Here is a 52,160-nt window from a genome sequence, read left to right on the forward strand (position 1 = left end):
ATTCCTTATTCAACACTCACAACATAATACCATTATTGTTTATAATTGCTTATAAACTCAATGAAGTTTTACAATACCATCACATAGATGTCTGTCACTCTCGCTGACATTTGCGCTGGAGTTGTGCAAATAAACCCGCACCTTGTCGCAACCGCGCACCAGTAAATCTTCAAAATTCACATCCCATAAAATCACTGTATTGTCTCCACTGCCAGAAGCCAAAGTTTTACCATCGGGGCTGAAACTGACACTATTAACCCAACTGCTATGCCCCTGGAGAGTGCGGATTTCCTGGTCAGTGGTGATATCCCAGAGTTTGATGGTATTGTTTCTACTGCCAAAAGCCAAGGTTTTACCATCGGGGCTGAAACTGACACTAATAACCGAATTGCTATGCCCCTGGAGGGTGCGGATTTCCTTGCCAGTGGTGATATCCCAGAGTTTGATGGTCTTGTCAACACTGCCAGAAGCTAAGGTTTTACCATCGGGGCTGAAACTGACACTATTAACCAAATCGCTATGCCCCAGGAGAGTGGGGATTTCCTTGCCAGTGGTGATATCCCAGAGTTTGATGGTCTTGTCCTCACTGCCAGAAGCCAAGGTTTTACCATCGGGGCTGAAACTGACACTATTAACGAAATTGCTATGCCCCTGGAGAGTGCGGATTTCCTTACCAGTGGTGATATCCCAGAGTTTGATGGTCTTGTCATCACTGCCAGAAGCCAAGGTTTTACCATCGGGGCTGAAACTGACACTATTAACCGAATTGCTATGCCCCTGGAGAGTGCGGATTTCCTTGCCAGTGGTGATATCCCAGAGTTTGATGGTCTTGTCATCACTGTCAGAAGCCAAGGTTTTACCATCGGGGCTGAAACTGACACTATTAACCGAACTGCTATGCCCCTGGAGAGTGCGGATTTCCTTGCCAGTGGTGATATCCCAGAGTTTGATGGTCTTGTCATAACTGCCAGAAGCCAAGGTTTTACCATCGGGGCTGAAACTGACACCCCTAACCGAATTGCTATGCCCCTGGAGAGTGCGGATTTCCTTGCCAGTGGTGATATCCCAGAGTTTGATGGTGTTGTCAACACTGCCAGAAGCCAACGTTTTACCATCGGGGCTGAAACTGACACTATTAACCGAACTGCTATGCCCCTGGAGAGTGCGGATTTCCTTGCCAGTGGTGATATCCCAGAGTTTGATGGTCTTGTCATAACTGCCAGAAGCCAAGGTTTTACCATCGGGGCTGAAACTGACACTCGAAACCAAATTGCTATGGGTTTCCAAGCGGTTACGTTCTCTTACCTCTGAAACTACCTGTTGTAATGTACCTAGCAACTCTATTGAGGGTTCAGCTTTGAGACGTTGGACTAATAGTTTTGCCCGTAAACTTTCCATCACGGCATCCAACTCTTTCCCTTGGCTAAAAAATAGCTTAGCAGAGCCAGCCATGACGTCACTTCTTGTGATTTCTACTTGTCGCCATTGCCAGCCGGCGAACCCTGATAAACTTAAAGCAACGATAAAGGCAGCGCTCGATCCGAAAGTAATCCACTGTCTGAGGCGTTTCTCTTGTTGTTTTTGCCGTTCTCGAAGTATTACACTGTTCTGAATAAAATCTCGCTCTCCTGAACTCAGTTCATCTGAGCGCTTTTGTAACCAACTTTCCGCCACTACCAATGGCACACCTCGTAACAACGCCCCCTCATCTTGTTGTGCCTCTTGCCATTGTTGCATAGCCGCCCGTAAACGCTCTTGCCAAGAGCGAAAATCTCGGTCTGCTGACATCCATTCTCGCAGTTGACCCCAATTTTTAATCAGCGCTTCATGGACAACTTCCACTGTATCAATACTTGCAGAATTACGGCTTGTCACCACTAACCGAGCATCGGCAAGTTGTTTTACTAACGACCAACTTTGCTCGCCCAATTCTGCTTTCAATGCCATTCGCCGGGTATCTTCTGCACCCTCACCCGGACGCACTAATTGAATAAAAATCCGTTGTACCTGCTTTTGCTGAGAGAGATTCAATTGTTTATATTGAGCGTTAGCATAAGTCGTTAAAGCGCCTTGCACCTCGCCAAGTTCCTCATAGGCAGTATGAGTTAACTCTTTTCCTTTACGTCGTTCCCACAGCTCCGTTAAAGCAAACTCTAACAATGGTAAATTTCCCGGTTCATTTTCGACATCATCAAGGATACGTTCCACTAATCCATCGGCAAATTTTACTCCTAATTTATCAGCAGGTTTTTCGATCACCTGTGAGAGTTCCTCACGATTCATTGCTCCTAATTTAATATCAGCATTTTGCAATAAATCGGCAAAAGGACGATAGGAAAGAGCATTTCCCAAAAAGTCCGCCCGCATTGTTGTTAACAAGACCGCCGATGATAACTGGGAATTAGGAGCAGCAAAACTAGCTAATAAAATATCGAGGAAACTGCGGCGAATTTTCTCATCACTACAGAGAGTATATAACTCTTCAAATTGATCGGCAATTAATAAGACGCGATCGTTAGGATGATGTTGTTTGATTTGAGAAAAAATATCAGATATAGGAATTGTATCACCTCGCAAGTAATCCGCTAACTTACGAGCTTGAGCAATCCGATCTGTGGCATCAATTTCTGGCGTATAAAGGGGAACCAGCGCTAAAGCTAAAGCATGAAAAGGGTCATTTCCAGGACGAAAATGAGTAAATTTCCAATTACCTTTTTGTTGTAGCTTGGGTACAATTCCCGCAAATACTACAGAAGATTTACCACTGCCCGATGCACCTAAAACGGGAATAAAGTTACGGTTTTGAGTTGCCTGAAGGAGTTCTGTTACAAAGACTTCACGACCAAAAAAAAACTCTGCATCATCGGGGCCAAAGTGAAATAAGCCCCGATAAGGACAGGGGAGAATTTCATCAGAATCCTTAGCCGAATCAGGAGGTCTAATTTTCGCTTCTTGACTGTAGTAAAAGTAGTTGTAGATAGTATTTTTTTCACCGACTACAAGACCTTTTACTTCCTCTGCAAACCTGGGATTGTATTTAGGTGTGTCCGGCTCCATTAAACCCTCTAGTGGCTGTTAATTCTATTTTAGCTAAATGTATTTTCTTGTGTGTTCCCGTCACCGATCTGAGCACCCTTGACCTCACCCTGAAACTCTGTTTTAAACTTACTTGCTGCTGCGGGCTCTTCAGGTTCTATCTGTTTCAATAATTCTTCAGCTAATTTAACCATCTGAGGATCGTTGTAAATCTTGGCATTTTCAATTTCTTCTTGTAGAATAGCTTTACGGCCTTCGGAGTCGGGTTTTTTTTCTAATTGCTCAACTGCATTTACTACATCACTTTCATCACCAAATTTGTTTTTTAATGCTTTTTTGAGAGCTTCGTAACCATCTTTGATCACATCTTTAGCCATAGGAATAGCCAGAGCAGTCACAAATGCTGTAGTAATTGGATCCATATTTTCTTTCTCTCCGCTAATTTTATGATAGAGCTGATTTTTTACCAAAGATAACTTTTTTATGCTTATTATATTAATGTACAGTTTCTCAGAAGTTTTATAAGTTGTAATAAAAAGTTACATTTAAAGAGAGAGACTTTCAAATGGGAATCTTTTAAAATTTTTATTGAAGCCATAAATTTATTAGTAATCTATCCCGTGCCATCCCTCTATCCTGTGCCAGAATCGACTTTTATTATACCCAAGCTTGCATTCAGCGGTGAAGGGCAATTGTGGGATTTCCGAGAATTGCTGCACCACAATATCGGTAAACGCCGCTACAATTATTTAAATAAAACGCAGACCAAATTCTTCAATCTAAAATCTAAAATCTAAAATCTAAAATCGAATGATGGCTCAAGTTTCGATCGACTCCTTGATTCAAGGGGCAATTTCAGGAGATTATATTGTCAGTTTTCCCACTGATACCGTACCAGCTTTGGCTGTCAGGCCCGATCGCTCGGAGTTGATTTTTGCAGCTAAACGCCGCAGTCAAGACAAACCGCTGATTTTGATGGCAGCATCGGCCGAGGCTTTGTGGCCTTACGTGCAGGGGAACCCAGTAGAGTTAAACTTGTGGCAGCAAGTGGCAGCATCCTATTGGCCGGGGGCGTTAACTTTGGTGCTGCCGGCTTCGCCAAAAGTCCCGGCGGCGATGAATCCGATCGACCCGAGTACAATAGGGCTACGAGTCCCCAACCATCCCCTTGCCCTAAAGATTCTAGAGCAGACAGGCCCTTTGGCTACCACGAGTGCCAATTTATCCGGCCAACCGCCTCTGGAGTCGGTGGCAGAAATTGAGGCTCAGTTTCCGGAAGTCTTGACATTAGTTGCTTCGGAATTAGCAACAGGGACAACAGCTTCGAGTTTGCCTTCCACTGTGGCTAAATGGACTGGCAGCGAGTGGAAAATATTGCGACAGGGCGCGATCGAGTTAGAATGCTAAAAGCTAAACTCCAAGGCAAAGCAATATGGCGCCGATCGGCTGGAGCGACTTTATATATTTAGGTATGGGACTGGGACTGGGTGTGGGAGGCAGTTGGATTTGGCGCCTGCTGCAAAAAAGCTCGCAACAGCCCGAACCCGAGCCCGCAGTGCAGCCAACTCCTCAAGAAATTCACTTAGAGAAGTTTGATGCCCTTTGCGAGCAACTTAAGCAAACTCAATTGGCTTATCAGATGGCATCGGAGATGAGCCAATTTAAGGCGGGTTTTTTGGCTCGAACTTCTCACGAGTTGCGATCGCCGCTGAGCACTATGATTGGTACGCTGCAATTAATTCTCTCGGATTTGTGCGACGATCCTGCTGAGGAACGAGAGTTTGTCGAGCAAGCTCACGTCGCGGCACTCAAGCTGGTGAAATTGATAGATGAAATTATCTCTGTTGCTAAAACTGAACATGGCACTGAAAGGATGGATATTGAGCCGATTCAGTTAGCTAAGGTTTTTGAAGAAGTTGATGATTTAACTTACTTGCAAGCTGCTAACCGGGGCATTCGTTTGGAGATATTGCCGCCAGATCCCGAGATTTATGTATTGGCAGATTTGCCGAGGTTTAGGCAAGTTTTAGTCAATTTGGTAGATACTGCTGTTGCTCAGATGGAGGAGGGCAGTATTTCTGTTTCTGCCCATTCTTCGCCGGCATCTGGATATGTTCACATTTGGGTGGACGATCAGCGTTCAGTTAGTGCTTGGAGCGAGTCTTGGGATTTGCTGAAGCACGATTTGGAGTGTGATGCTACTAAAAGCAGCGATAATTCTTTGGTGTCTTCTGGAATGAAGTTATTGATGAATCAGACTCTTTTAAGTTTGATGAGCGGAAAGCTAGAGGTTCTGGCTGTGCCTTCTGACTCCGAAGAGTGCAATTTTAACCGGACTCAGTGTTCTATTCCTTTGGCAAATTCGTGAAGAAGGAAGTTCGGCAACGAGCAGTGTACGGGGGGATGTAACGGATTTAACGGATTTAACAGAAGTCGGGAACAGGGCAACGGATTTAACAGAGTTAACGGAGATCGGCAAGAGGTTGGAGAGAATATGAAAGATGGAAATTCTTTACAGGGAGTAAGGTGCGCAATGCGCACCCTACATATTATAGATTTCGGTGCAAGTTTTGTGCTTATTTAACAATTAGCAGTTAGCAATTCGCTCTTGCTAATTTCTAATTCGACAATCTCTTCTAGAACCTGATTTTCAAGTACCATTGTGGTGCTAGCGTTTTTCTGAAAACCGATGCGCTCGTAGAAGCTTTGTTTGTAAGTTGTCATCAGGTAAACTCGCTCAACTCGGCACATTCGAGGGTGACTCAAGACGGTTTGCACTAATTGGCGGCCGAGTCCTGCACCTTGATAATCCGGGTGAATGGCGACATCCCAGATGGTGGCTCGATAGATGCCGTCTGAGGTGGCTCTGGCAAAGCCGATCGCCCGTGAGCCGTCCCAAACTGTAACAACTGGTTCGCTGTTGCCGATCGCAATTTCCCAATCTTCTATCTTGCGTTCCCTCGCCCAAAAGGCGGTTGCTTTAAATAGTTCTTGGATCTGTACGATGTCTGCGCGATCGCGACCTATACAAAATTGAATGTGACTGGAATCTCTAGTCGTTGATTTCATGATCTATCTGCCTTCAAGTTGTATCTAAAGTGTGTTACTTTTACTGTCTAACTGGGTATAGTTGATTTTGCTTGGGAACAATCAATGATTTAATTCCCCATTTACAAAACTATTTTTATTCACACATATTTTTTAACTAAATTCGGTGATTATTAATACTTTTTGGCTATTTTTTGTAAAAAAGTCTTTGACTCAGAATTCCTAACTGATAACTCATACCATTTGAGATTTGAGATTGGAAATTTGAGATGGGGAATGACTAATTTTGTATGGGTTTGGAGTAGGGGGGGTTTTACCAACCATATCTAACGAATACCAACAATCTAGATCGACGAGCCCCCCACCTACAGAGAAACGGGGTTTTTTCATACCAATACTTCGTTACAGCCCACCGAAACGGTAAAAACCCGGTTTCGAGACATCGTTTATCAGTAAGCCAGAATTTGTAGGGTGCGTCATGCCTCAAGAATTATCTATCGACAGAGGTATCGATCGCAAATCGGTTAGCATCGGAATAGTAAATTCGAGTTGACGGTTGACGGTTGACGGTTGACGCCGTGAACAGTCAACCGTCAACCGTCAACATGATTCTGGTGTAACCGTCCATGATATGACTCCACGAGAACAGCCGAAGATTGTGCTGTGGAGTCAATTCTCTAATCTCTAATCTCTAATCGAGTGTATCAGTTTTGCAGCCAGCGGGCGGCGTCTTTGGCGTGATAAGTCAAAATCAAATCAGTACCAGCACGCTTGAATCCTGTCAAGGTTTCCATCACCACTCTTTCTTCGTCTATCCAACCGTTGAGGGCGGCGGCTTTCACCATCGCATATTCTCCAGAAACGTTGTAAGCAGCAACTGGCAGGTTAGTTGCTTCCTTCACGCGCCAGATGATGTCCATGTAAGCTAAAGCGGGTTTAACCATGAGCATATCTGCGCCTTCGGCAATGTCGAGAGCAATTTCTTTAAGAGCTTCGCGGCCGTTTCCCGGATCCATTTGATAGGTGCGCCGATCGCCAAATTGTGGAGCAGAATCGGCCGCATCTCGGAACGGGCCATAATAAGCTGAGGCGTATTTTGCCGCGTAAGACATGATGGGAATATCTTCAAATCCAGCGGAGTCCAATCCTTGGCGAATTGCTCCGACAAAACCGTCCATCATTCCCGAAGGTGCGATAATATCGGCACCGGCTTTAGCTTGAGCAACGGCGGTTTTCTTGAGCAATTCTAGTGTCGGATCGTTCAATACGCGGCCGCTTAAATCTCCGACTTCCAAATAGCCGCAGTGACCGTGACTGGTATATTCGCACAGACAAGTATCGACGATGACGATTAAATCGGGTACGGCTTTTTTAACTGCTTCCGTCGCTTGTTGGACGATGCCGCAGTCGTGCCAAGCACCTGTAGCATCTGTGTCTTTATCTGCGGGAATGCCGAATAAAATAATCGCGGGAATGCCAAGGTCGTAGACTTCTTTTGCTTCTTCTACTATTTTGTCTACCGATAGCTGGTAGACTCCGGGCATCGATGTGACTTCTTTAGCAAAAGCTTCCCCCGGTACGGCAAATAAGGGGTAAATTAAATCGCTGGTTGTCAAGATATTTTCGCGTACCATCCGGCGGAGTTGGGGATGGTTGCGGAGGCGGCGGGGACGGTGAGTTGGAAACATAATGTTTTTTTTACGGTAGATAAAGCCCTGTTTTCTAGGACTCGCGGCGTTTCTTTAAAAGTCTAGAGCTTATTGTTGGCCGATCGCCCTGTACTTACGTAAACTTCTGTAAAACCCGCGATGTCGATTATTCTTCGTCAGGAATGCAAGTTTTTTCGGGCCTTTCCCGTTGCCAGACTGAGCCGGTGCCGGTGTTTGCAGGATCGGTTGGTACGGATATCTCGCTGGCTTCACACCTGCAACCAGCCTGCCCAGAAGCGAGAATAAACTGTAAATTATAAATGTATCGAATAGTAACGGTCTTATGTACAAGCAACTACTTTCAAAGATCAAACCGCTTTTGAAATCACTATTCGCGATCGGTCTGGTACTGACGCTCGCCCTCGGTAACGCTGACGGAGCTCTGGCGGCCCGCAGCGGAGGACGCATCGGCGGCGGATCTTTTAGAGCTCCGGCGCGCAGTTACTCATCGCCGAGCCGCACTTACGCGCCCTCGGGAGGGGGTTACTACCCGGGCGGCGGCTTTGGCGGCGGTTTCGGTTTCCCGTTCTTGCTGCCGTTTTTTGGCTTTGGGGGCGGGTTTGGCGGCCTGTTCTCGATTTTGATTTTTATCTCTATCGCTAATTTCCTCGTCCAAAGCTTCCGCCGCGCCGGGGGCACAACTGACGAACTCGGCAACAGCGTCCCCACTACCACTGTATCTGTCGCCCGCTTGCAAGTCGGTTTGCTAGCAGAGGCCCGCGGTTTGCAAGCCGAACTCGACTCCCTAGCGCTAAAAGCGGATACCGATACCGCTACGGGTCGCGCTCAAGTCCTGCAAGAATCTACTCTGGCGCTGCTGCGGCATCCTGAATACTGGGCTTACGCGGGCGCTGAATCTGTCCAAACTCGCTTGGAAGCAGCCGAAGCTAAGTTTAATCAATTTTCTTTGGCAGAACGCAGCAAATTTACTGAAGAAACGCTGTCGAATTATAACAACCAGCTCCGACAAGCAGGGAGCAGCAATATCCTGCCAGGTTTGCAGGAAAAAGGTGGGCTGGTTGCTTCTGATTTGAATTCAGAGCCCGGGGAATATATTGTGGTGACGGTGATTGTCGGTACTCAAGGCAAATTGCAATTGCCAGCCGTGAAAAATTCTGAAGATTTGCGCCAAGCTTTGCGCCAGATTGGGGGAGTATCAAGCGAGCAGTTGCTGGCGGTTGAGGTGCTGTGGACTCCTCAAGCGAACGGGGACACTCTGACTGCTGACGATATGTTGGCCGGCTATCCTGATTTGCGATCGATTTAGTAGTAAGCAAGACTGGGCGCGGAGTATTGTCTGCCGCGCCCGAGCCCGCAGCAAAGCTGTGCGGGCGAACCCAATTGCTTTTGAGACGGGTCTGAAGCTGGATTTTGTGTAGGCTCCTCGACTTAAAAAAGATTGTTTAACAAATGCTAGTATTGAAAGATTATGATTCAGTTTGATTTATCTTCTGCGATTAGCAAGACCTGCCCGAGAAACGTTTGGCGAAGAAGTTAGGCAGAAGAAAAAAAACTGTATTAAGCGAGGAGTGACTGCTTCGGAAGAAGTTGCGACCGCGTGTACTCTAAATTTTATACAAAAAAGAAGCATCGGGAGCTAAACTTATGGCCGACAGCAGCAGAAAAAAAGCCCTTTTCATTTTGAGCGAGTTAAATAACGACGATATCGACTGGATCGTCCAAAAAGGCAAAAAGGAAGTTCTAGATCCGGGCGCGATTTTGATCCATGAAGGGAGACAGATCGATGCGCTATACATTGTTTTGGATGGGAGTTTAAGCGTTTTGATCGAGGCTGAGCAGACTAAAGAACTTGCTAAAATAGCCAGCGGAGAACTTGTCGGAGAAGTTTCTTTCATTGATAGTCGTCCTCCTTTGGCAACGGTGAAGGCGATCGAAGAAACTCACTTGCTGTCAATTCCCAGGCGGCAGTTAGTAATCAAACTTCAACAGGATATGGGCTTTGCTTCCCGGTTTTATTATGGAATTTCACTGTGTCTGGCAGACAGGATGCGCGGTACGATCAGACTTATAGAATACGGTCGCAATATAGAATTAGATCAACCAGAATTTGAACGGGAAGATACCAATCCTCACGTCATGGAAAATTTGGCGCTAGCTGAGGCTAAGTTTAATTGGCTGAGGGAAAATGTTAAGGCTTGAGTAATGTTAAGGCGTTTTTGAGTGGGGTGTCAAAAGTGGCCAATACATACGGTAATTTATTATCGATGTCAACTCTCAAGTCTCAAAACAGAAGTCGAAAGCAAAAAAGGGGCTGGTTTTACCGCAAATATCGATCGATAACTGCCGGAACTATAAAAACCCCCCCCTTTGCTTTACAGTTGCAACCTCGCGCGCCCAAATGCAACTACCAACCACACAATCTAGATAATTCCCGGCCCTTTGCCGCGGGTGTCTGCATCCATTGTCAGTTTTCCTTCCTCGCCTTTTTTATCTTTGACTTCTGCGAGAATTCGAGCGCGTTCTTGGGCTTCGGCTTCCTCTTTGGCTCTCAAATCGCCCGGTTCGTTGATGTACATTTCCGGTTCGATCGCGTAATTGTTAACCAGACCTTCTTTGTCTACTGTATAACCATCTGTAGTGTGAATGCTTTCGTCATCGGTTTGGTCATCAGTTTTTGCACTTTTCTGCTTCGCTTCGGTGGTTGTGTGCATGAAGTTGGAGCCTTCGCGTTCTTGCCGCGCTGCTGTCTCCGCAGGAGTAATGCCCCTGTCGTAGTGGGGGGCTTCCATCTTAGCTTCGATTTGTTCGTCTGCCGGTGTTGCTTTGCTAATTTCTTTTTCGGGCGGTATTGGTTGGCGATTAGTCATGATTTTTTCCTGAGTTATCTTTACAAAAAGATGTTTGGCTTATGTTTAAATATTAAGCCTAAGCTAGCTCATTCACAAACTATCTTTGGTTATAGTTTTCGAGAACTTGCTGTTATAGCAGATGTTGAAGGAAGAAGGTAGAAGGAAAAAGGTTTTATTTATCTAGGAGAGAAGGAAGAAGCAATCTTCTGCAAGGGTTTCAGCAATTAAGAACGTCCTAACCGTCAGGGCGGTTGCTATATGAAAAATACATTTATTGAGTCTTCCTCAAGACTGATAAAATTCTCTATTCATTGAATAGTTCACAGTCGGCGAGGATTTGACATCTATCTAAAGATAGGTAATAGAGAATGGGAAATAGAGAATTGGTAATTGGCAGAATGACTAATGACTAATGACTAATCACTAATCACTAATCACTAATCACTAATGACTTCTTTTATGCTTCTTTATAGAAGCGGATGATTTCGCGGACGTGGTTGAGAAATTGTCCGTCCTCGGTGAGTTGGCCGATCGCACTTTCTGCATCTCTTGCCAGTTTAGTGTGTTCTGCCTGATTTGTCGATCGCAAGGATTGTAGAGATGCGGCTAAATTAGTTAATTCTATTTTGGTGGCCCGTTGCTCCCGCTCTTGGACAGCAGCCCAAGAATTCGGATCGTCTGAATCTAATTGAGCCGTCAAATTTCTAACTGTAGATTCTAACTCTGCAAAGCGGCTGCGGAGTTCGACAATATCTTCGCGGGGGTGCAAAAATTGGCTGCGGATAGTTGTCAGCCGCTGGGCTAAATACTGATAACCTCGGATAGCTGGACGCAGTACAGTTAACAGCAGTGCAGCACCGGAACTGAGATAGCCAACAGCACTAATTCCGGTGGCTGCTAGGGCGTAAAGTGCGATCGCGCTAAACAGGTGAAGTGCGATCGCCACAAAGAGCGATCGGCTCGCTAATACAGTAACGTATTTGAGTTGTTCCCGATCGACAGCAATGTTTTTTTTTGTAGATTCTGCGGCTTGCGCTAAAACTTCTTTAGCTTCAAAATGGATATTCCAGGGAACTGTAACTATCAGCAACAGCCATTCAAAAATAGCAATGGCAATTACCCAATCAATAAAACTGCCTGCCGAGACGTGCAGCCATTGCAGAATGGCAAAAACTAGCAGCAAAAATATGCCTGTGCACGCACCGAAACCTGCAAAAGTGTAATACATAGCGATTGCCTTGGTGGAATGTTGTTTTGATTGTGGGTAGGTTGTTTAGGTATGGAGGAATAAGCTGTGACAGTTAAGTAATCGTCCTATTGCTCCCGGTTCATTAGTTATGAGTAATAGTGCGGGGCAAGGGTTGATAGAAACCTATTTTTTCCCCACAAATACTTGCTCTACCTCAATCGTGGGATGTTGTTTTAATTATGGGTAGGTTGTTTAGATGTGGAGGAATAAGCTGTGACAGTTAAGTAATCGTCCTATTAAACCCTGGTTATTAGTAATTAGAAATACTCCGGGACACCAGGGTTTCTAGAACCCTGGTTTGTTTCAGGAAAATACACCGACTTTAACCCATCAATAAGAGTTAAATGAAACAGTTTGTTTTTTGGGAGTGCGTAAGCCCTCAATAATTAGGCATTGGGGATTAAGGATAGCGAGACGAAAAAAGTTTACAATGTAAGAGAATCTAAACGAATCACCACCTCTGCGATTGCTTCATTTCACTCGCTTTTGACTACTAAGGTTTGGCGCAGTTCATCTACTAAGCGATCGGGATCAAGTCACTTTCTCCCCAATTCATACCATTTGAGATTGGAGATTTGAGATTTAAGATGGGAATGGCTGATTATGTATGGGTTTGCAGCTTGTCTACAGTTGCATTATTTTTGAGAAGTGGTATCGCTCAGGGGGTTACGCATGGGGACGAACCCAGCAATCTTAAAACGATCCCCTCTATCGATTTTTCTTTTCCAGAGCTGCTAAATCACCTGTGGCTGAGATAAACTGATTTGGAAGTAGATCGGGCGTTTTGCAACTTGCCTCTCTGTAACCGAGACACTGCTACTGCAACCTGTCATCAGCCACAGCAAAATAGGTGCCAAAATTAACTCTACATTCTCCGATTTCCATTAACGGCGCGTCTACCATCTAAAATCAAAAGTCAGCAACAAGGACAAACCGATGGCGAACTCAACTCTTGGCCTAGAAAATCAACTTTACGATTATCTGTTATCTATTTCTCTGCGGGAACCCGATATTCTCGCTTCACTACGGGAAGAAACTGCTAACCATCCTATGGCCCAGATGCAGATAGCTCCCGAACAAGGTCAGTTTATGGAACTGCTGGTGCAGCTTATGGGAGCGAGAAAAACCATAGAAATAGGGGTTTTTACTGGTTATAGCTCGCTGTGCGTAGCTTTAGCGCTGCCTCCTAACGGTCAAATTATTGCTTGCGATGTCAGCGAGGAATATACTGCGATCGCGCGACGCTATTGGGAAGCGGCGGGTGTCGCAAACAAGATTTCTTTGCAGTTGGGCCCAGCAATAAATACTCTCGACAAACTAATAGCCGAGGGACAAGCAGGAACCTTTGATTTTGCCTTCATCGACGCCGATAAAGAAAATTATGAGGCTTATTTTGAGCGATCGCTGCAACTTGTACGCAATGGCGGTTTAATTGTAATTGACAATGTTCTCTGGTCTGGACGAGTTGCTGACCCTGAAGTACAAGACGTAAGTACCACCGCCCTCCGTAGTTTCAACGACAAATTGCGCAAGGATCCCAGAGTTACTCTCAGTGTTGTCCCCATTGGTGACGGGCTGACTTTGGCATTGAAACGTCGCTGGGCTACTCTGATGGAACCTGAACAGCATAGTTAAAGAGTTGTTTGCGGTTTGCGGTTCATTTTTAAATTGCCACAAACTGCTAATTATTTAAGAATATACAAGTCAGTTTTATATATATAGTAAGGTGCGTTATCCGCACCTTAGAAATTCAAAAGTATAGAGTAAGGTGCGGATAACGCACCCTACAGAATGATGTATTTTTTAGTTAATCAGAGGCGCAAATGCTCGGTTCAAATTTGCAGGTAAAATTACCGATTCACGAGACTTTTCAGTGTACTGTTCAAGGCGAAGGTTACTGGACGGGGACTTTAGTTGATTTTATCAGATTGGCAGGTTGCCCTGTGCGGTGTCCTTGGTGCGACACGGGTTACGCAAATGGGGGCAAAGGTTTGCCCTCTGTGCCCGAGTCGATCGCACAGTTGCTCGCTCAATTGCAGTCTCCGAGGGTTGTCATTACTGGTGGCGAACCTTTCATTCACCGGGATTTGCCGGAGTTAGTTGAAGCTTTGTTACAAGCTGACAAGCAGGTGAGTATTGAAACTTCGGGCGCTTGCTGGCAGGATGTTTCTCCCCAGGCTTGGATTACTCTTTCTCCTAAGGAACACGTTAATCCTAAATATCCGGTGCAAGAGCGTTTCTGGACTAGAGCTAATGAAATTAAGTTGGTGGTTAGCACTGGCGAAGAAGTTGATTTTTACTACAATAATTTGCAAAAAAATGTTAAAACTCAGGTTTTTTTGCAACCGGAATGGAACTCGAAAGAATCAGCAATTCCAATTATATTAGAAATCCTAAAAAAGAATCCTAGTTACAGGTTATCTTTGCAAACACACAAGTTTATTGGCGTGCAATAATTTGATTTTTTTGACACAGATAGCAGCTGAGGGGCGGAGCGAAGCAAAGAAAGTACATCGCCCTACTATTCGTATAAGTATGTGCTAAAATTAAAGCAGTAATTTATTGTATTATGAAAGTTATGCAAGCAGCTACTGAAAATCAAATGGGAAAAGTTATCGCAACCCTAGTAATTACGAATCGGATCGATGAAGCTAAAGCAGAAGATGGTGTGATCCCAATCGAGCAAGTGAGGTCTGTTACTCTAGAAAATGTTTTGGTGGATACGGGCGCGACTACTTTGTGTTTGCCTAAAGATGTCATCGCCAGACTGGGTTTGAAAATCCTCAAGCAAGTGGTGGTGGAAACAGCCACAGGCATTAGTGAGGCGAGGATTTTTCAAGATGCCAAGATTTCTCTGTGCGGGCGCGAAGGGACTTTTGAGTGTTTGGAATTGCCAGAGGGGAAAACGCCACTTTTAGGCGTGATTCCGATGGAAGCGCTGGGAATTGAAGTGGATTTGAAGCATCAAAGTTTGAAGGTTTTGCCCGACGGGCCGACGGAAACTTATTTGACAATTCTTTGATATTCTTGAGTTTGGATGCCAGCAATTCGATCGGCAGCGCTAAGATGGTTAAGCACTGTTTTGCACTACTCTCATGTCCCAACGCGCCGAAACCTCAAACAGCCAGCCAAGTGCATCCCGCAACGGGCATAATGTGACGAATGCTCACTCTAATAACCAAAATACGATTCGGGTTCGCGGTGCCAGACAGCACAACCTGAAAAATATCGATCTGGAACTGCCGCGCGATCGACTGATCGTTTTTACTGGCGTCTCGGGTTCTGGTAAGTCTTCCCTCGCTTTCGATACAATTTTTGCCGAGGGACAGCGCCGCTACGTCGAGTCTCTCAGCGCCTACGCGCGCCAGTTTTTGGGACAGTTGGACAAACCGGATGTGGACGCGATTGAAGGCTTGAGTCCGGCTATTTCGATCGACCAAAAGTCAACTTCTCACAACCCGCGATCGACTGTTGGCACTGTTACAGAAATTTACGATTATCTCAGATTGCTCTACGGCAGAGCCGGCGAACCGCACTGTCCGATTTGCGATCGCTGCATCGCGCCGCAGACAATTGATGAAATGTGCGATCGAGTCATGGCACTTCCAGACGGCACTCGCTTTCACCTTCTGGCACCAGTTGTGCGCGGAAAAAAAGGCACTCACCGCAAATTATTGTCGAGTTTAGCTGCGGAAGGATTTATTCGCGTCAAAGTTAACGGAGAAATTTTAGAACTTTCGGAAAATATCGAATTAGATAAAAATCTAACGCACAATATCGAGATAGTTGTCGATCGGTTAATTAAAAAACCCGGTTTAGAAGAACGTTTAGTGGATTCTCTGGCAACTTGTTTGCGCCATTCAGAGGGAATTGCGATCGTTGAAGAGTTACCGACTGATGAAAATTCCGAACCGCAGGGGCCGATCGTATTTTCCGAAAACTTTGCTTGTCCCGAACACGGGGCGGTAATGGAGGAACTTTCACCCAGGTTATTTTCTTTTAATTCGCCTTACGGCGCGTGTCCGAACTGCCACGGTTTGGGGAGTTTGCGGACTTTTGCGCCGGAGTTGGTAGTTCCCGACGAGAAAGCGCCTCTTTATTGTGCGATCGCACCTTGGTCTGACAAAGACAATTCTTATTATCTTTCTTTGCTTTTCAGTATTGCTGAGACTTGCGGGTTTGATATCGACACTCCTTGGTATCGATTAAGGCCCGAACACCAGCGGGTAATTTTGTACGGCCATGAGTCCAAGCCCACCACAGAAAGTAAAAAGCGCGACGGCACCACTGATTTGAGGAGAGATTTTAATGGCGTGATTGCCATGTTGCAGCGCCAGTACGACGATACTGGTTCTGATTTGATCAAGCAGAAGTTAGAACAGTATCGGGTCGATCGCTTTTGCGAGGTTTGTCACGGCAAACGCTTGAAAACAGAGGCGCTTTCGGTGCGGTTGGGACAGTACGGAATTGTGGATTTAACGAGTATTTCGATTCGCGAATGCCGCGAACGAGTAAATAATTTAGGATTGAGCGATCGGCAATTCCAAATATCCGACTTAGCCCTGAGAGAAATCAAAGCAAGGCTGCAATTTTTGCTCGATGTCGGATTAGATTACCTGACTTTAGACCGCGCCGCAATGACGCTTTCTGGCGGAGAAGCCCAGCGAATTCGGCTAGCGACTCAAATCGGTTCGGGTTTGACGGGGGTACTCTACGTTTTGGACGAACCCAGCATCGGACTGCACCAAAGAGACAACTTTCGCCTGCTGCAAACCTTAACAAAATTGCGCGATTTAGGCAATACTTTGATTGTCGTAGAACACGATGAAGAAACCATGCGGGCGGCCGACCACATTGTCGATATCGGGCCCGGTGCCGGCGTTCACGGTGGCAAAATTATCTCGCAAGGAAGTTTAGAAAATTTGCTAACTGCCGAGGAATCTTTGACCGGGGCTTATTTGTCGGGAAAGCGAGTAATTGAAACGCCTAATGAAAGGAGAAAAGGCAACGGCAAAGCTCTCTCAATCATAAATGCGACGCGCAACAATTTAAAAAATATCGATGTCGAAATTCCCCTGGGAAAACTCGTCTGCGTCACAGGCGTTTCCGGTTCAGGAAAATCAACTTTAATCAATGAATTGCTGTACCCCTCGCTGCAACACTATCTCACCAAAAAAGTGCCTTTACCGCCCGATATGGACGCCCTCAAAACTAAAGGCGAACGCTCTCTAGATGATGTGGTTGATAAGGTAATTGTCATCGACCAATCTCCCATCGGCCGCACTCCGCGTTCTAATCCCGCTACTTACACGGGAGTCTTTGATGTGATTCGCGATTTGTTTGCCGAAAGCATTGAAGCGAAGGCCAGAGGTTACAAAGCGGGGCAGTTTTCTTTTAACGTCAAAGGGGGAAGGTGCGAAGCTTGCGGCGGCCAAGGCGTGAACGTGATTTCGATGAATTTTCTGCCGGATGTTTACGTGCAGTGTGAGGTTTGCAAGGGTGCACGGTACAACCGGGAAACGCTGCAAGTTAAGTACAAAGGCAAGTCGATTTCTGATGTTTTAAACATGACCGTAGAGGAATCTTTGGAGATGTTTAAAAATATTCCCAGGGCGGGAACCAGACTGCAAACCTTGGTAGATGTCGGTTTGGGTTACATTCAGTTGGGACAGCCAGCGCCGACGCTTTCTGGGGGCGAAGCGCAGCGGGTAAAACTGGCAACGGAACTGTCGCGCCGCGCTACTGGGAAGACGCTTTATTTAATCGATGAACCGACGACTGGTTTGTCGTTTTATGATGTTCACCATTTGTTAAATGTGCTGCAAAGATTGGTGGATAAGGGTAATTCAATTTTGGTAATCGAACACAATTTAGATGTGATTCGCTGCTGCGATTGGGCGATCGATTTGGGGCCAGAAGGGGGAGATAAGGGCGGCGAAATTATTGTGGCGGGGACGCCGGAGGATGTGGCGGCAAATCAGAGGTCTTATACTGGGAAGTATTTGCAAGCCGTTTTGCAGCAGCATCCTTTGGGGGAGGCGGTAGCTGTTAGTTAATAGTAAATTATGGCGTGGGATTCCTGTAAGTGAGTGCCACGCCTTTAGTTGAAGTTATCGCTCTAAGTTGAGTAAGCGCGATTGGGAGGTATTAACACTGGTTGGTGAAGGCAAAAATAATCAGGAAATTGCTGAGATATTGTATCTAACTGAGGGAACGGTTGATTGATTGAACATGGAGAAGGTGATATGGTGATGGCAAGACTTTGTTTTTACGTTACTTAGCACGTTTAGTGATTGACATCAGTGAGATTAATCACATATAAGCAATGATTTATACTATATCCATTTCTACCGGAAGTTAGTATAATTGATTGGTTACTAAAATTAAAAATACTATTCCGGTAGTATGAGCTATCTAAGAAAAATTTCAGTAAAACTTTTTCATCACTTTAAATACAAGCTGTCTAATACTCAAAAGGGTATATGCCTAATTTTAGCTGCATCATTAATTGTTAAAATTGGTGAATTAGTTTTCAAATTAATAGTTGAAAACCAATATACGTTTGGTTTTATTATAGGCATTATCATCCTTGCAATTGGTATTTATCTATACTTCAAGCGACAAGGAGGTGTTAAAGATAATCAGAAATCATACGATTTGGAAGATAAAAATAATTCAACTATAAATCATGACATCAACACAGGTGGCGGAAACTATAATGGAGTAATTGGAGGTAATTACATACAAGGCGATTATTGTATAAACATACAAGACAAGCGTGTAGACCTGAGCCAAGATATTACTTCCATTCTTGATGATTTTCGAGTTATTCTAACTAAAATGCAAAATCAAGGATATAGTACAGAGCAAGCAGTAACTCAAATGGCTCAAGAGTTAGCCGAAGAGACTCGAAAGAAGCCCTACGTTAAAGGTAAATTTCATATTGATGAAAATGCTGATAACAATGAAGTTTTTGAAGATTTTTTTAGAGTATTAAATCTTCTAAAAAAGCATCCATTAAATCAAAAAATGCCAATGTATAAAATTCATTTAGGTAATGAGGAATCCGAAAATTATGGGGAAGAAATTAATTATAAAGGACATACAATTTATTTGGAATCAGACAAAGATTATAAGTGGCATTACAAGATAGATGGTATTATGTATGATAACACTGGTGAAAGTCCTATCAAAGACTGGGCAATCGATGAAGCGAAAGGGAAGATAGACGAAGAAAGATTTAGGAATTGGTAGATAGAAGTGTGCGGCTGTAGCTCACTAAGCAATCACGTTTCAAATTGTAATGACAACTTAAGGAGATATCAAGATGAGTAACAATGAAAATTGGACTGTTAACACAGGTGGCGGTACTTTCAACAGACATATTCAAGGTAGTTACATTCAGGGAAATTACTACGCCGCAGGAAAGCCTCAAAGCTTAGTAGAAGCAGCAAGCGAAATTCAAGCATTAATCAAACAGCTAGAAACAAGTTATCCTAGCGATACACCAGAAAGAGATAAGGTAGTGGCCAAGGAAGTGGTTAAACACCTCGAAAGTAACCCAACACTGAAACAAAAAGTTATAAAGGCTGGTACAGACGCTACTCTAGCAGCGCTAGAAAAAGCTATCGATAATCCGGTTGGGGCGTTTATTACTGAAGGAATCAAAAGCTGGAATGAATTTAGGTTATAATCTTTGTAAAGATTGGTAGCCAGCCTGGTGAATTTGTTATGGCATTAACATCTCGTGTTGTTCATAGCGACTCCGATATTCTAGGAGGAACTCCTGTGTTTGTTGGAACGCGCGTTCCAGTGAAAACTCTGCTTGATTATCTAGAAGCTGGTGATTCATTGGATGTGTTTTTAGACCATTTTCCTAGTGTCAGTCATGCACAGGCGATCGCAGCCCTTGAATTAGCAAAGGAAATGCTGACAGCCTATGCGAATCCTGCTTGATGAATGTGCCCCAAGACCTCTAAAGCGCGAACTTCTTGACTACGAGATACGCACAGTCGTAGAGATGGGATGGTCAGGGAAAAAGAACGGCGAACTGCTCAGGCTCATGAGTCAAGAGGGCTTCACGATTTTACTTACCACCGATCAAAATTTGCGCTATCAGCAAAACTTACAGCAAGCTGGAGTGGCCGTCGTTGTGCTAGTCGCATCCAGCAATAGGCTCCCCGATTTACTGCCCCTGATCCCAGATGCTCGTAACGTACTGAAGACCATTGCTCCGGGGCAAGTGATTGAAGTTGGAGATTCCTGAAATGGGACACAAATTGATATATGGAAATTCGTCCAATTAGAACCCAAACTGACTATCAGGAAGCCCTTCGAGAGGTTGTGTTGCTGTTTAATGCCGCTCCTAATAAACCTGAGTCCGATCGCCTAGATGTGCTCAGTACCCTCGTAGAAGCTTACGAGAAGGCGCATTTTCCGATCGAAATCCCCGATCCAATTGCAGACATTCAATACTACATGGATGCCCGCGGATGGTCTGGTAGCGATTTGGAACAATGTATTGGCAGTCGAGCTAAGGTGTCTGAGATATTATCTCGCAAACGCTCCTTGACTTTGGAAATGATTCGGAAGCTGAATCAAGAGTTAGGAATTCCCGCTGAGATTCTCATCCAGCCCTATCAGTCAATACAAACCCCCGCCTAACAAGAGAACACTATATTTTGGTTGGTTGGTAATTTTCCATCGCACAGACAATTCACCCCAACTGTCACAAAGCGGGATTTTGGATGAAATATTAACTATCTTGAATTGCGCGAGACATTGCCATATTTTGTGCTTGTTGCTGCATGAATTCAATGTCCGATCGCAACCAAGTGCGGGGCCCGCTGCATTGATGAGCAATTAACAGCCCCCACAGTCCTTTGTTTGTTAAAATTGGCACGACTAAGTTGGCGCGAACTTTCAGGCTACGCAGAAAATCTCGGTGGCATGGGTTAATTGGTTCTACTTCAATATCTGCAATTGCTCTAACTCTGCCCGCTTCGTACAAAGCAGCGTAGTCGCCGTTAAAACACTCATCTGGCCCCGTTGAACCCAAGATTGAGAGTTCGATCGCACTCAACATCTCGTAAGTCACTCGACCTTGCCACTGCTTGTAAAAATGATAAAGCACCGCGCGATCGCTCTGCAAAATTTCTCGAATGTCGTAGAGGGACGTTTCAATTAATACGTCGCGCTTGAGACGATCTGTCAAGCGGTTAACAATGTTTTGCAGGCGATCGCCAGACATGGTATTAACTCCTTTAATTGCTGGTACACTCGCCAGCTTTGAATTATTTAACTTGCACCCTCACAACACCTCAAATTTTTGCGAATCGGGATTCACGATCGCTCGAAAGTCAGTGATTTTTCGCTTAGCAGTTGTCTGGATGCCAGCAACATTATACTAATATTTTGACTGAGATAGCAATCTTTTCGGGAAACGGGCGAGCGGCTTTTTTTTTACGCACCCCTTTCGCGAAGAACCAGCGGCGGGACGCCTGTTCCACAAAGGAAGAGAAAAGGAAGAGTTTACAAGGGCTGGGAGAATTGCTAGATATGCCTAAAGTTGGTTCCTCTCAAAGAGAGGAACTGCTAGAATTTCTCGAAAGCTAGAGGAAGCATCAAATATGTCTGTGCTAGAAGCTGCTTGGAAACACGAATTTATCGCTACAAACGGCATCAAACTGCACTATGTCACTCAAGGTTCTGGGCCGCTGATGCTGATGCTGCACGGATTTCCTGAATTTTGGTATTCTTGGCGGCATCAAATCCCGGAATTTGCATCAGATTATAAAGTTGTCGCTGTGGATCTCAGGGGTTACAACGACAGCGACAAACCTCAGGATAAATCTGCTTACGTGATGGCAGAGTTTGTGCAAGATGTCAAGGGAATTATTCAGGGTTTGGGATACGAAAGTTGCGTCTTAGTTGGTCACGACTGGGGAGGCGCGATCGCCTGGAGTTTTGCTTATGCTTATCCCCAAATGGTGGATAAATTAATTGTGATGAATCTACCACATCCGGCCAAGTTTGCTGAAGGGCTACGCACTCCGCAACAATTGCTGAGAAGTTGGTACATCTTGTTGTTTCAGTTGCCAGTTTTGCCGGAGTTGTTAATTCAGTTGGGCGACTATCAGGCAATTGCTGCTGCTTTTGAAGGTATGGCAGTTGACAAAAACACCTTTACCCCCTCAGATATCGAAGCTTACAAAGATGCGGCTGCCAAACGGGGCGCTCTGACTGCTACTATCAATTATTACCGGAATATAGCTGGCGGATTTCTCGATCGCCAGAATTGGAGCGTGCTGCAAGTTCCGACGCTGATGATTTGGGGAGAAAATGATACCGCCCTCGGCAAAGAGTTAACCTATGGAACCGCAGATTACGTGCGGGATTTTCAGATTCACTACATTCCCAATTGCAGCCACTGGGTGCAGCAGGAACAGCCGCAGTTAGTGAATCGGTACATGAGAGATTTTTTGGCAAGCAAAGCTGTTTGAGCTGATATTTGGCACTTTTTTCGGCTGGCGCAGGGTTCTCCCCCGGGAGGGCTTTTAGTAATTTCAGTCTGGGACGTACTCCGCAGGCCCCCAAGAGTCAATCCAGGTGCGATCGATCCTGGGTGAAAGTGTGGGGTTGTCTTTTTTGACCAATTGCATCGCGCGATCGATTTCTTGCTGCTAGGTGAGGCGTTATTCTCGCCCGTTGACGACAACGCTGCGCCAGTGTTGGAAATCGCGGACTTCTTCCAGTAACGCGGCTGATGGCTAGGCTCGAAGAGGAGGGATTTATCGATCGATCGCATCCTCAATACATTGTTTTAACTTCGCGTTAGGAATGAGAATTAAATAACTTCCACAAGAATAATTAAAATTGTAAGTTATTTAATTCGCGATCCTTAGTTTGATTTTCACATAACAGATATAGCCTTACGAGCGTAACATGAGGTACTATCAGGCATCAGGCATCAGGCATAGGGCATAGGGCATAGGGCAAACAGGGCATTGGCCCGCGCAGGGCATTGGCCCGCGCAGGGCATAGGGAATACCTCACCACGCGATCGAACCGCTAGATTTTAAATCGCAGATCGGCGCAGCTCAACGCAGATATTTTTTAGATATCTGCGTCGATCTCAACTAATTTAAGTTGTCGCGATCGCCTTCAGCAGATAAGCACGGGTTCCTGTTTGGGTCGCGCCCGCCGCATTTTGGTAGGTGTAACTCCCGTAGGCAGAAATATCGCCGAAATTATTGATGCCCGTAGCATTAGTCAAAATCACCTTCTTGCCGCCAAAAGTCGGATTTGTGAGTGTCAGATTGTTCAAGTCTTTAATGACGCCGTTGTTCCAGACAAAGGCGCGGTTTTGAAGATTCCCATCCTGGGAGAAGCCGACCACTTGACCGAATTGGTTAATCCCGGCGGTTTGGCCGTTGGCGCCGCCAAAGCTGCCGAGGTTGATTTTTTGGCCGTCTTGCAACAGGAATGGGGAACTTGTGGCTGTCGCGCCGGTACCAGCGACAGTCCAACCGATGATTTGACCAGCATCGTTGATGTCGCGGGCAATGGCTTGTTCTGCCCCAAAGGTGCCGAGGTTGGTCAGCTTGTATTGCCCATCTGCGCCTTTCTCCCACAATGCCGCAGTGTTGACGGTTCTGCTGTTGAGTCCGTCACTGTCAAGCTGTCCGACCATCGCACCTTTATTGTTAATTCCATTCGCCAGACCGGTGTCGCCGCCCAAATCCGCTAGGGGGTTGATGAAACCCTGGTCTACATAAAGCGGGCGGGTGAGACCGGGCGCGTAGATGTGGCGGCCGGCGATTTGGTTTTGGTTGTTGATGTCGTAGAAGTAGGTTTCAAGACCGCCCAAGTCGGTGATTTGTAGGCTGTAGTCGCCGTCAGCCTCCTTTTGCCACAGCAAGCCGCGGTCTGTGGGCTGACCGGCAAATTCATCGCTGGTACCGACGATCGCCCCTAAATCGTTGATGGCTGCAGTAAAGCCACCACCACCCCGCTGAGTAACGGTTTCTCCGGTATTGGCACCGCTGCCGTTTTTCACGCCGGTGCTAGTCAGCGGCTTGAACACCCCGTTTTCCCAAATAAACCCTTGGTTGCGGAACCCCGTGCCAAGTGGTTCGGCGGTTTGGGAACGACCAACTATCTGTCCTCGGTCGTTAATGGCATTAGCTTGCGTGGCATTGCCTGTGGGAGCGATCGCACCTAGGTCAACAACTTGGTAACGGTACAGGGGAATGTCAGCGGAAACGAGAGCTTTTTGTACTCCTGTAGGTACGTCTTTGATGGTTGCCAACAAGTCATCTCCGGCTTTGACTAGGGTGCTGCCCAGTTCGGTGACCAAGGAGATGGATTTGCCGACAAGGCTGCCGCCTAAGCGCAGTTTATCTGCCAGCGCATTAAATCCAAATATGCTAACGGAACCTTCGCCAGCTTCGAGAACGATTTGATCGCTGCCATTGCCGACGGAAACTGAATCGTTGCCAGTTCCCGGTTCGATCGTGTTATCGCCGTCGCCTGCATTGATGTTGTCATCACCAAGACCTGTGTAGATTTGGTCGTTGCCGGCACCTGCAGTGACGAAATCGTTGCCGCTACCTGTAATTACCCGGTTGTTGCCTTTGCCGGAGAAGACGAGGTTGTTGCCTTCTCCCGCATTGATGATGTCGTTGCCTGCTTGGGCGTAGATGGTATCGTCGCCGGGGCTGCCGGTGATGGTTTTATTGCCTTCGCCAGCAAAGATGCTGCTTGGTCCTTCTGAGGCATTAATAATGTCTTTGCCTGTGTCTGCAAAAATCGTGCCGCTGCCGTCGCCTGTGATTAGGCTGTCATTGTTTTGGAAATTAATTGTCTGGCTGGCGGTTCTTTCTGCATTGAGGCTGCTGGGTGAGCCGATCGACTTTGACAAAGCATCCAACCGTGATAAGTCGCTGGATATTCCTAAGTCTGCCTGTGCGGTATTGGGAAATAGGGGGGGTGTTGTATTCGATGATGTATTCAGCAAGTTATCGGGAACCATTGAGAACTCCTTTGATATTTACGTTTTAGTTGTATTTGAGCGCGTGTAAAACGACACCCTAAAGTCAGACTTTGGGAGCAAAATTGATGCCGTAATCTCGAACAAACCTGACGAGATTTGAGTCGATTTATTGAAAAATCAACTAGAGTTTACTGGAATCTTTTTGTCGGTTAGTTGAGCGCAAAATTCTTAGTCCGTAGCACAGACATCTTGCCTGTAAATTGCGGACGCCAGCTTCGATTGCAACAAGTAAAAAACCGCCTGGTACTTAACCGGACACGATATAAACCGGGGCAAACCCATCTAATTTATAAGTTTTCCCACAAGAGCCTTTTTTAGCTTTCACAAGCGCTATCTGCGGGTCAAGCTATGTAAGTATCAGAAAATAATGTCGATCGCTCAGTCGATCGCAACCAGCTTTTTCTCTGACACGCTCGGATTATCTTCTAGCGTCAAAAGACGGGAAGAATCACGTATCTGCAATTACGTTTAATTGTCTTGCCCCAATTAATCTAGACGATGTAGATTGTAAGCCTATTGCTAATTAAAGTCAACTACTTAATAACTTTTTATTGTTTACTGAATGCTATTAGCCTCTAAAACTCCGCAATCATAAGACTTGCCATCCTACAGCTTGATTGTTTTACATCTCTTTAATAAGAATAATATCAACAAAGTTCATTAAAATTTGTTTAAGAAAACTAGCTAGTTGACAAGTTGGACTTACGGTCCTGGTCGCAACGCCGCTTTTGAATATTATTTTCAATAAATACCATAAATGCAAAACCGCAGGAGCCTCTGAAACATGGTTTAATTCTGGCTGATCTGGCAGTTGGTTCCTTTACTGCTACCAGCACTATTAGCTCAAAATTGCCACAAACTCCCCTGCGCTGGGTGCTGCAACCGGAAAGTGCGTGAAGCGCAGCTATCCCGTAGGGAATTGCCCAAACTCCGAATCGCCAGTCTCCTGATGCGATCGTCCGCTGGAATGCTCTGACATTAGATATAATCCGTGGGGCAAAAACATCGCTGCATAACCTCCGCGTGCAATAATTTAACGAGGGTTCACGCGGAGGTTAGGCGGCAAAAGCGATCGAGTACATCCTAGGCTTACCATCCTAACTCTCCTGACTGTCGCTATAAGTTTGAATTAAACGGAGATTTTTATTGATGAAGTATAATCGATTTCAAGAATTAGATATGATCAGAGGCTTTGCTGCCTGCTGGGTAGTGGCGGTTCATTTTTGGTACTTCAATTTCTTGCCTCCATTTTTTGGATACAGCAGCTTTTTCGAGTATGCAACAGCAGTAGGTCCAGCCTCGACGATTGCCAAGTTTTTTCCCCTGCCATTTAATAGTGCAGGCAATATAGCTTTTGATTTGCTGAATATATTTTTCTTGCTGGGATATCAGGGAGTTCATATTTTTTTCATTCTCAGTGGTTTTGGACTGGCTTATTCAAGAATTTTAAAACCTGATGAAAGCTGGAGCATTTTTATGAGAAAAAAATTTTTCCGGCTCTACCCTACCTACTGGATACTTTTAGCTGTATCTTTGATAATTCCTAGGTTAAGAGCGGATTTATTTTATGGCTATTTTGATTGGTGGTCATTTTGGAGAAGTTTTATAATTCTCGATAAAGCAATACCATTTTCTTGGTTTATGTTTCCACTAATTCAATTTTATTTGTGCTTTTTTTGGCTATTTAAATATTTACAAAAATTTTCTATTGGACAGTTTCTCTTCACTTCTTTTGTTATTAAAGTTATCTATACATTTTTAGTTTTAATGTTAGGCTTTAACAACGTATTTACACCAATATTGGGCGATCTCGCTTATCCAGGCTATTTAGCAATTTCAAGGTTATTTGAGTTTTGTTTAGGAATGGCAATGGCAAAGGTTTATGCAAGTAATCCTACTCTATTAATTAATTACCTAACTAAGCCAGTCACAATAGCCCTAGCAATAATTTTTGAAATATTGGGTATTATGGGTTCGTTCAAATTTTTAAATGAAATAAAATTTTTCGGCGTACTTTTACCTGTTGGACTGTCTTTTTATGATGCTTTCATTGGATTTGGGCTATTTGTAATTGTCTTTAATATTTTGAGAAACTTAATAAATTTCTCTGATTTAACAACTAGATTTTTAACATGGGTTTCTAAGATTTCCTATGAACTATATTTAACGCAGTTTATAGGGTTAATTGTAATACGAAAATTTTTTACTGTGGTGGTGCGAGGTGAACCTTCACTTGTGACTGCTAGCCGTGCTATTTTACTTTATATATTAATTCTTCAAATTTGTATAGTTAATGCTTGTTTATTACAACAGCTAACCAACTCGATCGCAAGTCGATTTAGATTAGCGATGGCTCCGTTTACATCGGGCGGCAAATAATATATAATCTGGCTACATGGGCATAGTCCACAGTCAGCCGATTTGAGATTCTAGATTTGAGAATCATACCAAATCCGCGTTAAAAATCGCCAATTGGACTCGGCGGTTGAAACCGCTACTCTACAAACGAAGTCCATTCCCAGGAGACTAAAGAATCAAGGGGGTAGAAATCCCGGATTGGGTATTACTCGCGTCAATCAGCCTGCAAAGGGACAAATCCGGGGGCTTTTGAGAAATGATGCGGATATTTTATGTATTTTAAAAGTTTTACTAAAGCGGCTAAGCCATGTGGGATGAGTCGCGTTATAATTTTTGACATTCCCAACCTAAAAAAATGGGCTCTAGCCAATCAAATTTTGGCAGTCAGTTTTTATGACACCAGATATATCAGAAGCCCAGCAGCAAAGAAATGACCGCATAATTGTCTTGGCGCTGACTTGTTTGACGCTGCTGGGACTGGCATTCCGCCTTTATTTGGCGTGGCGCACCAACCAAACTCTCACCGATACCCCCGCCCGTCTCATAGGCGATGAACCGGGCTATGAGTATTTGGCAGACGCGCTGCTGAAGGGTCATTTTTTTGATTGGCCGGGCCGGACGCCAATTTATCCATTTTTTGTGGCTGGATGCTATGCAATTTTTGGCCGTTCTCCGGCATCTGTAGTCTACGTACAAGCTTTTTTGGGGGCGACAATCATACCGCTAACTTTTATCCTAGCACGGCGTTTTACTGGCGCTCAAAGTTCCTTAGTAGCGGCTGGATTAATTGCGCTGCATCCCTCCCTGATTCTTCATGTCAGGCGGGTGCAAACAGAGGTTTTATACGCACCTTTAATACTTTTAACAGTGCTGGGTCTGCTGCGGGCATTGGAACAGCCGCAGTGGCAAAATTTTTCATTAGCAGGTGCGCTGTTGGCAATTACGAATCTTTGTCGGCCGACAGGGATGTTGCTTCCAGCAATTGTGCCACTATTGATGCCGCGCCAATGGCCTTTTAAGCGCAAGATAGCTTTGTTTATGGCTTATTTGGGCGCAATTATCATAATTACTGCACCTTGGACTTACCACAATTATCGAACTCACAAGACTTTTTTGATTTACAGCGTTTCTACGGCCCTGCTGTGGCAAGGAAGTCCTGAGTTTTATCATTTGGCCTATGAACAAGTGCCAAAACGCAATGTGGTTCAGATTTGGGATGAAGAACTGAATCCGGATCGGAATGGGGGACACAATGCTTTTACAATTGAGGGCGATCGCTATTTTACTAAACGGGCGATCGCTTCAATCCTCCGCGAGCCTGCTGTCTATCTATGGTATTGTTTGCAAAAAGCAGTTTTTTTATGGTTGGGAAACCCTATGAGTGACTGGCCTTATCACGCTATGTTTAATGTGGAGGCAATGCGGCCATTCTTTTCGCCACAACGGATTGTCGGCATTTTATGGTCGCGAATTTTGCCTGTATTTGCTGCTTTGGGCATGATTGTTTTGCGGCATCGCTGGCGGGAGTTTTTGCCGCTGTTGCTAGTCTGTGGCTATTTTACTTTGATTCATTCGCTCACTTATGCAGAAGTTCGCCACAGCGAGCCGCTGCACCCGATTTTGGCTGTCGTAATTGCTACGGCTGCGGGAGAACTTCAGCGTCGGTTGAAGTTAATTAGTCAGTAGGTATTAGGCAGCAGGCAGTTTGTGCAGGCTAAAAGTTGCTATGATAGAGGGGTATATTATGTCCGGTTAAATAGTTATAATACTAGAGACCAAAAGTAGTGCCGAATCCTATAAGCTATCGACTACATCCTGTACCATCCTAACTATCCTGGCCTTTGCTATAACTTTGAGTTAAGCGGATATTTTCAATTATGAAATCTAATCGATTTAAAGAATTAGATATGATGAGAGGCTTTGCCGCATGCTGGGTACTGGGCATTCATTATTGGTCTTACAATATCATCCCTCCATTTTTTGGATACACCAACTTTTTGGAGTATCTAAAAGTAGTGGGTCCAGCCTCGACGCTAGCCAAATTTTTCCCCCTCCCATTTAATGGTGTGGGCAATATAGTTTTTGATTTACTGAATATATTTTTCTTGCTTGGATATCAGGGAGTTCATATTTTTTTCATTCTAAGTGGTTTTGGGCTGGCTTATTCAAGGATTTTAAAACCTGATGAAAGCTGGATCACTTTTATGAAAAAAAAGTTTTTCCGGCTCTACCCTACCTACTGGATACTTTTAGTTGTATCTTTGATAATTCCTCGGTTAAGGTCAGATTTATTTTTCGGCTATTTTGATTGGTTTTCATTGTGGAGAAGTTTGATAATTCTCGATAAAGCAATACCATTTTCTTGGTTTATGTTTCCACTAATTCAATTTTATTTGTGTTTCTTGTTGCTCTTTAAATTTTTACAAAAATATTCTGTCTCACAGTTTATTTGGACTTCTTTGTTAATTAAATTAACCTATACATTTTTAATCTTAATGGTAGGTTTTAACCTATCTTTACAACAAAAAAAAATAATAATAGGCGATTTCGGTTATCCAGGCTATTTAGCAATTTCAAGGTTGTTTGAGTTTTGTTTGGGAATGGCAATGGCAAAGGTTTATGCAACTAATCCTAATCTATTAATTAATTACCTAACGAAACCAATCACAATAATCCTAGCAATAATTTGTGAACTAGTTGGTATTATGGGTTCGTTAAAGTTTGCTAATAACCTAAAAATTTTAGGCGTAAATTTTCCTTTAGGACTGTCTTTTTATGATGCATTTATTGGATTTGGCATATTTGTGATTGTGTTTAATGTGTGTAGAAAGTTGAGCAAATTATCTGACTTAACAACTAGATTTTTAACAGGGCTTTCTCATATTTCCTATGAACTATACTTGACGCAGTTTATAGGGTTAATTATTATAAAAAAGTTTTTTATTGTGCTTGTTCAAGGTGAACCTCTTCTTTTGAGTGCTGGTCGTGCTATTTTAGTTTATGTATTAATGATTCAAATTTGTATAGCTATTGCTTTTTTATTACAATACCTAACAAACTCGATCGCAAGTCCATTTAGATTAGCGATGGGTTCCTTTAGTTCTGGAATAAAATAACCTAAATTCGTAGTTAATAGTCAAGTGTTATCAAAAACTAGAATTCTGAATTTGTTTCTCGGTCTTTTAATGGCCCTCAGCCTTGAGTTGTTCAGCGGAACGACAACTTTTGCTCAAAGCATCGAAACAATTAAATTTTCCGGCAATGCTGCGGGTGTTAGCACTCGCTACATCGGTGCAGTCGAGGGCAATATCAATTTCGACATCAAAGATTTGCAAGATTTGGGAATTAATACATACCGCATTTACGGCGGTATGTCTCGATGGGAACCTGAAGATGATGATGGTAAATACGGCTGGCCGTCTATTGACGAAATTAAGGCAAATCCAAATATAATTAATTGGGCGCCCTGGGATCGGATTATGACGGATCCGCCCCAGGGTAGCGATTATTGGTGGTCGGGAGGACCCGGCACAGTTTGGCAAGGCAATGCCAAAACTATTTTTAATAGTCTCAAACAAGCAAATATTCGCCCGGTGGTGAGTATTCGGAATGTTGACAATGGCTGGAATCCGAGTTGGGCTCTGCAACTGAATCCGCCGCGCGCCAAAGAAGATTGGAACGAGTGGTGGGAACACGTTTTTGCTACGGTTTATTGGCTGAATGTTCGCAATGATTACCGCGTTGATGATTGGGAAATTCACAACGAACCGGACAATCGCCTTATGGGTTGGGGCGGGACTAGGGCTGACTATTTTGAATTGGTTAAGGTGGCAAAAGATGCGATCGACTTTGTTTACAAAACTTATTTGCCTTCCCGCCCTTACCGCATCCACGGGCCGAAAACTGTAGGCGGCAGCAATTGGCCGGCTAGTGCTTTGCGAGAAATTCCTAATTATTTCGATACTGTCAATGTCCACAACTACGAGGCAGATATTTCTAACTACACCCGCAAAGTGCGCGGCTGGATGAACGGTACTGTCCGCGCTAACTCGCAGCTTTGGGTAGGAGAATGGGGAACTTACGAGATTAGCTATAACGATTTATCTTTAGCTTTAAATTTGATTAAGAATTTGATTCGAGGTTCCCAACCGGGGGATAATTATATTTACGGCAGTCACATATTCTGTTTGTACGACTGGGGAAAGCCGCCAGCGCTAGAAGGTTTGCTGGGGCCATCCGCGACGCGGCGCGCGGGCTACTATGCTTTGCGGATGGGAATTAGGGCTTTGCAGGGCGGGAAAACTACCTTTTTTCCTATCACTAACAGTTCGGATTTAATGGCAGTTGCAACTCTCGATACTAGCAACAATGTTTACTTGCTGGTTGTCAACGATAGATCCAAATCTTACACGGTTAATGCTGATATTTCGGCTCTGGTCAAAGCCGGTAATGGCACGGTGCGGGAGTTCAGTTCTCAGAAAATGGATGAGGTTGCTGGTAGCTTAACCCTCAAGGGTGGTAATGCGAGTTTTGCGGTGGCGGGGAACAGCGCTATTCTCATCAAGTTCGATCGCCAGAATTGAAGCTTAAATCCTCGGGGTCATAATTGCCCTAAGATAGAATTAGTTATGATCAGAATTATTTATTTTCGGCAGGTTTGGCCCTCGATCCCTCGAGTCCTTGAACCCTGGAACCCCTAATTGCACAGTAGCAATACCTAAGCAATACCTAAATCGTCATGTTGTGATTCCCCTCCTGTCGCTGGTAAATTGGTAGCGTGCAGGTATCTTGCCTCAAACAGAATCCGAGCGAGAGTTCCGTTGAGGGCGAGAAAGTAGGGTGCAGTCTAGACAATCGCAGAAATTCTTGCTCGTAAACCCGCAGCAGTTATGCTAAGCGAGGAATTGCCCGCCAGCCTTCATGTCCGCCCTCTGGCAGATAGCATGGGTTCTGAAAGTCAGAACCGGTCAATTATCAGGAGTTGGCACCGAATTAAATTTCAATGCCAAGATGCTGGAAGTATCGGTGATTCTAATCGTACAGAAACTTTGAGGGCGCTGGGAAATCTCGCGGGTAAAGCCTCTCAATCAAGCTGCTGCTCGCGATCGGGTTTTTCCAACAAATATAACTTTTATGCCCCCTGATGTTTATTCCCTCCCTCAATCAGGTCATTAACCGCCATCCCCTCACTGTCACCCCTGAGACGCCCGTAGAAGAGGCGATCGAGCTGATGAGCAGCACAGGAGCCAGTTACGTCCTCGTGGTAGAACCGCGCGGGAATTCTCAATTCGGAAATCCCACGAACGGGGCTTCCCCACAGTCGCGGCAACAGTCGGGTTTCTACAACGGCCTACCGCGTGCGGTACACGCAGGAGGCAACAGGCTGCGTCTGGCCGGCTCCGAAGCGACTCTACCGGGCGGCCAGACAGTGCTGGGGATTTTTACAGCGCGAGATGTCGTACAGCTAAATTCGATCGGCGCTGCTTTGAGCGGATTTGCCATCGAGCAAATCATGATCAGAACCGTAACTGTAGCCCGAGAATCGGAAATCCCCGACTTTTTTGCCTTAGCAAATCTGCTGGAGAAAAATAAGATCAGCCATTTGCCCGTCGTCAGCGACACTGAAGAACTTGTCGGTTTAATTAGCCCTCAAAGCTTGGTGCTTTTGTTGCAGGGAATTGGGGACTCGACGACACAAAAAGCAATTAGCAGCGCTTCGCCACCTGCGGTGGATTTCGCGTTCCCTCCGCCGCTGCCAATTCTGCATCCGAAATTAGAGCTGCCCGCGAGTTTAATTAAACTTTATCAAATCCCTCAAATCTCGGCCTCGCGAATTATTCACGCTCCTGCTAGTTGTTCGGTTCGCTATGTGGCGCAACTGATGTTCAGACACAATGTTACCTATGTATTAATCACTGAAACCCCCGAACCACACTCGACTGGTGCTGCTCAAAATTCCAAATTTCCAAATCCCAACATTCACAAACTGGTTGGGGTGGTAAGTTCGCGGGACATCGTGCAGTTGCAGGCCCTGGGAAGAGACTCGAACAAAATTAAAGCAGGAGCGATTTGCAGCAGTTCGCCGCCACTGGTGCGATCGCACTCTACCCTGGAAGCAGCAATCACCCTGCTGCAAAAAAACTACTGCCAGTTGCCTTTATTAGTCATCAACGAAAGCAATCACCCGATCGGGATTGTGAATCCTAAAACTATCCTTTTACAAGCACTGGATTCAAAATCTCTGCATTCTGGCTTGATCGCTTTGCAGCGCCAGCTAGAATCTAGCAACGCTCAATACAAAAAACTTTCAGCAGAAATACAGGGGAGGGCAGCAAATAGCCACCTCGCGGCTGAAATTTCTCCTCACAGTTTTGTGGAGCGCCCAAATCTCCCCGCAGCAGTCAACAATCACGGGATTTGGGACTGGAATCTCGAAACAGATGAGTTTTTTTATTCGGTGCGGTGGCAAGAAATGCTGGGCTACAAAGAAGGGGAAATCTCGAATCGCCGATCCGAATGGTGGAGTCGCATCCACCGAGATGATATTGACGGAGTAAAGGCCGCTTTAGAAGACCACTTCGCCCAAAAGACAGCGGATTTTGCAGCAGAATATCGGATGTACTGCAAAGACGGCAGCACTATCTGGGTGCTGAACCGGGGTCAAGTTTTGCGCAGCCCTACGGGCAAACCGCTGCGGGTAGTAGGAACTCATACAGATATTACTCCAAACAAGCAGTTAGAACTCAAAAAACCGGCTCACGCTCGGGAGCAATTCCAAGTATTTGACTCTTTGAAAGGAACAGTAATTTTCCAGATAGATGCGGCGGGGGTTTGGACATTTCTCAACCGCGCTTGGACGGAAATTACGAATTTTTCGGTTGCCGAAAGTTTGGCAACTAATTTTTTAGATTGGGTGCATCCAGATGAGCGCGCAGAATGTGCAAATTTCTTGGAGTCTTTGCTGTCGGGCAAGTCGGAATTTGAACGGCGAGAACTGCGATTTAAGTACAAGTCGGGCTCGGAAAAAAACTCATGGGAAATTCACAGTAATGATAACTTTATTTCTGTTGAAATATATGCCCAAGTCGAGCGGAATTCCCAAGGCGAAATAACGGGAATTTTAGGGACTTTGCACGATGTCTGCAACCGCATCGAAGGGGTTGAGAAACTGCGGGAAAGCGAGCGGGCAATTCGATCGCTCTACGAGGTAATGGTGAGCTCGGAAGGCTCTTTTGACGATCGAACGCTCCGGTTGCTGGCAATGGGTTGCAGTCAGTTTGGGATGGATATCGGGCTGTTGGGCAGGGTTTTGGGCGATCGCTACGAAGTGATCGCGGCTTATGTACCGGAAGATTTTCCCTTTGGATTTGCTAAAGGAGACGGTTTTTCTTTGAGCAGGACCTTCGAGCGAGAGGTTTTGCGATCGAGCGAACCTATTTCTATCGAATCAGCCGGCACTACTGAGTGGCGCAACCACCCCGCTTACAGCGTGCGCAAGTTGGAGGCTTTTGTGGGGACGAGGGTAATGGTACAAGGGCGAGTTTTTGGCACTTTGAGCTTTACTTCCCGCACCAGTAAATCTCCTTTGAAACCGCTGAATTTTGAAATTTTAAAGTTGATGGGCAATTACATCGGCGCGGAAATTGCCCGCGAAGAGCGAGAGCGAACTTTACAACGTCAGTACCAGCGCGTTTTACTGCTCAAACAAATTACTCAAAAAGTACGATCGACCTTAGATACTCAAGAAATTTTTCAGACGACAGCTACCCAAATTGGTCGCGTATTTGGCGTCAATCGCTGTACAATTCACACCTATCTTTCCCAACCTTATCCCCACCTTCCTTGCGTCGCGGAATACTTAGAACCAGGTCACGAATCGGCTTTAGATTTAGAACTTTCTGTCACTTATAACCCCTACACAGAAAAACTCCTGGCTGAAGATATAGCCCTGGCATCTCCCGATGTGTTTGCCGATCCTTTGCTCGAATCTTCGGGACCGATGTGCCGCCGCATCGGATTAAAATCTATGTTGGCGGTTCGCACTTCCTATCAAGGAAAACCGAATGGAATTATTACTTTGCACCAGTGCGATGCAACTCGCCAGTGGACTCCAGACGAAATTGAACTGTTAGAAGATGTTGCCGCTCAAGTCGGAATTACGTTAGCTCAAGCACAACTTTTAGAAACGGAAGTTGAGCGACAGCGACAGTTAGCCGAGCAAAATGAAGCTTTGGATCAAGCGCGACAAGCGGCGGAAGTTGCTAACAGAGCTAAGAGCGAATTTTTAGCGACTATGAGTCACGAAATCCGCACTCCGATGAATGCGGTAATCGGGATGACTGGCTTGCTGCTAGATATGGATCTAACTCCAGAACAGCGGGATTTTGTGGAGACAATTCGCACCAGCGGCGATGCTTTGCTGACTATTATTAACGATATCCTCGACTTTTCCAAGATTGAATCGGGAAAACTGGATTTGGAACGCAGCCCCTTCGAGCTGCAAAACTGTATAGAAGAATCTCTGGAATTGCTGGCTCCGAGAGCATCAGAAAAAGGTTTAGAGCTGGCTTACTTTATTGACTCTTCTGTTCCGAAAAACATTTTAGGAGATGTCACTAGGCTGCGCCAAATCTTGGTAAATCTGCTGGGCAATGCAGTTAAGTTTACAGAATCGGGAGAAATTGTCGTCTGCTGTACGGCTAAGAAAATTGAGCAGGTAGCTGCTAAGAGTTTGCCGGAAACAATCAATATTCTAGACCCGCAACGGCTAGCAATTAACCAGGGACAGTTGGCACGTAGCAGACAATACGAGATTCAATTTGCTGTCCATGATACGGGAATTGGCATTCCGCCAGACCGGATCGATCGCCTGTTTAAAGCTTTTTCGCAGGTGGATGCTTCGACAACGCGACATTACGGCGGGACGGGTTTGGGGCTGGCTATCAGCCAGCGTTTGAGCGATATGATGGGGGGTAGAATGTGGGTTGTCAGCCAGGTTGCTCCGGGAAGTTCTAAGTCTCAAACGGCAGTTTCTGCGAGCAAACCAAGTATCGCTGGAAGGTGCCCTCCGGAATTTACTCCGCCGTCGATATCGGGTTCGGGTTCGATTTTTTATTTCACGTTGGTTGCTGAAGCTAATGACATCCGGCCTGAGGAAAAAAGACCGGAATTTGCCGCTGGTAAGCGCTTGTTAATTGTCGAGAATCATAGCATTAATCGGCAAGTTTTGATCCGGCAGGCAGAGTCTTGGGGCATGATACCGGTGGCTGTAAGTTCGGGTGCTGAGGCTTTGGAAATCATCAAAGAAAACTCGGCGCTGGATTTAGCTATTTTGGCGATGAATCTACCAGATATGGACGGTGTGGCTTTGGCTGTGGAGATTCGGAAATTTGAGATGAGCAATTTGTCAAGCGGCGGCATAAATCAGAATTTGATGAAAGTTAAAACCCCGCGCAAAATGGCGCTACCTTTGGTGCTGTTTACTTATTTAAGCAAGGCGGAAGTTTGGAAAAAACTTGAAACTACAGAAGTACATTTTTCGGCTTTTTTAACTAAGCCTCTAAAACAGTCTCAGTTTTATAATGTGTTGCTGCAAGTTTTTGGATATGTTAGCGGGAAAAGCGGCAGGGGAGAAGTTTCAAATGTGGTAACTTTGACTTCGGGATTGAAGTATTTTGAAAATTCTCAAGAACAGCACCGCGTGCGGAGGACGCCTGCCGTTTTGAGGCAGGCTGCTACCAATTCTGCAGGACTTGATGCAGCTACTTCTACTCAGATTCGGATTTTGCTGGCCGAGGACAATGTGGTGAATCAAAAAGTCGCTACACATTTGCTCGACAGGATAGGATATCGGGCTGATATTGCGGGTAATGGGTTGGAGGTTTTGGAGGCCCTGAAGCGGCAATCTTACGATGTTGTGCTGATGGATGTGCAGATGCCGAACATGGACGGGTTGGAAGCGACGCGCCGCATTTGTCAGGAATGGCCGGCTAACCAGAAGCCGAGAATTATTGCGATGACTGCTAATGCGATGCAGGGCGATCGCGAAAAGTGTCTGGCAGCAGGTATGGACGATTATATTACTAAGCCCGTGCGCCGGGAAGAGTTGGCGCTCGCCTTGAGCAAGTGCTCACCTCTGGAGCGGGATAAATTCGATGCCGTTACTGAGCCGAAAAATCAAGATATTTCCGAGAAACTTGACAGTGAGGATGCTGGATATTCGATTGTTCAAGCGGGAGCAGATTCGCCAATTGATTTTCATGTTTGGCACAATCTCCGCGACCTAGACGATGAGGAAGACCCGGATTTTTTGGGGGAGCTGATTAAGATATATTTGTTAGACGCACCACAGCAGTTAGAAACTATTAAGGAGGCTATTTTTCTCGGCGATGCTGATAGTTTGAAGCTGGCTTCTCACACGCTGAAGTCGAGCAGCGCCAATTTAGGAGCCGTGTCTTTTTCTGCGGTTTGCAAGGAGTTGGAGTATATGGGCCGCGTGGCGGTTGAGTCTGGAGGGGAACAGGTTTTTGATGTGAGTACGGCGCGCGATCGCCTGTTGGAAGCCCAAGCGGAGTGGGAAAAGGTGCGGGCGGCTTTTGAGACGGAATTGGAAACGGGGAAGTTGCGATCGCAACTGGGATAATTAGTAATTGGTAATTGGTAATTGGGAATATAAACATAAATCCCTTCTGGGGCGGGTTGACCAAAATCTCTAATACAAGCCAGAAAGCCAAGTAAACCCGCCCCAACCGCAACCAGGATGCTTAATTAACCCCACTCGATATAATATGATGTCCGGTTTGCCCGTAATTAGCGAGTGTTTGTAGTGATCACTTTATACCAAATCCGCCTTAAATACCCCCTTTATCTCTTAGTCCCCTTGGAGTGGACGAAAGTTTGACTTTATGCAGCGGTTTCAACCGCCTTTTGATAAAAGGGGTAGCTTTCCCAGGATTTGGTATTAGTCCTCTCTCTATGTATGAATTAATAAGGACTAAAGTCCTTACTGCGAACAGAATTATAGTTGTCTAACGGGACATGATATAATAGAGGATTACCCATTACGAGGATAGCTATTTAACTTTCGCCTAAATACGCTTTGCGAACAGTTTCATTTGACTGCAAATCGCTAGCTGTACCGGCGACTACAACCTGACCGGTTTGGATGACATAGCCGCGGTGGGCTACACTTAAAGCCATGCGGGCGTTTTGTTCCACCAGTAAAATAGTTGTTCCTTCAGCATTAATATCGCGGACGATCGCAAAAATTTGACTGACTAACATCGGTGCCAAACCCATACTCGGCTCGTCCAATAATAACAAGCGGGGGCGCGACATCAAAGCCCGGGCGATCGCCAGCATTTGCTGTTCGCCGCCGCTGAGAGTTCCCCCTTTTTGACTAATTCTTTCTCGCAAACGGGGAAATAAATTTAATGCTTTTTCCATATCTGACTTGATACCGAGAGTATCGTTGCGCAGATAAGCACCCATTTCCAGGTTTTCTTGCACCGTCATTCGCGGAAAAATTAGCCTCCCTTCCGGACTTTGAGAAATCCCCAAACGGACGATCGCCTCTGTAGATAGTGCTTCTAAAGGCTTTCCCTCAAATAATACAGTGCCTTGGCGCGGGCGCAGCAGTCCTTGAATCGTGCGGAGAGTTGTAGTTTTCCCCGCCCCGTTGCTGCCAATTAATGTCACAACTTCTCCCTGCGAGACTGTTAGCGATACTCCTTTGAGAGCGTGGATATTTCCGTAGTAGGTGTGAATGTCTTTGATTTCCAACATAATTACTCTTTCTGCTTTGTCCTTTATTATATTATCCCGAATGATTATAAAGTTTTATTGCATTTATTTAAAATTAACCTTTTTTAGATTAAGCAGTAATTTTACTTAAATCAACACCAGCCCTAGCTCCCATACCATGTATTTTTTGCAGTTGTTGCGGCCTACTTTAAAATTTTAATTAAGCACCAGATCTCTTTACAAGAGTTTTACAAAAATCTCTAACTACAATACTTCGGACAGTTTTTGATTGCCAACCGTAGAATCAGGGTTTCAAGGCTCCAAGGCAAGTTCTCTACCAACGGAAAATCGAAGGTTTCAGACGGCGAACTAAAAACTTTCCGGACTATTGTAACTATAGAAGTATTATTAATAACTAAGTGAAACCCACCGCTACAAATTACCAATAATAACACTTAAATTTGTTGTAATTTAAGGAAAGTTACCATGCAATTAAAGCACAGTCCCCGAGCGATCGTATTTTTATTAGCAACTCCTTTAGTAACCGGCTTGACTGTAGGCATTGCCCCTAGCAGTGCTGCAATAATCGCAGGTTCTGCGGCAGAAGTAACCATTTACAACTTCAGCCACAAACCGCAGGGGAATGGTACAGTTGCTAACACTTACACTGAGACAACAGCTAACAACGGTTTAGTTATTAGCGAGGCGATGGCTGAGGCAGTTTTTCTATCTAACGGTCAGGAATTGTGGACAAAAATTTACTCGCAAAGTCAAGTCCAAGGTGACGGCAATAACTATTCCGGTTTTGCGAAAACTCAAGCAATAGTGTTCGGCGACTTCGACATTGATGCTGCAGAAACTTTTTCCTTCAATTTGAAGACAGTTTTAGATCTGGTAACATCAGTTGACAACCGCGAATCTGAAAGCGCCAGGGCGAGGGGCAGTATATCTTTCTCCTTGATTAACACTGTTACTAACATTCTGTTTGACTCTTTTCAAATTTCCAGCGGTTTAGACTCTTCTACTGGTCATTATTTAAATTTTTTACCCAGCAACAGCTTTAATCCCACAGCAATTAATTTTAATTTAATTGCTGAAGGAAGTGTAGTACACAGCAGCCTGTCTACTTCAGGGGCGTATTCGCGGAGATTCGACAGCGCCGCTAGCTTAAGGTTAATACAAGTTAACAACAATATCGCAGAGGCAGAAGCAGTTCCCGAACCGAACACATTATTAGGTACTGCAATATTTTTAGGAGTGTTTTTCAGGAGGCGAAAACTCAATAATAAATTGTCTCAAGTCAAATCAAAAGTTTAGGAACAACCCCCAACATTAAGCCGTAGGGTGGGCAAGGCTCACCTCCTCTAGTTTCCGTTGAATTGCTGGTTATAAAATTCTGTCGCCCGGGGCAGGTTGATAAATATTATCAATTTGAATTACAGATTGTTGGTGAAACCCGCCCCTAATTCTCTGGCGGTTAATTTGCCAGAAACTATATCACTTCTTCCTAGCAGGCGCACCGAGTGCCTCGCTTATATGTAGGCCCACAATACCCATTAACCATGGCCATCTTCTTCTTTTCCCAAATATGCCTCAATCACCCGAGGATCTGCGCGAACTTCTGCCGGAGTCCCCTCAGCAATTTTAGTACCGTACTCCATAACACTAACGCGATCGCTAATTCCCATCACCACCTTCATATCATGTTCAATCAGCAAAATACTCAAATCCAACTCATCGCGAATCCGGTAAATAAAGCGAGTTAAATCAGCCGTTTCGTTCGGGTTCATCCCCGCAGTTGGTTCGTCCAACAGCAGCACTTTCGGATCGGAAGCCAAAGCCCTCGCAATTTCCAATCTCCGCTGGTCGCCGTAGGAAAGGTTTTTTGCCAACTCCGGCGCTTTAGAAGCACCTAAACCGACAAAATCCAGCATACTCAAGGCTTTTTTCTTAGCTTCCCGTTCCTCCAAAATCACAGTCGGAGTCCGGAGGATTGCACCCAACAAACCTGTTTTTAATCGGCAGTGTCTACCTACTAAAACATTATCCAGCACAGTCATGTTGTTAAACAAGCGGATATTTTGAAAAGTTCTAGCAATGCCGAAAGTTGTCAGGCGATCCGGCGCTAAACCGGTAATATTTTTATTTTCAAGTACCAACTGCCCCCCACTCGGTTTATAGATGCCCGTAAGCATATTAAAAAATGTGGTTTTTCCGGCACCGTTGGGGCCGATCAAACTAGCGATCGCTCCTTTTTCCAAAGTTAAGCTGACCTGATTTACCGCAGTCAAACCCCCAAATCTCATTGTAAGTTGTTGTGCTTCTAATAGTGACATTATGGTTGTGTTTCCTAATATTAGTTTAGTTGTTAGAGAATTGCCCCTTGAGTTTCAGGACAAAAACCGTGGAAAATAAAATGACACTGGAAGTTTTTCACTGGCGTCAGGTATTATGCTAAGGCGGATGTGGTATAATATCTCTCCAGCGTCTAGCTTCAATGTGGTGCTGTCTTAGCAATCGGTTAAAGTCTTCGGTATCAGTTGTTGCAATGATTACATCTATTCCTATTCTCTTAATAATGATGGCTTGAGCGGCTATAATTAAATCTGCATCGTAGGCTGTATAAGAATTATTGCGTGCAAAAGCCCATAGCTCAGCCGCTTCTTGCATTACGTTGCCCTCTTCGCAAGTAACTGGAAAATATACAACTTTTTTTGTGATTAGCGCATCTAGTTTTTCAATAGCTTTAAGAGCTTTTTGTTTCTCTTCTAGTCCAGATTTGCGATCGCGGATTCGTCTGATATGCTCGCGCCTTGCTTCATAGTTTACGATTTCGGATATAACTACACGATATCCCTCATTTGTTAGCCTCTCTAACCACTCATTACATTCAATTGCTTCTCTAATCGATTCCCTAACTTCACTTTCAGCGTTTTGAACCAACCTATTTTTGCTTTGGTCAACAAGGAGATGTATGAGTTTTCCGACGACACCCGTATCTAAAAAAATTAACGTACTCATGAATTAGGTTGCTAGTTGTCTGATAGCTTTTCCAGCTCATTAATGTACTCTTCACGCCAGGAACGCAGAGTTTTAATGAGTTCTTCTTTATCATCTGTTGTTAGTGGATTGTTGGCTTCTTCATAGAGTGATTTATACGAAAATTTTTTGCGGTCGTGCCTATCAATTTCCCATAATATTGCTTTGGCTGCATTTCTTATGTTTATGGCTCCGCTGGTGATTTCATCTGCTGGTCTTTTCTTTGCATAATCTTCAAATGTTTTATAGCTGATTAGTGTCTGAGCTAGAGCTTTGACTAATTCGCGACCTCTTTCGGTAAAGAAGCTGAGATAATTTTCTGCAATATCTAATAAATCGATGAGTCCTGTGTAAAATAATCCTAGTTGTTTTACTTCGTTGTCTTCAACAGATGCAGCAAGCGTACAAACTTTGGAAGATATCATTTTTCTAGATATTTTAGCCCAAAGTTGTACATTTTCTATGCCATCAACAGCTTCCTTCGGGGCAAAGTCTTTGTACTTTGTCTTAAATACTTCGACTCTAAGTTCAAGTTCTTCTAAGCTTTTAAATCTCTCCGCAGGATTGCTTTCTGATTCAATATGGAGATAAAGGTCGTAGATTGACAGCAGTTCTCTAATACCTTCCTCTGGTGCCAGAGCATCTTGAGATTGGAATGCTTTTTCTAAGGATTGTTGTATCGCTGCAAATTGTTCTCCAACTCCCTTAATTTCTTCGGTGTCATTGCTGTTTTCAATGATTTGTTTGGTCGCTAAAGTCATAGCTTTGAATAATTGGAGTGATTCGACCTTGGCCAGACGATACAGAGGATGGCTAATCCTGCTGCCGTGACGGTCAAGCTGGTTAATTCCTAGTTTAGCCTACCTGAGACATTGGCAAATACTTTTGGAGGCATTAGGGTACAGCATTGATACACGCCTAACTAACAGCAATCGTAACACCATCAGCACCTTCTTGTTGGGTGGCAAACCTAAGAACGTCTCGATCGCGATAGTTTGTCCTGCGTCGTAGGAAAAGTCGGCTCAATCGGGCGTTGGAATTTGTTCTTAAAGGAGGTGAGCCACGACTTCCTTCAGTTGACACGCAGCGAAGCATCGCCTCGGTGCCTTTCTGCAACAAAAGTTAATACAGTCCTATTTACTTTTGTCCGACTACTTACTGCATTTTCTAGCGTACAGACAAAGTGCGATCGTCTGCGATCTGCGGTGCGCCAGCAGCCAATTGTGTCAGTTAAGTCAAATATCGGGACTGACGCACCCGACTGCATTCTCTAGCGTACAGACAAAATAAAACTTAAAAAGATTAGATTCTAGCGAACGGCCAGGGCGATATTGTGCGTGTAAATCGGCCGTCGAAAAGTTTTCAATAACTTTGAGATTGAGTTCGTCAGCCAAAGTTGCAATGTTTTCAAACCCAGTAATCCACGGTGCATACATACTTTCGTATTTATCTATGTAATCATTGATATCTTGGTAACCCGTCGTTCTCAAAATCACCTTTTCCGACATATAATCAAAGGACAATCGGAAATTATGAACATTGTCGCGAATTTGCTCTAATACAAATATTACCTCTTTTTTGTCAAGCAAGGTAGTGTTGCCTTCCCACAAAAAATATGTCGGTCGAGCGAAATCAAATTCACTCTGTTTCAGCAAGGGGATTAAACCGTCTTTTACGTAATCGCCGGGAAGGTAGCGAACATTTGCCGTAACTTTGTTAGCTTTGAGAGTTTCTGCTTTTAATTGAAGAGTTGCCTGGTCGTCTATTTCAAAATAACTTACTTTTTCGCCATTAATTCTAGCAGCGCGAGTATCCAAACCCGAACCTAAAATAACTACTTGTTTGCAACCTCCTAAAATTTGATTTGATAAAACATCATCAAAATATTTAGTCCGCAACTTAACCATTTCTTTAGCGGCGGGAGAGTTTTGAGCTATGTGGCTAGCTATTTTTTTTGTTTCCTCATTCAGCCAGATTTTTACTACATTATCAGTGTAAAGAGGAATTGCCTCTTCATTCTCTTCTGCTCTAAATTCCGCAACGATAAAAGCAGTACCAGTTACATTTTTCATGGCTAATCTTGCCCCCTTACTAAGTAGTTGGTTACCAATAAACGTTAGATGGGGAGGGGAGTTTTACACTCATACACTACCTAACCTCCTAGATTCTTAGCTAAACCCGCCTACAAAATACTAGGTTTTTTTTCCTTACCTACTTATTGACTTCTCGCATCGGCTAAAGACTCATTGCTCTCTTCATCATCCGAATGCAGTTCAGCTTGGTGGATCTTATCAGGAATCAGCCCCTCCGGCCGCACTAGCATCATGACAACAAGAGTTAGGCCGAAGAGAAATAAGCGCATTTGAATCGGATCTAAACTGGTTGCTAGAAAGTCCGCTAACTGGGGAATTGCAATCCTGGGGAGTACAAAAGTACTCAGAAAACCCTTAAGGACTAGCGCTAATTGTGGCAGATAAAGTCGATCGGCAGACATGATAATGATAGCGCCCAAAATCACCCCGGTCATGTTGCCCAAACCGCCTAAAATCACCATACACAGGATGATTACCGACACCGAGAAATCGAAAACGCTGGGAAAAATTGCGCTGATATAGGCGGCGTAAAACGCGCCTGCAAAGCCCGAAAACGTCGCTCCCATCGCAAAAGCCGAAAGTTTGGTTTTGACCAGGTTAATGCCCATCGCACTCGCCGCTAATTCATCTTCGCGCATGGCATTCCACGCCCTCCCCAAGCGGGAATCTCGCAGCCGCGAAATCATGAAGTAAGCAAAGACAACTAGCAGTAAAATTAGGTAGTACCAGGGAAAGTAGTTGCCGGTGCTGAAAGTGCCGACGATGGGGAGAGATGGACGCCCGATCGGGTTTATTCCCGCTTCGCCGCCGGTGAGGTTGAAAGGTCGATCGCACCCAACCAGACACAGCACCAACTCGGGTTTACCCAAAACAGCCGCCACAATCTTCGAGACTGGTTCCTCGATCCGAATCGCGGTTAAATTCCTAAAGACAACCGGGATAATTTCGCCAAAACCGAGGGTAACAATCGCCAAATAATCGCCCCTGAGTCGCAGTGTCGGAATACCGAGGATTACACCCGCGATCGCAGCTACACCGGCCGCGATCGGCAGTACCACCCAAAAGTTCCAAGCAATATTTAACTGCCCAGAAGATAGCAAAGCCGTCGTGTAAGCGCCGATCGCAAAAAACGCCGCATATCCCAAATCCAACAAACCCGCAAAACCCACAGTAATATTCAAACCCAGCGCCAGCATAATAAAGATTTGAATCTGTACTACAGTAGCAATCCAGCCAGTCTGAGCCTGAATGTCGATAAACGGAAACAGAATTAGAATAAAAGCTAATGTCACCAGAGTTGCCAGCCGCTGGCGTTCCCCCTGCAAACCCTGCAAAGCACCCATTAACGTAGCTGTCAAAATTGCGATCGTCAAACTGCAAATCCCGTACAGCAGCGTCGTCGGCAAAGCCACAGCAGATTGACCAGACAAAGGTCTAATCCACACCCCTTCTACCACACTCGCAACTAACAGCCAAACTCCCAATCCTACTCCCGCGAAACTGCCGATAGTCGCACCCATTTTCGGGCTGTAAAGCTTCTGATTCTGACAGCTAATAAAGCCAGCCGCCGTACCCATCAGCCAGCCGATCACGGTGCCGCTCCAACCGCCGAATAACAGAACAGTCAAACAGGCGATCGCCCCTAAAATACCGCTCGATTTGATCGCATTAATTATTTTTTGTGACATAGGAAGAAGTTATTAGTCATTAATCATTAGTCATTAGTTATTAGTCAGCAGTCAGTAGTTAGATGAAAAAATTCTAGGAATCGCAGTTACAGATGCGACTGACGCGGGTAGTACCAACTTCTGCCCGACCTCAAGCAACTCGATCGACCGCTGGCTCTGGAAACTGCCGATCGGGCCAGGTACAGTTTAGAGTCTTTTGAGTTCGATTATTGCACCAAAAGTGACGAAACTTCAAATATACTGGAACTGTTACCGCCACACGCTTCAAACGGGCGATCGCTATATGGTACAAGCACCTCAAAAAACTATCACCCTCGACGAGTTTTTGCAACTGGCAGAAACCAAACCCGCTAGGGAATACATCAAAGGTGCGATCGTCCAAAAACCTATGCGGCAAGGAAAACACAGCAAACTACAAGGCAGACTCGTAACAGTCACCAACGACATCGCAGAGAAACCGCAAATTGCCCTAGCCCTATCAGAACTTCGCTGCACGTTTGGCGGACGTTCTATTGTTCCCGATGTCGCGATTTTTGTTTGGAATCGCATTCCCCTAGACGCTGACGGCGAAATTGCCAATACATTTAACGATCACCCAGACTGGACAATAGAAATATTGTCCCCAGCCCAAAGCCAAACCAAAGTCACAAACAATATTTTGCACTGTTTGAATGCCGGCTGTCAGATGGGTTGGTTGCTCGATCCCGATGAAAAAAACATTTTAGCCTATCCCGCAAGGCAGCAGCCGATTTCATTGCAAGAACCAACAGATATACTTCCGATGCCCGAATTTATGCCGGAAATGCAGTTGACTTTAGGCGAAGTTTTTGGCTGGCTCAAACCAGGGAATATTTAATTTGATAGCGCAGGTTAACTCGATATTTTGCAAGGGGATTTTTCAGGCTATGGCAAATCCGGTATGCTTGCGTACTTCCGGCGAATGAAACGCTAAAACAATGCAATTTTCCGGGACGCCACCCTCGAGTAATTCATCGGTAATACCGTCTTCAATACCGTCATAATGAATCCAGAGTTTGCCGTTGCGAATTTCAACGTGAACTACCGCACCATGAATGCGTTTGCGGTCTTGCCAACCTTCGTGCATCAACAGAAAATGATTGCGGTCTTGGCTGACAATTACATAGCTGCTAATCTCGCCGTACCTGTACGGCAAATTGGCATAGTAAGACAATATTTTATAGATTAAGTCCCGGTACTCGTCTAGTTTATCCATTTTGTAATAACCTCCTTAACTGGATCTACAACAATGAGTTTTATTGCCCTATCTTCGAGAACAACTTGCACGATTTCCTCAGCAAAAAAAGTAGAATAAATTTCCTCAACAATTGCTAGATATAGCGTGCGCTCTGGGTCTAATCTAGATAGCATTGTCAAATACAAAGTATACTGACCTAAAGCATTTTCTAAATCTTTTACTGGAGATTTGCCTAGAAAGCTTTTGATTTCAACGGCAATTGTTTGTCCCTTTCTTTCAGCAGCCAGTAACTTTTTAGCTCCTAAGTCTATCAACACACCGCGCAAGGAAAGTCTGAGAGGGAAAGGATCGTCTGTAATTATCCACCCATCCTTTTCTAAGGCAGTCCTTACATTATTATGATAAATGTCTCTTGCCATTATTTCAACCCTGCACTTTCAAACCTTCTCCTGAACATTCTCGCCCAACAAACCCCCGGGTCGAAAAGCCAAAATCACCACCAAAACCCCAAACACCCAAGCATTAGTCCAGCGGCTCGACAAATACTGATCGCTCAAAGACGACAGCAACCCAATCAAAACCCCTCCTAACATCGCCCCCACAATATTGCCAATTCCCCCCAAAACCGCCGCCGTAAAAGCCCTCAAACCCGCCGTAAACCCCATCGTAAAAACAATAGTATTGTTGTACAGACCAACCAGAATCCCAGCCGAACCCGCCAAAGCTCCCCCAATCAAAAAAGTCAGAGCAATAATCTGATCCACATTAATGCCCATAATTTTAGCAGCATCGCGGCTTTGAGCAGTTGCCCGCATCGCCTTTCCCAGACGAGTGTATTGCACAAACACATGAAGCAAAACCATCAATAGAACCGCCACCACCAACACAATTAAATCCTTGGTCGTAAATACAATACTCGTTGGAATTCCCAAAGCTTTGAGAATATCAACTCGCGGCAACAAATCGGGAAAGCTTTTCGGAGCAGCAGAATTAGAACCCATCACCGGAATAAAAGCTTTCAATCCTCCCCAAAACAGCCCGATATTTTGGAAAATAAAAGAAACTCCAATTGCCGAAATTAAAGGAGCCAAACGGGGAGCATTTCGCAAAGGTCGATAAGCGTACTTTTCGACAACAATATTCAGCCCAGCACAAAACACCGAACATACAATTAAAGCGACTAACATCACCGGTATAGCAGTACCTAAAGATGCGCCGTCTTGAATGCCAAAAGCGCCGAACACAGTTAGGGAAGCAAAAGCGCCCAACATATACAAATCGCCGTGAGCAAAATTGATTAACTCAATAATGCCATAAACCATAGTGTAACCCAAAGCAATAATTGCAATCACCGCGCCGTTGACAAGACCAACTAATAATTGTTGGATAAAAACTTCAGGATTGCTGGCTATTTCCCCAATAATTTTTGGCAAGTCCAATCCGGCAATTGGCCCTAACAACAAAACTATATAAGCTACACCTAGATATAGAAGAATACTCTGCCATTTTTTCATAATTTTCGGGTGATTGGTAATTCGTAAGGTGCGCCGAAGAGCACCCTACTAAAGTGATTGGGTAAGGTGCGCATTGCTACTAATGACCGCCGACAAATGACTAATAATATCAATTCCGGCAGTCAGACCGGAATGATATCAAATCCGCGCTTCAGGAGTCGGGCGTCAAGTCGAATCCCGAGGCCAACAAATAATTCGCGCAATTTTCATTTTTTTGACCCGCCCGTCAACAGTCAACAGTCATCAGTCATCAGTCATTAGTCATCAGTCATCAGTCATCAGTCATCAGTCATCAGTCATCAGTCAACAGTCATCAGTCATCAGTCAACAGTCAACAGTCAACAGTCAACAATGACGGACGGTGCAACCGGAATCGATATAACTAATTATTCCGGCTTGAGCGGTTCCACGAACTCCCACTTGCCGTCTTTAACAACATTTCCTGACATTGTAGTCAAGCTCGTGTCGCCGTTGGGGTCAAAACTCCAAGTCCCGAGTACCCCGTTAAAATCTTTAGTTGCCATGACAGCATCGCGGATAGCACCGCGGTCATTTTTGCAAACTTTATTAATTGCGCCGATCGCAACTTTAGCAGCTTCATAGGCGTAAGCTGCATAAGCTTCCGGTTCAGCATTATATTTTGCCTTGTAACTTTCGTACCACTTCGCACCGGCACCAGTCAATTTTTTAGGAGGCAAGCCGCCAAAAGTAGAGTAAACTCCTTCGGCATCTTTGCCTGCCGCGTCAATTAAAGCTTTATCTTGAATGCCGTCGGGTCCCATGAATTTAACTGCCTCAGGCGTCATTCCGACATTTCTCATATCTTTAATTATTTGTCCGGCATTGCTTTGAGTAGTCCCTCCAAAGTAAATCAGGTTTGGATTTAAAGCTTTGATCTTATTCATTAACGCCTTGTAGTCGCTAGCTTTAATATCAATTCCCTCTCTTCCGAGGACTTGAATTCCCAACTTTTTAGCAGTTGCTTCAAAAACATCAGCAATGCCTTTGCCGTAGAGTTCTTGGTCGTCGAGAATGTAGACTTTTTCCACCTTCAAAGATTTCGCCCAGTTGCCAGCTACAGCTCCTTGAAGGTCGTCAGCGGGGACAACGCGGCTGAAATTGCGAGTGCCTGCGGGATAATAAACGTTAGGTTCTTTGGGTTCGCCTTTTCCTGGTTTAGTCAGTCCCGGATAAGTGTTGGCCGGACTGATCATGACGATGTTAGCTTGGTTGAGTACGGGAATGGAAAGTTTGGCCGCACCGGAGTTATAGTGACCGATGACGGCAACTACCGAACCGTCAGCGACGGCTTTGTTGGAATTGGACGTTACTTGGGCCGGATCCCATTTGCCAGCGGCGGCGGTGGCGTCATCGTAAACTTCGTATTGGATTTTGATTTTGCCGTCGCAAGCTTTGGAGTCACTTTCGGCCAGTGCTTGTTGGATGCCGTTGACCAGTGTTTGAGCTTGACCCAAGGCGCTGCCTGTCATCGGGAGCATGGAGATAATTTTGACAGTATTGGGGTCTCCGGGGCTGACTGCGGGGGGAGTGGCTCCGGGACTGGTTCCGGGACTGGTTCCGGGATTTGTGGGGGTGGTTGCTTGAGGACTTTGACAGCTAGCGCACAGAGAGACTATCCCGGCGGCAAAAAGTAATTTCCGCAATCCTGCGGCGCCGAGATTCTGTGTTGAGTTGGTTTTTGGGGGTGTGGCACTTTGGCTCCCTGACTTCTGAGAAAAGTTCATAGGTTGGTTCGTTTGTTGCTTGCGTCTTAGCATATTTTCACTGTTTTAAGTATGTAGTCAAGAGTTAGCACAAGTTTAAAAAATTTGTGTCAACTATCAAAAACACACCTAGAAAGGCAACGTCAGGACTTAGGCCAGAACTCCTGTCTCTGGGGCGGCGGGGGCTGCCCGTACAATGCGCGAGTTCACGATTCCATCGCGGTTAACTAGATCCCCGATCGAAGATTTGAGTAAATGTGTTGACATTGTGTATACAAAAAAATAGAATATAAATATGCTAGGGCTACTAGCTCTAATTACTACTGTGTTTAGCTAGAGGTAACTGTTATGCACGCGCCAGCATCTGAAGAATCAGTCAGCCAGACCCGCGATGTGACAATCAACATTCGAGCTAAGGCTAATCAACGCGCTCTCATCGATCGCGCGGCCGAATTACAGCGAAAGAGCCGATCGGAGTTCATGCTTGAATCAGCTTACCAAAAAGCTCAAGATGTGATTCTAGACCGCTGTTTTTTTGGGTTAGATGAACTTAAATTTAAGCAATTTTCGGCGCTGCTGGATGCACCGCCGACGCGAAATCCGAAGCTAAACGCATTACTAAAAACAAAATCTCCGTGGGATTAGATCGAGATTTAGGCCAACTCTGCCCGCCTGAAAAACTGAACTCGTTACATCAAATTGAGACCTTTGATTCAGGCAACAGTCAGTTAGATGAATGGCTCAAGCGCCGCGCTCTGAGAAATGAGTCAGAGGGGGCTTCACGGACTTATGTTTTGTGCGATCGCCAAGCAGTCATTGCGTACTATTGTCTGGCAAATGGAGCAGTAGCACAAACTTCTGCAACGGGTAAAGTCCGGCGCAATATGCCCGATCCGATTCCTGTTATGGTGATTGGACGGCTTGCAGTCGATCGCAACTGGCAAGGCTGCGGCCTCGGACGCGCTTTGCTGAAGGATGCAATTCTTCGCACTTTGCAAGCTGCTGAGATTGTAGGAATACGGGCAATTCTCGTACACGCTATCTCCGAAGATGCGAAGCAGTTTTACCAGAAGAGCGGATTTACTGTTTCGCCGATCGATCCGATGACACTTTTGGTGAAAGTTAGCGATGCCATTGCTTCACTTTAGCTCAGACGTTAGTTGCTCTCGTTGGAGGTTTCCTCGCCCATGATTGAGTTACAATCGGATTTAGAATATGTAGTGAGCGATCGCTTAAAAGTCTCTCTAGATGCGATCGCGCAATTTTGCCAGCGCTGGAACATTATCGAGTTTGCCCTGTTTGGCTCGGTGCTGCGGGATGATTTTCGCCCTGATAGCGATGTGGATGTATTGGTCACCTATGAGCCATCGCACCGCCTCACGCTGTCTCATTTATTGAGTATGCAGGAGGAGATAGAGCATTTATTTCACCGTTCTGTAGATTTGGTGGAAAAAAAGCTGTTAAAAAATCCCTATCGGCGATCGAACATTTTGAAAACCTATCGAGTGATTTATGCAAGCGGGCGATCGGGATAGTGCTTCACTTTGGGACATGGCGCAGGCAATCCGTCGGATTCAGGAGTTTACGGCTGATGCGTCATGCGAGACTTATCTTGAAAGCGTTTTTATGCAAAGTGCCGTAGAGCGGCAGTTGGGGATTTTGGGCGAAGCAGCTCGAAGAGTTTCGATCGAGTTTCAGCAGTTGCATCCCGAAATTGATTGGCGAAATGCGATTAATTTACGAAATATTTGGGTTCACCGTTATGACCAAGTGAGACCAGAAGTTATTTGGAATATTGTTACAACTGGAGTTGAGACTAAGACAGACAAAAAAGGTGCATTAGTGTAAATTGAATGCACTCAAGAATGACAGCTCTCGAA

At 45.0% G+C, this 52,160-nt stretch carries 47 protein-coding genes; 29 read left to right on the plus strand and 18 right to left on the minus strand.

The window, feature by feature from the left end:
• Positions 1-57 precede the first annotated feature (57 nt).
• Both QUB56_RS24645 and QUB56_RS24650 read right to left on the minus strand, forming a co-directional pair.
• Positions 58-3,057, minus strand: a complete 3,000-nt coding sequence (locus QUB56_RS24645) for a WD40 repeat domain-containing protein (protein ID WP_332958793.1) — start codon at positions 3,055-3,057, stop codon at positions 58-60.
• A gap of 29 nt (positions 3,058-3,086) precedes the next feature.
• Positions 3,087-3,458, minus strand: coding sequence for a hypothetical protein (locus QUB56_RS24650; RefSeq protein ID WP_332958794.1), 372 nt, complete (start codon positions 3,456-3,458; stop codon positions 3,087-3,089).
• Positions 3,459-3,849: 391 nt separating this feature from the next.
• On the opposite strand from QUB56_RS24650, the gene QUB56_RS24655 reads away from it, so the two are divergent.
• Positions 3,850-4,443 carry an L-threonylcarbamoyladenylate synthase gene (locus QUB56_RS24655; RefSeq protein WP_332958847.1) on the plus strand — a complete coding sequence of 198 codons (594 nt, stop codon included), beginning with the start codon at positions 3,850-3,852 and terminating at the stop codon, positions 4,441-4,443.
• Between the two features lie 25 nt (positions 4,444-4,468).
• A complete protein-coding gene (locus tag QUB56_RS24660) occupies positions 4,469-5,404 on the plus strand; it encodes a HAMP domain-containing sensor histidine kinase (protein ID WP_332958795.1) in 936 nt (311 codons plus the stop codon).
• A gap of 212 nt (positions 5,405-5,616) precedes the next feature.
• On the opposite strand, the gene QUB56_RS24665 is transcribed toward QUB56_RS24660, so the two are convergent.
• Positions 5,617-6,105 carry a GNAT family N-acetyltransferase gene (locus QUB56_RS24665; protein WP_332958796.1) on the minus strand — a complete coding sequence of 163 codons (489 nt, stop codon included), beginning with the start codon at positions 6,103-6,105 and terminating at the stop codon, positions 5,617-5,619.
• 683 nt (positions 6,106-6,788) lie between these two features.
• The gene (hemB, locus tag QUB56_RS24670) at positions 6,789-7,772 is read right to left on the minus strand and encodes a porphobilinogen synthase (RefSeq protein WP_332958797.1); all 984 of its coding nucleotides are present in this window, start codon (positions 7,770-7,772) and stop codon (positions 6,789-6,791) included.
• 304 nt (positions 7,773-8,076) lie between these two features.
• On the opposite strand from hemB, the gene QUB56_RS24675 reads away from it, so the two are divergent.
• Both QUB56_RS24675 and QUB56_RS24680 read left to right on the plus strand, forming a co-directional pair.
• The gene (locus QUB56_RS24675) at positions 8,077-9,060 is read left to right on the plus strand and encodes a DUF1517 domain-containing protein (RefSeq protein ID WP_332958798.1); all 984 of its coding nucleotides are present in this window, start codon (positions 8,077-8,079) and stop codon (positions 9,058-9,060) included.
• 338 nt (positions 9,061-9,398) lie between these two features.
• Complete coding sequence (locus QUB56_RS24680; protein WP_332958799.1) at positions 9,399-9,953, plus strand: cyclic nucleotide-binding domain-containing protein; 555 nt, start codon at positions 9,399-9,401, stop codon at positions 9,951-9,953.
• 221 nt (positions 9,954-10,174) lie between these two features.
• Here QUB56_RS24680 and QUB56_RS24685 read toward each other — a convergent pair whose 3' ends face one another.
• Both QUB56_RS24685 and QUB56_RS24690 read right to left on the minus strand, forming a co-directional pair.
• Entirely contained in the window at positions 10,175-10,621 is a 447-nt protein-coding gene (locus tag QUB56_RS24685; protein ID WP_332958800.1) for a hypothetical protein, read from the minus strand.
• A gap of 439 nt (positions 10,622-11,060) precedes the next feature.
• A complete protein-coding gene (locus QUB56_RS24690) occupies positions 11,061-11,831 on the minus strand; it encodes a hypothetical protein (protein WP_332958801.1) in 771 nt (256 codons plus the stop codon).
• A gap of 957 nt (positions 11,832-12,788) precedes the next feature.
• Here QUB56_RS24690 and QUB56_RS24695 point away from each other — a divergent pair.
• From QUB56_RS24695 to QUB56_RS24740, 10 genes are all read left to right on the plus strand, one after another.
• Positions 12,789-13,487 carry a class I SAM-dependent methyltransferase gene (locus QUB56_RS24695; protein ID WP_332958802.1) on the plus strand — a complete coding sequence of 233 codons (699 nt, stop codon included), beginning with the start codon at positions 12,789-12,791 and terminating at the stop codon, positions 13,485-13,487.
• Between the two features lie 188 nt (positions 13,488-13,675).
• Positions 13,676-14,308, plus strand: coding sequence for a 7-carboxy-7-deazaguanine synthase QueE (locus QUB56_RS24700; RefSeq protein WP_332958803.1), 633 nt, complete (start codon positions 13,676-13,678; stop codon positions 14,306-14,308).
• A 122-nt stretch (positions 14,309-14,430) separates the two neighbouring features.
• A complete protein-coding gene (locus QUB56_RS24705; RefSeq protein ID WP_332958848.1) occupies positions 14,431-14,874 on the plus strand; it encodes a retroviral-like aspartic protease family protein in 444 nt (147 codons plus the stop codon).
• A gap of 73 nt (positions 14,875-14,947) precedes the next feature.
• Entirely contained in the window at positions 14,948-17,908 is a 2,961-nt protein-coding gene (uvrA, locus tag QUB56_RS24710; RefSeq protein WP_332958804.1) for an excinuclease ABC subunit UvrA, read from the plus strand.
• Between the two features lie 67 nt (positions 17,909-17,975).
• Entirely contained in the window at positions 17,976-18,077 is a 102-nt protein-coding gene (locus QUB56_RS24715; protein WP_332958805.1) for a LuxR C-terminal-related transcriptional regulator, read from the plus strand.
• Between the two features lie 180 nt (positions 18,078-18,257).
• The gene (locus QUB56_RS24720) at positions 18,258-19,106 is read left to right on the plus strand and encodes a hypothetical protein (RefSeq protein ID WP_332958806.1); all 849 of its coding nucleotides are present in this window, start codon (positions 18,258-18,260) and stop codon (positions 19,104-19,106) included.
• 73 nt (positions 19,107-19,179) lie between these two features.
• Positions 19,180-19,545 (plus strand): hypothetical protein, encoded by a 366-nt coding sequence (locus QUB56_RS24725; RefSeq protein WP_332958808.1) that lies wholly within the window; start codon positions 19,180-19,182, stop codon positions 19,543-19,545.
• Between the two features lie 38 nt (positions 19,546-19,583).
• The gene (locus QUB56_RS24730; RefSeq protein ID WP_332958809.1) at positions 19,584-19,808 is read left to right on the plus strand and encodes a DUF433 domain-containing protein; all 225 of its coding nucleotides are present in this window, start codon (positions 19,584-19,586) and stop codon (positions 19,806-19,808) included.
• Entirely contained in the window at positions 19,792-20,118 is a 327-nt protein-coding gene (locus QUB56_RS24735; RefSeq protein WP_332958810.1) for a DUF5615 family PIN-like protein, read from the plus strand. Before QUB56_RS24730 ends, QUB56_RS24735 begins: the two co-directional genes overlap by 17 nt.
• A gap of 20 nt (positions 20,119-20,138) precedes the next feature.
• Positions 20,139-20,516, plus strand: coding sequence for a transcriptional regulator (locus QUB56_RS24740; protein ID WP_332958812.1), 378 nt, complete (start codon positions 20,139-20,141; stop codon positions 20,514-20,516).
• Positions 20,517-20,607: 91 nt separating this feature from the next.
• On the opposite strand, the gene QUB56_RS24745 is transcribed toward QUB56_RS24740, so the two are convergent.
• The gene (locus QUB56_RS24745; RefSeq protein WP_332958814.1) at positions 20,608-21,102 is read right to left on the minus strand and encodes a GAF domain-containing protein; all 495 of its coding nucleotides are present in this window, start codon (positions 21,100-21,102) and stop codon (positions 20,608-20,610) included.
• Between QUB56_RS24745 and QUB56_RS24750 the strand changes: the two genes are divergently transcribed.
• The 3 genes from QUB56_RS24750 to QUB56_RS24760 are packed head-to-tail and all read left to right on the plus strand — an operon-like array spanning position 21,101 to position 22,354.
• Complete coding sequence (locus tag QUB56_RS24750) at positions 21,101-21,262, plus strand: hypothetical protein (protein WP_332958815.1); 162 nt, start codon at positions 21,101-21,103, stop codon at positions 21,260-21,262. The genes QUB56_RS24745 and QUB56_RS24750 overlap by 2 nt on opposite strands.
• Before the next feature lie 4 nt (positions 21,263-21,266).
• Positions 21,267-21,467, plus strand: a complete 201-nt coding sequence (locus QUB56_RS24755; protein ID WP_332958816.1) for a hypothetical protein — start codon at positions 21,267-21,269, stop codon at positions 21,465-21,467.
• Positions 21,468-21,481: 14 nt separating this feature from the next.
• Positions 21,482-22,354, plus strand: a complete 873-nt coding sequence (locus QUB56_RS24760; protein WP_332958818.1) for an alpha/beta hydrolase — start codon at positions 21,482-21,484, stop codon at positions 22,352-22,354.
• Positions 22,355-22,995: 641 nt separating this feature from the next.
• Here the strand turns inward: QUB56_RS24760 and QUB56_RS24765 are convergent.
• Positions 22,996-24,885, minus strand: a complete 1,890-nt coding sequence (locus QUB56_RS24765) for a hypothetical protein (protein ID WP_332958819.1) — start codon at positions 24,883-24,885, stop codon at positions 22,996-22,998.
• 1,170 nt (positions 24,886-26,055) lie between these two features.
• On the opposite strand from QUB56_RS24765, the gene QUB56_RS24770 reads away from it, so the two are divergent.
• From QUB56_RS24770 to QUB56_RS24795, 6 genes are all read left to right on the plus strand, one after another.
• Complete coding sequence (locus QUB56_RS24770; RefSeq protein ID WP_332958820.1) at positions 26,056-27,285, plus strand: acyltransferase family protein; 1,230 nt, start codon at positions 26,056-26,058, stop codon at positions 27,283-27,285.
• Positions 27,286-27,657: 372 nt separating this feature from the next.
• The gene (locus QUB56_RS24775; RefSeq protein ID WP_332958821.1) at positions 27,658-28,950 is read left to right on the plus strand and encodes a glycosyltransferase family 39 protein; all 1,293 of its coding nucleotides are present in this window, start codon (positions 27,658-27,660) and stop codon (positions 28,948-28,950) included.
• Between the two features lie 191 nt (positions 28,951-29,141).
• A complete protein-coding gene (locus tag QUB56_RS24780) occupies positions 29,142-30,380 on the plus strand; it encodes an acyltransferase family protein (RefSeq protein WP_332958822.1) in 1,239 nt (412 codons plus the stop codon).
• A 24-nt stretch (positions 30,381-30,404) separates the two neighbouring features.
• Positions 30,405-31,847, plus strand: a complete 1,443-nt coding sequence (locus tag QUB56_RS24785; protein WP_332958824.1) for a hypothetical protein — start codon at positions 30,405-30,407, stop codon at positions 31,845-31,847.
• Positions 31,848-32,153: 306 nt separating this feature from the next.
• Positions 32,154-32,408: a hypothetical protein gene (locus QUB56_RS24790; RefSeq protein ID WP_332958825.1), complete on the plus strand. Its 255-nt coding sequence runs from the start codon at positions 32,154-32,156 to the stop codon at positions 32,406-32,408.
• On the plus strand, positions 32,408-37,906 hold the full coding sequence (locus tag QUB56_RS24795) for a response regulator (protein WP_332958826.1): 5,499 nt from the start codon (positions 32,408-32,410) through the stop codon (positions 37,904-37,906). Before QUB56_RS24790 ends, QUB56_RS24795 begins: the two co-directional genes overlap by 1 nt.
• Before the next feature lie 434 nt (positions 37,907-38,340).
• Here the strand turns inward: QUB56_RS24795 and QUB56_RS24800 are convergent, their stop codons facing one another.
• Positions 38,341-39,048: an ABC transporter ATP-binding protein gene (locus QUB56_RS24800; protein WP_006631855.1), complete on the minus strand. Its 708-nt coding sequence runs from the start codon at positions 39,046-39,048 to the stop codon at positions 38,341-38,343.
• A 444-nt stretch (positions 39,049-39,492) separates the two neighbouring features.
• Here QUB56_RS24800 and QUB56_RS24805 point away from each other — a divergent pair, with 444 nt between their 5' ends.
• Positions 39,493-40,323 (plus strand): PEP-CTERM sorting domain-containing protein, encoded by an 831-nt coding sequence (locus tag QUB56_RS24805; protein ID WP_332958828.1) that lies wholly within the window; start codon positions 39,493-39,495, stop codon positions 40,321-40,323.
• A gap of 239 nt (positions 40,324-40,562) precedes the next feature.
• On the opposite strand, the gene QUB56_RS24810 is transcribed toward QUB56_RS24805, so the two are convergent.
• From QUB56_RS24810 to QUB56_RS24830, 5 genes are all read right to left on the minus strand, one after another.
• Positions 40,563-41,342 carry an ABC transporter ATP-binding protein gene (locus tag QUB56_RS24810; protein ID WP_332958829.1) on the minus strand — a complete coding sequence of 260 codons (780 nt, stop codon included), beginning with the start codon at positions 41,340-41,342 and terminating at the stop codon, positions 40,563-40,565.
• Between the two features lie 118 nt (positions 41,343-41,460).
• Positions 41,461-42,027, minus strand: coding sequence for a hypothetical protein (locus tag QUB56_RS24815; RefSeq protein ID WP_332958830.1), 567 nt, complete (start codon positions 42,025-42,027; stop codon positions 41,461-41,463).
• 11 nt (positions 42,028-42,038) lie between these two features.
• Positions 42,039-42,806 (minus strand): hypothetical protein, encoded by a 768-nt coding sequence (locus tag QUB56_RS24820; protein WP_332958831.1) that lies wholly within the window; start codon positions 42,804-42,806, stop codon positions 42,039-42,041.
• Between the two features lie 474 nt (positions 42,807-43,280).
• Complete coding sequence (locus QUB56_RS24825) at positions 43,281-44,117, minus strand: class I SAM-dependent methyltransferase (RefSeq protein ID WP_332958832.1); 837 nt, start codon at positions 44,115-44,117, stop codon at positions 43,281-43,283.
• A 143-nt stretch (positions 44,118-44,260) separates the two neighbouring features.
• Positions 44,261-45,826 (minus strand): ABC transporter permease subunit, encoded by a 1,566-nt coding sequence (locus QUB56_RS24830; RefSeq protein WP_332958834.1) that lies wholly within the window; start codon positions 45,824-45,826, stop codon positions 44,261-44,263.
• Between the two features lie 283 nt (positions 45,827-46,109).
• Here QUB56_RS24830 and QUB56_RS24835 point away from each other — a divergent pair, with 283 nt between their 5' ends.
• On the plus strand, positions 46,110-46,682 hold the full coding sequence (locus tag QUB56_RS24835; protein ID WP_332958850.1) for a Uma2 family endonuclease: 573 nt from the start codon (positions 46,110-46,112) through the stop codon (positions 46,680-46,682).
• A gap of 42 nt (positions 46,683-46,724) precedes the next feature.
• On the opposite strand, the gene QUB56_RS24840 is transcribed toward QUB56_RS24835, so the two are convergent.
• The 4 genes from QUB56_RS24840 to QUB56_RS24855 form a co-directional block, all read right to left on the minus strand.
• The gene (locus QUB56_RS24840) at positions 46,725-47,060 is read right to left on the minus strand and encodes a XisI protein (protein ID WP_332958835.1); all 336 of its coding nucleotides are present in this window, start codon (positions 47,058-47,060) and stop codon (positions 46,725-46,727) included.
• Positions 47,048-47,461, minus strand: a complete 414-nt coding sequence (locus tag QUB56_RS24845) for an element excision factor XisH family protein (protein WP_332958836.1) — start codon at positions 47,459-47,461, stop codon at positions 47,048-47,050. The genes QUB56_RS24840 and QUB56_RS24845 overlap by 13 nt, the downstream gene beginning before the upstream one ends.
• Positions 47,462-47,479: 18 nt before the next feature.
• Positions 47,480-48,556: a branched-chain amino acid ABC transporter permease gene (locus QUB56_RS24850; protein WP_332958837.1), complete on the minus strand. Its 1,077-nt coding sequence runs from the start codon at positions 48,554-48,556 to the stop codon at positions 47,480-47,482.
• A gap of 386 nt (positions 48,557-48,942) precedes the next feature.
• Entirely contained in the window at positions 48,943-50,301 is a 1,359-nt protein-coding gene (locus QUB56_RS24855) for a branched-chain amino acid ABC transporter substrate-binding protein (RefSeq protein WP_332958839.1), read from the minus strand.
• Between the two features lie 327 nt (positions 50,302-50,628).
• Between QUB56_RS24855 and QUB56_RS24860 the strand changes: the two genes are divergently transcribed.
• From QUB56_RS24860 to QUB56_RS24875, 4 genes are read left to right on the plus strand one after another with little or no spacing between them, the layout of a single operon-like run.
• Complete coding sequence (locus QUB56_RS24860; RefSeq protein WP_332958840.1) at positions 50,629-50,925, plus strand: DUF1778 domain-containing protein; 297 nt, start codon at positions 50,629-50,631, stop codon at positions 50,923-50,925.
• Complete coding sequence (locus QUB56_RS24865; protein ID WP_332958842.1) at positions 50,916-51,428, plus strand: GNAT family N-acetyltransferase; 513 nt, start codon at positions 50,916-50,918, stop codon at positions 51,426-51,428. Before QUB56_RS24860 ends, QUB56_RS24865 begins: the two co-directional genes overlap by 10 nt.
• Positions 51,429-51,467: 39 nt before the next feature.
• Positions 51,468-51,815 (plus strand): nucleotidyltransferase domain-containing protein, encoded by a 348-nt coding sequence (locus tag QUB56_RS24870; protein ID WP_332958844.1) that lies wholly within the window; start codon positions 51,468-51,470, stop codon positions 51,813-51,815.
• Positions 51,793-52,128 (plus strand): HepT-like ribonuclease domain-containing protein, encoded by a 336-nt coding sequence (locus QUB56_RS24875; protein ID WP_332958845.1) that lies wholly within the window; start codon positions 51,793-51,795, stop codon positions 52,126-52,128. Before QUB56_RS24870 ends, QUB56_RS24875 begins: the two co-directional genes overlap by 23 nt.
• Positions 52,129-52,160 lie beyond the last annotated feature (32 nt).

The sequence above is a fragment of the Microcoleus sp. AR_TQ3_B6 genome (assembly GCF_036702785.1).
GTDB lineage: Bacteria > Cyanobacteriota > Cyanobacteriia > Cyanobacteriales > Microcoleaceae > Microcoleus.

Excerpts from the sequence above, each read along its gene's own strand:
- QUB56_RS24810 (WP_332958829.1), bottom strand. The coding sequence starts at position 41,342 with ATGTCACTATTAGAAGCACAACAACTTACAATGAGATTTGGGGGTTTG.
- QUB56_RS24800 (WP_006631855.1), bottom strand. The coding sequence starts at position 39,048 with ATGTTGGAAATCAAAGACATTCACACCTACTACGGAAATATCCACGCT.
- QUB56_RS24680 (WP_332958799.1), top strand. The coding sequence starts at position 9,399 with ATGGCCGACAGCAGCAGAAAAAAAGCCCTTTTCATTTTGAGCGAGTTA.
- QUB56_RS24825 (WP_332958832.1), bottom strand. The coding sequence starts at position 44,117 with ATGAAAAATGTAACTGGTACTGCTTTTATCGTTGCGGAATTTAGAGCA.
- QUB56_RS24700 (WP_332958803.1), top strand. The coding sequence starts at position 13,676 with ATGCTCGGTTCAAATTTGCAGGTAAAATTACCGATTCACGAGACTTTT.
- QUB56_RS24770 (WP_332958820.1), top strand. The coding sequence starts at position 26,056 with ATGAAGTATAATCGATTTCAAGAATTAGATATGATCAGAGGCTTTGCT.
- QUB56_RS24705 (WP_332958848.1), top strand. The coding sequence starts at position 14,431 with ATGCAAGCAGCTACTGAAAATCAAATGGGAAAAGTTATCGCAACCCTA.
- QUB56_RS24745 (WP_332958814.1), bottom strand. The coding sequence starts at position 21,102 with ATGTCTGGCGATCGCCTGCAAAACATTGTTAACCGCTTGACAGATCGT.
- QUB56_RS24655 (WP_332958847.1), top strand. The coding sequence starts at position 3,850 with ATGGCTCAAGTTTCGATCGACTCCTTGATTCAAGGGGCAATTTCAGGA.
- QUB56_RS24815 (WP_332958830.1), bottom strand. The coding sequence starts at position 42,027 with ATGAGTACGTTAATTTTTTTAGATACGGGTGTCGTCGGAAAACTCATA.
- QUB56_RS24830 (WP_332958834.1), bottom strand. The coding sequence starts at position 45,826 with ATGTCACAAAAAATAATTAATGCGATCAAATCGAGCGGTATTTTAGGG.
- QUB56_RS24765 (WP_332958819.1), bottom strand. The coding sequence starts at position 24,885 with ATGGTTCCCGATAACTTGCTGAATACATCATCGAATACAACACCCCCC.
- QUB56_RS24840 (WP_332958835.1), bottom strand. The coding sequence starts at position 47,060 with ATGGATAAACTAGACGAGTACCGGGACTTAATCTATAAAATATTGTCT.
- QUB56_RS24790 (WP_332958825.1), top strand. The coding sequence starts at position 32,154 with ATGCTAAGCGAGGAATTGCCCGCCAGCCTTCATGTCCGCCCTCTGGCA.
- QUB56_RS24875 (WP_332958845.1), top strand. The coding sequence starts at position 51,793 with ATGCAAGCGGGCGATCGGGATAGTGCTTCACTTTGGGACATGGCGCAG.
- QUB56_RS24855 (WP_332958839.1), bottom strand. The coding sequence starts at position 50,301 with ATGAACTTTTCTCAGAAGTCAGGGAGCCAAAGTGCCACACCCCCAAAA.
- QUB56_RS24650 (WP_332958794.1), bottom strand. The coding sequence starts at position 3,458 with ATGGATCCAATTACTACAGCATTTGTGACTGCTCTGGCTATTCCTATG.
- QUB56_RS24735 (WP_332958810.1), top strand. The coding sequence starts at position 19,792 with ATGCGAATCCTGCTTGATGAATGTGCCCCAAGACCTCTAAAGCGCGAA.
- QUB56_RS24845 (WP_332958836.1), bottom strand. The coding sequence starts at position 47,461 with ATGGCAAGAGACATTTATCATAATAATGTAAGGACTGCCTTAGAAAAG.
- QUB56_RS24645 (WP_332958793.1), bottom strand. The coding sequence starts at position 3,057 with ATGGAGCCGGACACACCTAAATACAATCCCAGGTTTGCAGAGGAAGTA.
- QUB56_RS24780 (WP_332958822.1), top strand. The coding sequence starts at position 29,142 with ATGAAATCTAATCGATTTAAAGAATTAGATATGATGAGAGGCTTTGCC.
- QUB56_RS24695 (WP_332958802.1), top strand. The coding sequence starts at position 12,789 with ATGGCGAACTCAACTCTTGGCCTAGAAAATCAACTTTACGATTATCTG.
- QUB56_RS24795 (WP_332958826.1), top strand. The coding sequence starts at position 32,408 with ATGTTTATTCCCTCCCTCAATCAGGTCATTAACCGCCATCCCCTCACT.
- QUB56_RS24725 (WP_332958808.1), top strand. The coding sequence starts at position 19,180 with ATGAGTAACAATGAAAATTGGACTGTTAACACAGGTGGCGGTACTTTC.
- QUB56_RS24720 (WP_332958806.1), top strand. The coding sequence starts at position 18,258 with ATGAGCTATCTAAGAAAAATTTCAGTAAAACTTTTTCATCACTTTAAA.
- QUB56_RS24775 (WP_332958821.1), top strand. The coding sequence starts at position 27,658 with ATGACACCAGATATATCAGAAGCCCAGCAGCAAAGAAATGACCGCATA.
- QUB56_RS24850 (WP_332958837.1), bottom strand. The coding sequence starts at position 48,556 with ATGAAAAAATGGCAGAGTATTCTTCTATATCTAGGTGTAGCTTATATA.
- QUB56_RS24860 (WP_332958840.1), top strand. The coding sequence starts at position 50,629 with ATGCACGCGCCAGCATCTGAAGAATCAGTCAGCCAGACCCGCGATGTG.
- QUB56_RS24870 (WP_332958844.1), top strand. The coding sequence starts at position 51,468 with ATGATTGAGTTACAATCGGATTTAGAATATGTAGTGAGCGATCGCTTA.
- QUB56_RS24665 (WP_332958796.1), bottom strand. The coding sequence starts at position 6,105 with ATGAAATCAACGACTAGAGATTCCAGTCACATTCAATTTTGTATAGGT.
- QUB56_RS24805 (WP_332958828.1), top strand. The coding sequence starts at position 39,493 with ATGCAATTAAAGCACAGTCCCCGAGCGATCGTATTTTTATTAGCAACT.
- hemB (WP_332958797.1), bottom strand. The coding sequence starts at position 7,772 with ATGTTTCCAACTCACCGTCCCCGCCGCCTCCGCAACCATCCCCAACTC.
- QUB56_RS24685 (WP_332958800.1), bottom strand. The coding sequence starts at position 10,621 with ATGACTAATCGCCAACCAATACCGCCCGAAAAAGAAATTAGCAAAGCA.
- uvrA (WP_332958804.1), top strand. The coding sequence starts at position 14,948 with ATGTCCCAACGCGCCGAAACCTCAAACAGCCAGCCAAGTGCATCCCGC.
- QUB56_RS24835 (WP_332958850.1), top strand. The coding sequence starts at position 46,110 with ATGGTACAAGCACCTCAAAAAACTATCACCCTCGACGAGTTTTTGCAA.
- QUB56_RS24820 (WP_332958831.1), bottom strand. The coding sequence starts at position 42,806 with ATGACTTTAGCGACCAAACAAATCATTGAAAACAGCAATGACACCGAA.
- QUB56_RS24730 (WP_332958809.1), top strand. The coding sequence starts at position 19,584 with ATGGCATTAACATCTCGTGTTGTTCATAGCGACTCCGATATTCTAGGA.
- QUB56_RS24675 (WP_332958798.1), top strand. The coding sequence starts at position 8,077 with ATGTACAAGCAACTACTTTCAAAGATCAAACCGCTTTTGAAATCACTA.
- QUB56_RS24750 (WP_332958815.1), top strand. The coding sequence starts at position 21,101 with ATGGTATTAACTCCTTTAATTGCTGGTACACTCGCCAGCTTTGAATTA.
- QUB56_RS24660 (WP_332958795.1), top strand. The coding sequence starts at position 4,469 with ATGGCGCCGATCGGCTGGAGCGACTTTATATATTTAGGTATGGGACTG.
- QUB56_RS24760 (WP_332958818.1), top strand. The coding sequence starts at position 21,482 with ATGTCTGTGCTAGAAGCTGCTTGGAAACACGAATTTATCGCTACAAAC.
- QUB56_RS24740 (WP_332958812.1), top strand. The coding sequence starts at position 20,139 with ATGGAAATTCGTCCAATTAGAACCCAAACTGACTATCAGGAAGCCCTT.
- QUB56_RS24690 (WP_332958801.1), bottom strand. The coding sequence starts at position 11,831 with ATGTATTACACTTTTGCAGGTTTCGGTGCGTGCACAGGCATATTTTTG.